45 protein-coding genes (1 of these 45 cut by a window edge) are annotated in these 46018 nt (G+C 70.5%); 20 read left to right on the forward strand and 25 right to left on the reverse strand.

Features of this window, described 5'->3' with window-relative positions; genetic code table 11:
• On the forward strand, positions 1 to 13 hold the 3' portion of the coding sequence (locus tag ACODT0_RS18980) for a DUF6285 domain-containing protein (RefSeq protein ID WP_489041993.1). Its footprint begins 356 nt before the window's first position; 13 of the gene's 369 nt are visible here — the last part of the coding sequence; its start codon lies off the left edge, out of view; it ends in the stop codon at positions 11 to 13.
• Positions 10 to 1149 carry an acyl-CoA dehydrogenase family protein gene (locus ACODT0_RS18985; RefSeq protein WP_489041994.1) on the forward strand — a complete coding sequence of 380 codons (1140 nt, stop codon included), beginning with the start codon at positions 10 to 12 and terminating at the stop codon, positions 1147 to 1149. Before ACODT0_RS18980 ends, ACODT0_RS18985 begins: the two co-directional genes overlap by 4 nt.
• Before the next feature lie 37 nt (positions 1150 to 1186).
• Here ACODT0_RS18985 and ACODT0_RS18990 read toward each other — a convergent pair whose 3' ends face one another.
• Genes ACODT0_RS18990 through ACODT0_RS19015 form a run of 6 tightly spaced genes read right to left on the reverse strand, consistent with a single transcriptional unit; the run spans position 1187 to position 8621 of the window.
• Positions 1187 to 3373, reverse strand: a complete 2187-nt coding sequence (locus ACODT0_RS18990) for an acyl-CoA dehydrogenase family protein (protein WP_489041995.1) — start codon at positions 3371 to 3373, stop codon at positions 1187 to 1189.
• On the reverse strand, positions 3370 to 4236 hold the full coding sequence (locus ACODT0_RS18995) for a MaoC/PaaZ C-terminal domain-containing protein (protein WP_489041996.1): 867 nt from the start codon (positions 4234 to 4236) through the stop codon (positions 3370 to 3372). The genes ACODT0_RS18990 and ACODT0_RS18995 overlap by 4 nt, the downstream gene beginning before the upstream one ends.
• 47 nt (positions 4237 to 4283) lie before the next feature.
• Positions 4284 to 5075, reverse strand: a complete 792-nt coding sequence (locus tag ACODT0_RS19000) for an enoyl-CoA hydratase/isomerase family protein (RefSeq protein WP_489041997.1) — start codon at positions 5073 to 5075, stop codon at positions 4284 to 4286.
• Positions 5072 to 6109, reverse strand: coding sequence for a DUF7064 domain-containing protein (locus ACODT0_RS19005; RefSeq protein ID WP_489041998.1), 1038 nt, complete (start codon positions 6107 to 6109; stop codon positions 5072 to 5074). The genes ACODT0_RS19000 and ACODT0_RS19005 overlap by 4 nt, the downstream gene beginning before the upstream one ends.
• Before the next feature lie 14 nt (positions 6110 to 6123).
• Positions 6124 to 6897: an SDR family NAD(P)-dependent oxidoreductase gene (locus ACODT0_RS19010; protein ID WP_489041999.1), complete on the reverse strand. Its 774-nt coding sequence runs from the start codon at positions 6895 to 6897 to the stop codon at positions 6124 to 6126.
• Positions 6898 to 6956: 59 nt separating this feature from the next.
• Positions 6957 to 8621: a long-chain-fatty-acid--CoA ligase gene (locus tag ACODT0_RS19015; RefSeq protein ID WP_413765452.1), complete on the reverse strand. Its 1665-nt coding sequence runs from the start codon at positions 8619 to 8621 to the stop codon at positions 6957 to 6959.
• A 190-nt stretch (positions 8622 to 8811) separates the two neighbouring features.
• Here ACODT0_RS19015 and ACODT0_RS19020 point away from each other — a divergent pair, with 190 nt between their 5' ends.
• Both ACODT0_RS19020 and ACODT0_RS19025 read left to right on the forward strand, forming a co-directional pair.
• A complete protein-coding gene (locus ACODT0_RS19020; protein WP_489042001.1) occupies positions 8812 to 9981 on the forward strand; it encodes a thiolase domain-containing protein in 1170 nt (389 codons plus the stop codon).
• Positions 9982 to 9983: 2 nt separating this feature from the next.
• The gene (locus ACODT0_RS19025; RefSeq protein WP_261214237.1) at positions 9984 to 10382 is read left to right on the forward strand and encodes a Zn-ribbon domain-containing OB-fold protein; all 399 of its coding nucleotides are present in this window, start codon (positions 9984 to 9986) and stop codon (positions 10380 to 10382) included.
• A gap of 63 nt (positions 10383 to 10445) precedes the next feature.
• On the opposite strand, the gene ACODT0_RS19030 is transcribed toward ACODT0_RS19025, so the two are convergent.
• From ACODT0_RS19030 to ACODT0_RS19060, 7 genes are all read right to left on the reverse strand, one after another.
• Positions 10446 to 10964: a GNAT family N-acetyltransferase gene (locus ACODT0_RS19030; RefSeq protein WP_093349399.1), complete on the reverse strand. Its 519-nt coding sequence runs from the start codon at positions 10962 to 10964 to the stop codon at positions 10446 to 10448.
• Complete coding sequence (locus ACODT0_RS19035) at positions 10965 to 11261, reverse strand: type II toxin-antitoxin system TacA family antitoxin (RefSeq protein ID WP_261214240.1); 297 nt, start codon at positions 11259 to 11261, stop codon at positions 10965 to 10967. It abuts the gene before it with no gap.
• Between the two features lie 112 nt (positions 11262 to 11373).
• Positions 11374 to 12417, reverse strand: coding sequence for a Bug family tripartite tricarboxylate transporter substrate binding protein (locus tag ACODT0_RS19040; protein ID WP_489042002.1), 1044 nt, complete (start codon positions 12415 to 12417; stop codon positions 11374 to 11376).
• Between the two features lie 23 nt (positions 12418 to 12440).
• Positions 12441 to 13652 carry a CaiB/BaiF CoA transferase family protein gene (locus ACODT0_RS19045; protein ID WP_413765457.1) on the reverse strand — a complete coding sequence of 404 codons (1212 nt, stop codon included), beginning with the start codon at positions 13650 to 13652 and terminating at the stop codon, positions 12441 to 12443.
• Complete coding sequence (locus tag ACODT0_RS19050) at positions 13645 to 14541, reverse strand: CoA transferase subunit A (protein WP_479669297.1); 897 nt, start codon at positions 14539 to 14541, stop codon at positions 13645 to 13647. Before ACODT0_RS19050 ends, ACODT0_RS19045 begins: the two co-directional genes overlap by 8 nt.
• Positions 14542 to 14552: 11 nt before the next feature.
• A complete protein-coding gene (locus tag ACODT0_RS19055) occupies positions 14553 to 15350 on the reverse strand; it encodes a CoA-transferase subunit beta (RefSeq protein WP_479669298.1) in 798 nt (265 codons plus the stop codon).
• A gap of 163 nt (positions 15351 to 15513) precedes the next feature.
• Positions 15514 to 16392 (reverse strand): FadR/GntR family transcriptional regulator, encoded by an 879-nt coding sequence (locus ACODT0_RS19060; RefSeq protein ID WP_479669299.1) that lies wholly within the window; start codon positions 16390 to 16392, stop codon positions 15514 to 15516.
• Between the two features lie 166 nt (positions 16393 to 16558).
• Here ACODT0_RS19060 and ACODT0_RS19065 point away from each other — a divergent pair, with 166 nt between their 5' ends.
• Entirely contained in the window at positions 16559 to 18808 is a 2250-nt protein-coding gene (locus tag ACODT0_RS19065) for an acyl-CoA dehydrogenase family protein (RefSeq protein WP_489042003.1), read from the forward strand.
• 22 nt (positions 18809 to 18830) lie between these two features.
• Here ACODT0_RS19065 and ACODT0_RS19070 read toward each other — a convergent pair whose 3' ends face one another.
• The gene (locus ACODT0_RS19070; RefSeq protein ID WP_296782475.1) at positions 18831 to 19559 is read right to left on the reverse strand and encodes a FadR/GntR family transcriptional regulator; all 729 of its coding nucleotides are present in this window, start codon (positions 19557 to 19559) and stop codon (positions 18831 to 18833) included.
• 154 nt (positions 19560 to 19713) lie between these two features.
• Here ACODT0_RS19070 and ACODT0_RS19075 point away from each other — a divergent pair, with 154 nt between their 5' ends.
• The 3 genes from ACODT0_RS19075 to ACODT0_RS19085 all read left to right on the forward strand — a co-directional run bounded on the left by ACODT0_RS19075 (position 19714) and on the right by ACODT0_RS19085 (position 23685).
• The gene (locus ACODT0_RS19075; RefSeq protein WP_479669301.1) at positions 19714 to 20697 is read left to right on the forward strand and encodes a Bug family tripartite tricarboxylate transporter substrate binding protein; all 984 of its coding nucleotides are present in this window, start codon (positions 19714 to 19716) and stop codon (positions 20695 to 20697) included.
• A gap of 45 nt (positions 20698 to 20742) precedes the next feature.
• Positions 20743 to 21918, forward strand: coding sequence for a PDDEXK nuclease domain-containing protein (locus ACODT0_RS19080; RefSeq protein ID WP_489042004.1), 1176 nt, complete (start codon positions 20743 to 20745; stop codon positions 21916 to 21918).
• 159 nt (positions 21919 to 22077) lie between these two features.
• Positions 22078 to 23685: an MFS transporter gene (locus tag ACODT0_RS19085; RefSeq protein ID WP_057595729.1), complete on the forward strand. Its 1608-nt coding sequence runs from the start codon at positions 22078 to 22080 to the stop codon at positions 23683 to 23685.
• 15 nt (positions 23686 to 23700) lie between these two features.
• Here the strand turns inward: ACODT0_RS19085 and ACODT0_RS19090 are convergent, their stop codons facing one another.
• The gene (locus ACODT0_RS19090; RefSeq protein ID WP_057595730.1) at positions 23701 to 24402 is read right to left on the reverse strand and encodes a nitroreductase; all 702 of its coding nucleotides are present in this window, start codon (positions 24400 to 24402) and stop codon (positions 23701 to 23703) included.
• Positions 24403 to 24654: 252 nt separating this feature from the next.
• Between ACODT0_RS19090 and ACODT0_RS19095 the strand changes: the two genes are divergently transcribed.
• The 9 genes from ACODT0_RS19095 to ACODT0_RS19135 are packed head-to-tail and all read left to right on the forward strand — an operon-like array spanning position 24655 to position 34501.
• Complete coding sequence (locus ACODT0_RS19095) at positions 24655 to 25974, forward strand: Rieske 2Fe-2S domain-containing protein (RefSeq protein ID WP_261214252.1); 1320 nt, start codon at positions 24655 to 24657, stop codon at positions 25972 to 25974.
• The gene (locus tag ACODT0_RS19100; protein WP_489042005.1) at positions 25971 to 26942 is read left to right on the forward strand and encodes a PDR/VanB family oxidoreductase; all 972 of its coding nucleotides are present in this window, start codon (positions 25971 to 25973) and stop codon (positions 26940 to 26942) included. The genes ACODT0_RS19095 and ACODT0_RS19100 overlap by 4 nt, the downstream gene beginning before the upstream one ends.
• Before the next feature lie 16 nt (positions 26943 to 26958).
• The gene (locus ACODT0_RS19105; RefSeq protein ID WP_261214255.1) at positions 26959 to 27708 is read left to right on the forward strand and encodes a FadR/GntR family transcriptional regulator; all 750 of its coding nucleotides are present in this window, start codon (positions 26959 to 26961) and stop codon (positions 27706 to 27708) included.
• 31 nt (positions 27709 to 27739) lie between these two features.
• Positions 27740 to 28720, forward strand: a complete 981-nt coding sequence (locus tag ACODT0_RS19110; protein WP_261214272.1) for a Bug family tripartite tricarboxylate transporter substrate binding protein — start codon at positions 27740 to 27742, stop codon at positions 28718 to 28720.
• Positions 28721 to 28731: 11 nt separating this feature from the next.
• On the forward strand, positions 28732 to 30024 hold the full coding sequence (locus ACODT0_RS19115; RefSeq protein WP_489042006.1) for a CaiB/BaiF CoA transferase family protein: 1293 nt from the start codon (positions 28732 to 28734) through the stop codon (positions 30022 to 30024).
• On the forward strand, positions 30021 to 31202 hold the full coding sequence (locus ACODT0_RS19120; RefSeq protein ID WP_489042007.1) for a thiolase C-terminal domain-containing protein: 1182 nt from the start codon (positions 30021 to 30023) through the stop codon (positions 31200 to 31202). The genes ACODT0_RS19115 and ACODT0_RS19120 overlap by 4 nt, the downstream gene beginning before the upstream one ends.
• The gene (locus ACODT0_RS19125; RefSeq protein WP_489042008.1) at positions 31199 to 31654 is read left to right on the forward strand and encodes a Zn-ribbon domain-containing OB-fold protein; all 456 of its coding nucleotides are present in this window, start codon (positions 31199 to 31201) and stop codon (positions 31652 to 31654) included. Before ACODT0_RS19120 ends, ACODT0_RS19125 begins: the two co-directional genes overlap by 4 nt.
• Complete coding sequence (locus ACODT0_RS19130; protein ID WP_489042009.1) at positions 31647 to 33395, forward strand: FAD-dependent oxidoreductase; 1749 nt, start codon at positions 31647 to 31649, stop codon at positions 33393 to 33395. Before ACODT0_RS19125 ends, ACODT0_RS19130 begins: the two co-directional genes overlap by 8 nt.
• Entirely contained in the window at positions 33392 to 34501 is a 1110-nt protein-coding gene (locus ACODT0_RS19135; protein WP_489042010.1) for a CaiB/BaiF CoA transferase family protein, read from the forward strand. Before ACODT0_RS19130 ends, ACODT0_RS19135 begins: the two co-directional genes overlap by 4 nt.
• Before the next feature lie 16 nt (positions 34502 to 34517).
• On the opposite strand, the gene ACODT0_RS19140 is transcribed toward ACODT0_RS19135, so the two are convergent.
• The 3 genes from ACODT0_RS19140 to ACODT0_RS19150 are packed head-to-tail and all read right to left on the reverse strand — an operon-like array spanning position 34518 to position 37368.
• Entirely contained in the window at positions 34518 to 35153 is a 636-nt protein-coding gene (locus tag ACODT0_RS19140) for an aspartate/glutamate racemase family protein (RefSeq protein WP_489042011.1), read from the reverse strand.
• The gene (locus tag ACODT0_RS19145; protein ID WP_489042013.1) at positions 35150 to 36055 is read right to left on the reverse strand and encodes a polysaccharide deacetylase family protein; all 906 of its coding nucleotides are present in this window, start codon (positions 36053 to 36055) and stop codon (positions 35150 to 35152) included. Before ACODT0_RS19145 ends, ACODT0_RS19140 begins: the two co-directional genes overlap by 4 nt.
• Positions 36052 to 37368, reverse strand: coding sequence for an MFS transporter (locus ACODT0_RS19150; RefSeq protein WP_489042014.1), 1317 nt, complete (start codon positions 37366 to 37368; stop codon positions 36052 to 36054). Before ACODT0_RS19150 ends, ACODT0_RS19145 begins: the two co-directional genes overlap by 4 nt.
• Positions 37369 to 37457: 89 nt before the next feature.
• Here ACODT0_RS19150 and ACODT0_RS19155 point away from each other — a divergent pair, with 89 nt between their 5' ends.
• From ACODT0_RS19155 to ACODT0_RS19165, 3 genes are all read left to right on the forward strand, one after another.
• The gene (locus ACODT0_RS19155; protein ID WP_489042015.1) at positions 37458 to 38390 is read left to right on the forward strand and encodes a LysR family transcriptional regulator; all 933 of its coding nucleotides are present in this window, start codon (positions 37458 to 37460) and stop codon (positions 38388 to 38390) included.
• A 111-nt stretch (positions 38391 to 38501) separates the two neighbouring features.
• A complete protein-coding gene (locus tag ACODT0_RS19160; protein ID WP_413765475.1) occupies positions 38502 to 38774 on the forward strand; it encodes a hypothetical protein in 273 nt (90 codons plus the stop codon).
• A 4-nt stretch (positions 38775 to 38778) separates the two neighbouring features.
• Positions 38779 to 39219, forward strand: coding sequence for a hypothetical protein (locus ACODT0_RS19165; RefSeq protein ID WP_172705284.1), 441 nt, complete (start codon positions 38779 to 38781; stop codon positions 39217 to 39219).
• 24 nt (positions 39220 to 39243) lie between these two features.
• Here the strand turns inward: ACODT0_RS19165 and ACODT0_RS19170 are convergent, their stop codons facing one another.
• The 7 genes from ACODT0_RS19170 to ACODT0_RS19200 form a co-directional block, all read right to left on the reverse strand.
• Positions 39244 to 40215: a tripartite tricarboxylate transporter substrate binding protein gene (locus ACODT0_RS19170; RefSeq protein ID WP_489042016.1), complete on the reverse strand. Its 972-nt coding sequence runs from the start codon at positions 40213 to 40215 to the stop codon at positions 39244 to 39246.
• A 105-nt stretch (positions 40216 to 40320) separates the two neighbouring features.
• The gene (locus ACODT0_RS19175; protein ID WP_057595746.1) at positions 40321 to 41256 is read right to left on the reverse strand and encodes a LysR substrate-binding domain-containing protein; all 936 of its coding nucleotides are present in this window, start codon (positions 41254 to 41256) and stop codon (positions 40321 to 40323) included.
• 67 nt (positions 41257 to 41323) lie between these two features.
• Complete coding sequence (locus tag ACODT0_RS19180; protein WP_489042017.1) at positions 41324 to 42535, reverse strand: CaiB/BaiF CoA transferase family protein; 1212 nt, start codon at positions 42533 to 42535, stop codon at positions 41324 to 41326.
• Between the two features lie 46 nt (positions 42536 to 42581).
• Positions 42582 to 43388: an enoyl-CoA hydratase-related protein gene (locus ACODT0_RS19185; protein WP_489042018.1), complete on the reverse strand. Its 807-nt coding sequence runs from the start codon at positions 43386 to 43388 to the stop codon at positions 42582 to 42584.
• 103 nt (positions 43389 to 43491) lie between these two features.
• Complete coding sequence (locus ACODT0_RS19190) at positions 43492 to 44469, reverse strand: branched-chain amino acid ABC transporter permease (protein WP_057595749.1); 978 nt, start codon at positions 44467 to 44469, stop codon at positions 43492 to 43494.
• A gap of 10 nt (positions 44470 to 44479) precedes the next feature.
• Positions 44480 to 45367, reverse strand: a complete 888-nt coding sequence (locus tag ACODT0_RS19195) for a branched-chain amino acid ABC transporter permease (RefSeq protein WP_057595750.1) — start codon at positions 45365 to 45367, stop codon at positions 44480 to 44482.
• A 4-nt stretch (positions 45368 to 45371) separates the two neighbouring features.
• Positions 45372 to 46018: ABC transporter ATP-binding protein (locus ACODT0_RS19200; RefSeq protein ID WP_489042019.1), on the reverse strand; the 647-nt coding region annotated here is incomplete at its 5' end.

A 46018-nucleotide genomic window follows, 5' to 3' on the forward strand; every position in this document is an offset into this window, starting at 1 on the left:
CCTCCCCCCATGAACTTCACCGAAGAACAGATCGCCTTCCGCGACAGCGTGCGCCGCATGGTCGAGCGCCATGTCGCGCCCATCGCCGCCGAGATCGACGAGAACGACCGCTTTCCCGAGGAGCTGATCCCGATCTACGGCGACATGGGACTGCTGCAGCTGTGGGTGCCCGAGGCCTACGGCGGCCCCGGCGCCAACCTCACGATGGTCTGCATCGCGCGCGAGGAGATCTCGCGCGTGTCGGAGTCGTGCGCGCTGATGGCCGGCATGAACACCATGTTCGCGCTGCCGCTGATGCACTTCGGCACCGAGGAACAGAAGCAACGCTTCCTGCCGCTCCTGGCCGAGGGCCGCACGGTGACGGCGATCGCGCTGTCGGAACCCGACTGCGGCAGCGACGTGGGCGGCATGCGCACGCGCGCGGTGGCCGACGGCGACAGCTACCTGCTCAACGGCCAAAAGCAGTGGTGCACCTTCGGCAGCCGTGCCGACTACATCCTGGTCTTCGCCAAGACCGGCGAAGGCGGCGGCGCCGACGACATCAGCCCCTTCATCGTCGACGCGAAGAACAGCCAGGGCCTGAGCTTCGGTCGCAACGAGCGAAAGATGGGCATGAAGGGCACGATCAACGTGCCGATCTACCTCGACAACGTGCGCGTGCCGGCCGAGAACCGCCTCGGCGAGGAGGGCAAGGGCTTCCGCTCGGCGATGCGCGCGCTCGACCTCAACCGCCCCGCCATCGCCGCGGCCTCGGTCGGGCTGGCGCAGGGCGCGCTCGATGCGGCGCTGGCCTACGCCAAGCAGCGGCGCCAGTTCAAGCGCGCCATCATCGAGTTCCAAGGGATCCAGTTCATGCTGGCCGACATGGCGATGCAGATCGAGGCCGCGCGCTGCCTGGTCTACGAGACCGCGCGCCTGGCCGACACCGGCGACTGGGCCGCGCTGCCCAAGTTCGCGAGCATGGCCAAGTGCTTCGCGAGCGACGTCGCGATGAAGGTCACGACCGACGCGGTGCAGGTCTTCGGCGGCTACGGCTACGTGAAGGACTATCCGGTCGAGAAGATGATGCGCGACGCCAAGCTCAACCAGATCTTCGAAGGCACCAACCAGATCCAGCGCGTGGTGATCGCGCGCGAATTGATGCGGTGAAGCCGGGCGCGGGCGTCGCGCCCGCCCCGCCCTCGCCTCAGGCCAGCAACTGCCGCGCGATCATGTTGCGGTGGATCTCCGAGGCGCCCTCGTAGATGCGCAGCACGCGCAGGTCGCGGTACACGCGCTCGACGATGGTGCCGCGGCAATAGCCCGATCCGCCGAAGATCTGCAGCGCCTTGTCGGCGATGCGGCAGGCCGCCTCGGTGCAGATCACCTTCACCATCGAGGCCTTCATGCGTGCATCCTCGCCGCGCGTGGCGCGCCACACGGCCTCGAACAGCACCATGCGCGCGGCATGCAGGTCCATCGCCATGTCGGCGATCATGTGCTGGATCGCCTGGTGCTCGGCCAGCGCCTGCCCGAAGGTGACGCGCGTGCGTGCATGCTCGATGGTCTCGTCGAGCGCGATCTGCGCCGGGCCCAGTGCCTGGCAGCCCACGTTGAGGCGGCCCTCGTTGAGCCCCGACATCGCGTACGAGAGGCCGCGGCCCTCCTCGCCCAGCAGGTTCTCCACCGGGACGCGGCAGTCGGTGAAGGTGATCTCGCAGAGGCTGTCGTCCATCCAGCCCATGGTCGGCATGGTGCGTGCCACCTCGAAGCCCGGCGTGGTGGTGTCGAGCAGGAAGGCCGAGATGCCGTGCTTGCCGGCCGCGCGGTCGGTCGAGGCCAGCACGGTGATCGAGTGCGCATGGTTGGCGTTCGAGATGAAGGTCTTCGTGCCGTTGAGCACGTAGTGGTCGCCCTCGCGTTTGGCGGAGGTCAGCATCCGCGCCGCGTCGGAGCCCGCGTGCGGCTCGGTGATCGCGATGCAGTTGCGCGAGCGGCCCGAGGCGATCTCGGGCAGCCACTTCTTCTTGAGGGCCTCGTTGCCGTGGTCCACGATGATGTGCACGCCGGGCCCGATGGCCGAGCGCACGAAGGGCCAGAACTGCGGCGGCAGCCGCGCGAGCTCCAATTGCACAGCAACGCTCGTGAGGTGGTCCACCGGCATGCCGCCGTAGGCCTCGGGGATCGCCATGCCGTAGAAGCCCATCTCGCGCAGGGTGCTCTCGACCTGCTCGGGCACTTCCCCGGTCTCGTGGTAGCGCGGTTCGAGCTTGAGCAGCGCGTCGACGGCGTCTCGCGTTGCGACGCGCATTTCCTCGGCGTCGGCGGGCAGGTTGAAGTCCATCATGTCTCCTTTGGTAGAACCATTGATTCTACGCAAGCGAATTCGATCCTGCACGTTCCGTCGGCGACATCGGGGACATCGTGAGGATCGCCTTGCCGCAGGTGCGGCGCCGCGCCAGGGCAGCCAGCGCCTCGGGCAGTCGCGCGAAGTCGAAAGCCGTGGCCTCGAGCGGACGCAGCCGCCCTTCGCGCCACCAGTCGCGGATCTCCTGCGCCAGCCGGCTCGCCAGGGCCGGCTCGCCAGGGCCGGCTCGCGCTTGCGCACCTCACCCCACAGCACGCCGATGGCCGAGGCATTGGCGAGCAGCAGGCGATTGGCCGGCAGCTGCGTGAGCGTGCCGCCCGCGAAGCCGACCACCAGCAGGCGCGCGCCGAAGCCGAGGCAGCGCGCGCTCTGCGCACCAACCTCGCCGCCCACCGGATCAAAGACGAGGTCCACGCCGCGCGGGGCGAGCGCACGCACCGCGTCGACCCAGCCGGCATCGCCGTAGTCGACCACCGCATCCGCGCCCAGCGCGCGGCAGAGCTCGCGCTTGGAGTCGCTGCCCGCCGTGGCGATCACGCGCGCGCCCATGGCCTTGCCCAACTGCACGGCCGCGCTGCCCACGCCGCCCGCGCCCGCGTGCACCAGCAGGGTCTCGCCGGTGGCCAGGCGGCCCGCATGGCGCAGCGCATACAGCGCGGTGGGATAGTTGCCGCGCAACGCGAGCGCCACGCCGGGCGGCACGTCGGCCTCGAGCACCACCGCCTCGGCGCGCGGCACCAGCGCGTATTCCGCGAAGCCGCCGAAGCGCCCCGATGGCGTGGCGGCCGCCACGCGCAGCCCCGCCTCGGGCCCGCCGACCACCGTGCCCACCACCTCCATGCCGGGCGTGAACGGCAGCGCGGGCCGCACCTGGTAGCGGCCCTCGACCAGCAGGGTGTCGAGGAAGTTCAGGCCCGCCGCCTCGACCTTCACGAGGTACTCGTCGGCGGCCGGTGTCGGCGTGGACACGTCGGCGAGGCGCAGGCCGGCCGGATCGCCGATCGCCTCGACGCGCCAGGCCTTCATCGCAGCTCGGCGCGGCCGTGCGTCAGCACCAGCACATCGCGCTCGAGCACGCGCGCTCGGAACGCCACCTCGTTGCCGTTGCGCCAGCTCTCGAGGCGGATCGTCTCGCCCGGATAGACCGGCGCCGACAGGCGCGCGCGCATCGCCACCAGCCGCGCCGGATCGAGGCCGGCATGCGCCTCGAGCAGGCCCCGGCCCGCGATGCCCCAGGTCGCGAGGCCGTGCAGGATCGGTTTCGCGAAGCCCACCCTGGCCGCGAAGGCCGGCTCGGCATGCAGCGGGTTGAGGTCGCCCGAGAGCCGGTAGAGCAACGCCTGGTCGGGCCGCGTGGGCAGGTCCAGTACATGCTCCGGCGCGCCCTCGGGCGTGGCCGGCGCCGGCGCGGCGGCTTCGTCGCTGCGCCCGTCGGCCCGGGAGAAGCCACCGTCGCCGCGCAGGAAATACACGCTCTCGACGGTGGCGAGCGCCCGGCCCTCGGCATCGGCCAGTTCTTTCTCCACATGCAGCACCGCGCCCTTGCCCTCACCCTTGTCGACCACGCGCGTCACGCGCGTGCGCCCGAGCACCGTGCCCGACGGCGGCAGCGGCGCATGCAGGCGCAGCGCCTGTTCGCCGTGTACCAGCTTCATGAAGTCGATGCCGATCTCGCGCCGCTCGCGCATCCAGAAGCCCGGCGAAGCGAGCACCGCGGCCATGGTCGGCAGCGCCGCGAGCTCCTTCTCGTAGACGAAGCGCAGTTGCCGCTCATCGAGCGGATCGGCGCCCAGGCCGAGGCCGAGCGCATAGAGCATCGTGTCCCTCGGTGCGTAGTCGTGGCGCACCTCGCCGGATTGCCAGTCGCGGGCCTTCTGATAGTCGAGCATCGTCGCTTGCCTTGTCGTGTCGGTGAATCTGTCGAGGCCGCCGCGCTTCACACGGCAGGCGGCCAGCGGAACTGCGCGGGCTCGCGCGCCGCGAAGCGCCGCACCGCCTCCTTCGCGTAGTCGCTGTTCGAGGCCAGCGCCTGGCCGGACGACTCGATCTCGAGCAGCGTCTGGAGGTCGCTGCCGAGCGAGGCCTGCAAGGCGCGCTTGGCGATGCTCATCGCCACCGCCGAAGCGCCCGCGAAACTGCGCGCGATCGCCTGCGCGCGCGCGGCCAGTGCCTCGGCGGGCAGGACCTCCATCGCCAGGCCCAGGCGCAGCGCCTCGGCGGCATCGATCTCGCGCGCCGAGAAGATCAGCTCCTTCGCGCGCTGCAGGCCCACCACGCGCGGCAGCGTGTAGAAGGCCCCCATGTCGGGCACAAGACCGATACGCTGGAACACCATGCACAGGCGCGCGCGTTCCGAGAGCAGCACGATGTCGCACATCAGCGCGAGGCTGAAGCCTGCGCCGTAGGCCACGCCGTCGACCGCGGCGATCACGGGGCGGTCCAGCGCCATGAGCTCCGTGCAGATGCGCGTGTAGCGCGCCATGCCGGCGCGCCGCTGCTCGGGCGTGCGCGGCCCGCCCTGCCCCATGGCCTTGACGTCGCCGCCCGCGCAGAACGCGCCGCCGGCGCCGGCAAGCACCAGCACCCGCACCGACTCGTCGGCGCGGATCGCGGCGAGGCATTCGCCGAGTTCATCGGCCATCGTCGGATCGAGTGCGTTCTTCGCCTCGGGGCGATTGAGCGTGAGCGTCGCCACGCCATCGTCGAGCCGGTAGTCGAGGGTCTTCATCGCGCCTGCGCCTCGCGCACCGAGATCGGCACACCGTCCACCATCAGGTCGCAGTACTCCGACATTCCCAACGCGCTACGCCCCTCGCAGCGGTACTCGGTGATGCCCTCGGTGATGCGCGTGTAGTCGCCGGCGCCGCCGGCCACGCGGCGATGCCGCAGCGGCACCAGCGCGCCGACCTTGCCGGTCAGCGTGTAGCTGCGTTCGGCCGTGCGGACCTGCGCGGTGAAGGCGCGCGGATAGTGCTGCGCGTCGTAGTCGGTCTCGATGCGCCCGTCGACCACCGGTTCGTAGCGGCCGTCGCGCAGCACGTTGCCGCTCACGTGGTTCGGCTGCCCCTTGCGGCCCTTGATCGACAGCAGCACGCCGAAGTCGTCGCCGAAGGTCACGGGCAGCCACTTGTACCAATAGAAGCTGTGCCAGTGGCGCGGGCCCCAGGACTTGTCGCGGTAGCCGTGCCCGGCGATGTCGAAGCGCAGGCCGTCCACCGCGATGTGGCCGGTCACCGCCATGTTCTGCTCGATGTGGCCGCGGTACACCGCATGCTCGGGGTCCAGCACGATCGGGCTGCCGTCGAGCGCGACGATCTCGCCGCCGTGCATCGGAGAGACGCCGCGGAAGTCGAGCGCGATCGAGGCGGGCCGTTTCGGATAGCGCTTGAAGGCGCTGCTCGGGTCGGCCATCGCATGCGGGTCGTCCATCAGCAGCAGTTCGCCCTCGTAGCGCACGCGCAGGTACCTGAAGGGTTCGACCACCTCGAAGCGCATGCCGCCCGCGTCCAGGGCCTCGTTGTGCTCGATCTTCGGGCGCTGGTGCATGAAGCCCACGCGCCCGTCGGGCAGGTAGACGCAGCAGCTGAGCTCCGCATGCCCCTCGTGCGGCCGGTTGCCCAGGCGCATCCAGGCACCGATGCCGCGCGCGCTGTCGAAAGCGTTGAAGTAGGCGCTCTCGTTGTAGTTGGACACGGCCTCGGGCACGTGGTTGTACTCGTCCCGCGGATCGAGCCGCAGCTTGCTGTGGGGCGGCATGTACATGGTTCGCCCCGTGCTCAGAGGCTGATGTGGAAGCCGCCGTTGACCCCCAGGTGCTGGCCGGTGATGTAGGAGGCCGCGTCCGACATCAGGAAGCACACCGTCTTCACCACCTCCTCGGGCGTGGACCAGCGGCCCAGCGGGATCTGCGCGAGCATGCCGTCGCGGAATTTCTCGCCGCGCACCACCTCGGTCATCGGGGTCTCGACCACGCCGAAGCAGATCGAGTTGGTGCGGATGTTGTAGCGGCCCCATTCGCGCGCCGCCGTCATCGTGACGCCCAGCATGCCGGCCTTGGCGGCCGCGTAGTTCACCTGGCCGATCGAGCCCTTGCGGCCCGCGTCGGAGGAGATGTTGACGATGGCGCCGCCGCTGCTGTCGCCCGCCTTCGCGCGCGCCACCATGTGGCGGCCCACGGCCTGCAGCCAGTAGAAGGTGCCGGTGAGGTGCACGTCGATCACTTCCTGCCACTGCTGCGGCGTCATCTTCTCGATCATGGCCGGGCGCGTGATGCCGGCGTTGTTCACCAGGCCGTGCACGCCGCCGAAGCGCTCCGCGGCCTCGGCGACCGCGCGCGCGGCAAGCTCCGCGTCGGTCACGCTGCCGACCACCTGCTGCACGCGGTTCGCGGGCAGCGCGGACATCGCCGTGCCCAGCGTGTCGGGGTTGAGGTCGAGCGCGACGACGTTGCCGCCGAGCTCCACGGCGAGCGTCGCGATCGCCTTGCCGATGCCCTGCCCGGCGCCGGTCACGACGATGGTTCGGCCTTCGAGATTGACGAGGTTCTGCATAGGTCTCCGTTGGATGATGGATGGGGATTGAACTGGGTGTACGAGGCGGTGCGCTTCGCTCAGGCGGACGCCATCGAGGCCTTCGCGCGCTCGGCGTCCTGCAACTGGCGCCAGGCGATCTTTCCGGTCGGCGACTTGGGCAGCTCGCGCACGAACTCGACCAGCCGCGGGTACTTGTAGGCGGCCATCTTCTGTTTCGCCCATTCGATGACGTCGGCCTCGCGCACGTGGCCCGCATGCGCCTCGCGAAGCACCACCACCGCCTTCACGGTCTCGCCGCGGTAGGCATCGTGCGCGGCGATCACGCAGGCCTCGGCGATGGCCGGGTGCTCGTGCAGCATCGCCTCGACCTCGGCCGGCCAGACCTTGTAGCCCGAGGCATTGACCATGCGCTTGAGCCGGTCGACGATGAAGAAGTAGCCGTCCTCGTCGCGCCGCCCGAGGTCGCCGCTGCGCACGAAGCGCCGCCCGTCGATCTCCAGCAGCGCCGCGCGCGTGGCCTGCTCGTTGCGCCAGTAGCCCGCGAACACCTGCGGCCCCGACATCACGATCTCTCCGACTTCGCCGGGCGGCAGTTCGCGCAGGGTCTCGGGATCGACGATGCGCAGGTCGGTGCCGAACAGCGGCATGCCCAGGCACTGGCGCTTGAACGCATGCGCGGGGTTGCCCGAGACATGCGCGGTTTCCGAGAGCCCGTAGCCCTCGAGGAAATCGAGCCCGGTCAGTTGCTTCAGGCGCTCGCACACGGCCTCGGGCATGCCCGCGCCGCCGCCGCCGATGCGGCGCACCGAGCTCAGGTCGTACTCGGCCAGCCGCGGGCTCGCGAGGAAGTCGATCACCATGGTCGGCATCGCGGTCCAGTGGCTGACCCGGTGGCGCGCGATCAGCGCCGCGGCCTGGTCGCGGTCCCAGCGCTTCATCAGCACCAGCGTGCCGCCGCCGTAGATCGGCGCGTTCAGCAGGTTCTGCATGCCGGTGATGTGGAAGTACGGCAGCGCCACCAGCTGCACCGAATGCGGGACCATGCCCATCCAGTGCGCGACCGCGACCGTGCTGGCATTGAGCGTGCGGTGCGTGTGCATGCAGCCCTTGGGCACGCCGGTGGAGCCCGAGCTGTAGAGGATCAGAGCGAGCGCGTCGGGCAGGTGCTCGAGCGGGGCCACGGGGGCGCCGGTGGCCGCCAGCACGCGGCGCAGGCCGATGGTGCGCGACGCGCCGGTTGCCGCGTCGCAGGCTTCGGCGGCTTCCAGCGGCTCCTCCACCGGCGCCGGGCTGCCGACGATCACCACGCGGCGCAGCCGGTGCGCGCCCGGCACGGCCAGCAGCTCCGCCACGTTGTCGGCACCGCAGAAGGCCACCACCGCCTCGCTGTCCTCGAGGTAGTGCGGCAGCTCGTCGCGCTTGTTCATCGGGTTGACGGGCACCACGACCGCGTTGATGCGCAGGATCGCGAAATAGGCCGCGATCCAGCCGCGGCCGTTGGGCAGGTACAGCAGCACCCGGTCGCCCAGGCGCACGGCCAGGTCATGCTGCAGGAAGGCCGCGATGCGCTCCACCTGCTCGACCAGCGCCGCGTAAGACAGGCTGCCGAAATCGTCGACCACCACCGCGCGCTGCGGGGAACGCATGGCCGACACCAGCAGGTTCGCGCACAGGTTGGTGGGCGGGACGTCGATGTCGCGCGGCAGGGTGCGCGGCCAGTGCTTCGAATCGTGCGGGGTCATGGCTGTCGTCCTTGGTCTTCGCCGGGCCGCGGCATCGCGCGAGAGACAGCGCCGCCGATTTGCCTGTTGATTTATTTTGGTTGAACCAATGATAATCAGCCTCGCGACACAGCGTCAAGGCGGGCGGCAACGATCCGGCCGGCGCGACGCACCTCGAGCCCGCAACGGGCGATCACACGGAGCCATTGGAATGAGCATCAAGCGGCAGGCCTGCATCGCGGGCGCTTTCGAACACCCCACGCGCAAGGCGCCCGACAAGACCGTGCCCCAGCTGCATGCGGAATGCGCGCGCGGCGCGCTGGCCGACGCCGGCCTGTCGCCGCAGGACGTCGACGGCTATTTCTGCGCGGGCGACGCGCCGGGCCTGGGCCCGCTGAGCATGGTCGACTACCTCGGCCTCAAGGTGCGCCACGTCGACAGCACCGACACCGGCGGCTCGGCCTACCTGGTGCAGGTCTCGCATGCCGCGCAGGCCATCGCCGCGGGCAAGTGCAACGTGGCGCTGATCACGCTCGCGGGACGCCCGCGCACCGAGGCCAGCGGCGTGGGCACCGGCCCGCGCAACGTGACCGCGGCCACGCCCGACGTGGCCTGGGAAATGCCCTATGCGCCGGTCACGGTCAACATGTATGCGCTGGCCGCGGCGCGCCACATGCACGAGTTCGGCACCACCAGCGAGCAGCTCGCCTGGATCAAGGTGGCCGCCGCCGCGCATGCGCAGCACAACCCGAACGCGATGCTGCGCGATCCCGTGACGGTGCAGGACGTGCTGGCCTCGCCGATGATCTCCGACCCGCTGCACAAGCTCGACTGCTGCGTCGTCAGCGACGGCGGCGGCGCGCTCTTGGTGGTGCGCCCCGAGATCGCGCGCTCGCTCGCGCGGCCCATGGTCAGCGTGCTCGGCGCCGGCGAGACCGTGAAGGGCCAGGCCAATGGCCAGCTCGACCTCACCTACTCGGGCGCCGCCGTCTCGGGCCCGATTGCGTTCGCCGAAGCGGGCGTGACGCCGGCCGACATCCAGTACGCGTCGATCTACGACAGCTTCACCATCACCGTGCTGATGCAGCTCGAGGACCTGGGCTTCTGCCGCAAGGGCGAGGGCGGCCGCTTCGTGGCCGACGGCAACCTGATCTCGGGCATCGGCAAGCTGCCGTTCAACACCGATGGCGGCGGCCTGTGCAACAACCATCCCGCCAACCGCGGCGGCATCACCAAGGTCATCGAGGCCGTGCGCCAGCTGCGCGGCGAGGCGCATCCGAAGGTGCAGGTCCCCGGCTGCGGCCTCGCGCTCGCGCAGGGCACGGGCGGCTTGCTCGGCTCGCGCCACGGCAGCGCCACCCTGATCCTCGAAAGGAATTGAAGATGAGCACCCCCTACCAGGACCGCGCGCTCGGCGCGCCGATCGTCGACGCCGCCACCGAGGCCTACTGGAACGCCGCGCGCGAAGGCGTGCTGCGCATCAAGCGCTGCACCGCCTGCGCCAAGGTCCACTGGTATCCGCGCGCGCTGTGCCCCTACTGCCTGGGCGACACTGCATGGGAAGACGCCAGCGGCCTCGGCACGGTCTACAGCGTGAGCGTGACGCGACGCGCCGGCCCGATCCCCTATGCGATCGCCTACGTCACGCTCGACGAAGGGGTGACGATGCTCACCAACATCGTCGATGCCGATCTCGATGCGCTGCGCATCGGGGATCGGGTGAAGGTGTGTTTCAAGGCGGCGGAGGGTGGGTTCGCGGTGCCGATGTTTGCGCCGGCTTGAGCACGACGAGACGACCTCAAGATTGCGAGCTTCCGCAAGATGACCCCCGTGGGGCCGGATGACCTAAGCAAACAGCCCGGCGATTTGCGACATGGGCAAGAACAGCCGCAACGGTGTTTGCTGGAACGGCTGGAAATCGAAATGCCGGTAGAAGCTTTCGGCCTGCGCGTCCTTCGCATCCACGACCACCGCCATGGCTGCGATCTGCTGCGCGGCCTCCAGGCTGCGACGCATGGCATCCACCAGAAGAAACTCTCCCACGCCCTGCCCTCGGGCCAAGCGATCCACGGCCAGGCGCCCAAGCAGCGTGACGGGCAACTGTCCATAGCGCGGCAGCCGCTTCATCAGATCCGCCGGTAGCTCACCGGCGGGAATGATCGAGGACGAAAGGGTGTAGAAGCCGAGCACCTTCGGAGCGCCCGGTTGCGTGAGCACGAAAGGCGCGGCCACGCGCTTTTCAGCGTCCTGCCGCGCCTGTTCGCGCAGGTAGCGATTCAGGTCTTCGTTGCCGCAATCGAACGACTTGCGGTCATGCGCCTTCTCGAGCGGGCCGATGTGCTCCGGTGCGAGGAGGAGCGCCAATCACAACCCCGCCTTCCGACGATAGCCTTGGACGGCCTTCTTCAGGCGTGGCCCCGGCTCGGGGGGTGCCAGCAAAGCGGTGACGAAGGCGATCTGCTCCTCCCGGTTCAGGCGAATGACTTCGTGCTCCTGCACGATCTTCGTTGCCGCCTCCTGCGTACTGTCGATGACGAGTTCGCTCAGGGTGCGCCCCGTCAAGGTTGCCGCGCGCTGGAAGAAGTCCTTCTGGTCACTGGACACGCGTGCTTCCAGCCGCGCGTTGCGCGGCTTTTCTTGGGTTTCGGGCGTATTCAGCATGGATGACCTCGCGAAGGATCGGAATGACCTGCATCGCAGAATGTACGCCATTTGTCCGTACACGTCAAGGTGATGCCCCGCCCTCGATACCCAGTGACGCGGGCTTGTCCAACTAATCCGTCCTGATGTTGGCTTCGCGGATCACCGAAGTCCACGTCGCATATTCCTCCGCGATCCGCGCCCCCAATTGCTCGGGCGTGCTCCCAGTGGCGGCCGCCCCTGCGGTCTCGAACTTCTCCTTCACCTCGGGCAGCGCCAGCGACTTCACGATCGCGTCGTTGAGCCGGGCCACCACCTCGCGCGGCGTGCCGGCCGGAGCGAACAGGCCGAACCAGACCTCGGGGTTGAAGCCCGCCAGCGTGTTGGCGATCGGCGGCGCGCCGGGCGCGAGCGGCGAGGGCTGCAGCGAGGACACGCCGAGCAGGCGCACCCTGCCCTCCTTGATGAAGGCATTCATCTGCGACGAACTGGTGCTCAGCAGCACCTTCGACTCGCCGGTCAGGATCGCCTGCGTGGTCGGCGCCTGGCCCTTGTAGGGGATGTGGGTCATCTCGATGCCGGCGCGCCGGCTGAAGAGCTCGGTCGCGAGGTGGCCGAAGGAGGCCGGCCCGGCGGTCGCGAAGTCGAGCTTGCGCGGATTGGCCTTCGCGTAGTCGATCAGCTCCTGCACCGACTTCGCGGGCACCGAGGGATTGATCGCGAGGATCATCGGCTGCAGCGAGACCAGCGACACCGGCGCGAAGTCCTTCAGCGGCGCGTAGTCGGCCTCCTTCGAGACCTGCGGCGAGATCACCAGGCCGTTGTTGGGGAACAGCAGCGTGTAGCCGTTGGCCGGCGCCTTGGCAACGAACTTGGTGCCCAGCACGGCCGAGGCGCCGGCCTTGTTCTCGATGATCACGGGCTGCTTGAGGAAGCGCTGCATCGGTTCCTGCAGCACGCGCGCGAGCACGTCGGTGGTGCCGCCCGGCGGATAGGGCACGACGATGGTGATCGGGCGGTTCGGGAAATCCGACGCCGCGGACTGCGCGATGCCGGCCTGCGGCAGCGCGAGCGCGCCGGCCGCGAGCAACGCGGCCCAGAAGCCGCGGGCCGCGGCTCGCGCCGGGCCCCCTGCCTTGCCGGCGACTCGCGGAAGGCGCATCCAACTGTTCATCATGTCTGTCTCCTTCGTTGTGTGTCTCAGCCGCGCACGTGCAGCGCGCGGCTCTCGCGCAGCGCCGCGATGCGCTCCTCGCCCAGCCCGAGCAGGCTGCCCAGCAGCGCGGGGCCGTCGGCACCGAGCTCGGACACGCTGCCGCGCGCATGCGCCGCGGTGCGGGCGAAGCGGAAGGCGGGGTTGGGCACCTGGAACGCGCCGGCGCCGTCGTCGATGGTCTGGAAGGCCTGGCGCTCCACCAGCGGCGGCAGCTTCATCGCTTCGCGCACGGTGAAGTAGCGCGAGCACGGCACGCCCGCGGCATTCATCTCGGCCTCGCATTGCGCGGCGCTGCGATCGGCGGCCCAGTCGTCGAGCAGCTGCATCAGCGCGCCCCAGTGGTGCTCGCGCTCCTGGCTGGTCGCGAAGCGCGCGTCGGTGATCCATTCGGGATGGCCGGTGCCGCGCGCCAGCGCCTCGAAGTTGTTCTGGCTCACGGGCGCGATCAGCAGGAAGCCGTCCTTCGCCTTGGTCGGGCGATAGAGCGGACGACGCCGCTCGGCCGGGAACTGCGCCTCCTGGCACTCGTAGACGAGCAGGCCCAGCATCGCATCCATCAGCGCGAGGTCGATGTGGTCGCCCTCGCCGGTGCGCGCGGCGCGGAACAGTGCGCTCTGGATCGCGCCGAAGGCCAGCGAGCCGCCGAGCACGTCGGCCACGAAGATGCCGTTCTTCAGCGGCCGCTCGACGTCGCCCTCCTGGTAGTCGAGGTTGGCCATGTCGTAGCCGCTGGCCGCGTGCAGCACCGGCGCGTAGGCGCTGCGGCCCGACCAGGAACCCTCCTGCCCGAAGCCCGAGATCGAGCAGTACACCAGCCGCGGGTTCAGCGCCGAGAGCGTCGCGTAGTCGAGGCCCAGGCGCTGCATCACGCCGGGGCGGTAGTTCTCCACCAGCACGTCGCACTGGGCGACCAACTCGCGCACCAGCGCGACCGCCTCGGGCTTCTTGAGGTCGAGCGCGAGGCTCTTCTTGCCGGCGTTGAGCTGCGCGAAGTAGGTGCTGCGGCCCTGGCGCCGCGGCGGCCGCAGCCGGATGTGGTCGCCCTCGGGCGGCTCCACCTTGATGACCTCGGCACCGAGGTCGGCCATCAGCCGCGTGCAGTAGGGGCCCGACATCATCGCGGTGAAGTCGAGCACGCGCACGCCGTCGAGCACGCCGGGCTTCGCGGCGGCGGAGTTGTTGGTCGGCTCAGCCAAGGTTGCTCTCCGTCACGGCGAGGCCGGCGAGGCGCGAGCCGCCGAGCGCGTCGAGGTAATCGGCATGCGCCGCGGTGCCGCGCGCATAGCGCGCGAGGTAGGCATCGAAGGCCGCGTCGTCGGCGCTCGCCTTCACGTACTCGCGCAGGTGGCGCTCGTCGGCGCGGTACAGCGTGGGCGAGGCGCTCGGGTGGGCGCCGTAGGGCGCCTCCACCACCGCGTCGACCATCACGCTCGGCAGCTTGGTCAGGTGGTTCGAGCGGCGGATGGTGTCGGACGACACGATGCGATCCACCGAGACGATCACGTGGCGCGAGGCCTGCGCGAGCATCGCGTCGAAGAAGGGCGTGGCGAGGTACTGCACGTTGCCGTATTCGTCGGCCTGCTGCGCGTGGAGCAGGCACACGTCGGGCTTGATCGCGGCGGCGGCGAGCATCTTGCGCTCGCCGGGCTTCGAGGGCAGCGGCCAGTAGTGCTCGGGCGTGTGGCGCGGCAGGTCGGTGCCCAGGTCGGGGATCGCGGTCCAGGGCATGTCGCAGATGCCGGCGCGCAAGCCTCCGGCGATGCCGGGTCCGTCGAGCTCGTAGACCTTCAGCGTGCCGGCCTCGGCGCGGCGGCGGAAGTGCGGCGCGAGGCCGAACTGCTCGAAGCTGATGAACACGCAGGCGGTGCTGCGCGCGCAGCCGGCGCCGATCAGCATGTCGGGCGCGATCGAGCCGGGCGCGGGCACCAGGTCGAGGTCGCGCGCGCCCTTGCGGATCAGCGCGCGCACCAGCGCCATCGGCTGGGCATTGAAGATCCAGCCGCCCAGGCCGACGCGGTGGCCGTCCTGGATGACCGACACGGCCTCGTCGAGGGTGGTCAGCTTGCTTTTGTTGTTGGGGCTCATGGCTCGTCTCTTCAGGGGAACTTGCGGCGCAGGGTGCCGCGCGTGTCGACACGGGTGCGCAGCAGGCGCAGCTCCTCGGGTTCGGGCATGCGCGTGAGGGGCGGCGTGCCCTCCACCACCAGCTCGAAGCCGGTGGCCTTGCGGATCTGCTCGAGCGTCACGCCCGGATGGATCGAGCGCACGCGCATGGCCTTGCTCACGGGCTCGAAATCGAACACGCCCAGCGGCGACACCACCAGGCGCGGCCCGCCCGGCGGCAGACCGGCCTCCTCGCGCGAGTTGCCGCCTTCCATGTGGCCCGGTCCGCAGAGGAAGTCGACGCGCGGCACGAAGGCGCCCGGATCGTGGCGCGTGAGCGCGACATAGAAGCGCTTGGCCAGCCCGCACAGCGCGCTGATGCCCACCGTGCCGGGGCCGCGCACCCTGGGCCGGGCCTGGTCGCCGACCACCACCGTGTTGATGTTGCCGAAGCGGTCGACCTGCAGCGCCGAGAGGATCGCGAAGTCGAAGAAGTGGATCTTCCAGTCGATGAAATCGATCATGTTCGGCAGGTCCATCCAGGCCTCGGAGGACTCGATGTTCTCCGAGTCGGCCGTGGACAGCAGGTGGTCGCGCACCGGGTTCACCATGCCGCCGGGGCCCGAGATCCACCACAGCCGGGGCGCCTGCATCTCGCGCGCGAGGTTGCAGGCGGCCAGCTGGATGTCGGAGTTGGTGCCGATGATGACCTTCTCGCCATCGGCGAAGTCGCGCGCCAGCAGCACGGCGAGCAGCTCGCCGGTCGACGGCTTGTCGTCGTTCTGTGTCATTTGCTTGATATTTGGTTCAACCATTCATTGATCCTAGGAATCAACCATGGCACTGTCAAGCGGGATTCACCTGCCGGGCGCGCAAGAAGAAAGGACCGCGCGCCTTGCGGCGGGCGGTCCTCTGCGGATGGGACGAAGGCGTGGCGGCGCGTGCCGCGCGGGTTCAGCGCGCGGTCTTCGGGGCGCGGGTGGCGGATTTGGCCGCCGGCTTGGTGGCGGGCTTTTCGGCCGGCGCCCTTGCCGCCGCCTTGCGCGGCGCGGCGGGCGCGGCGGCCGGGGCATCCTGCGCGGCGTCCTCGCCCACCTTCGACAGATAGCTGCGCTGCAGTCGCTTGAGGCTGGACTCCATCTCCGCCACGGCCGCGTCGGCGTCCTTGGCCGCGAGATGCTTGAGGAAGCGGCGGCGCGAGGGCAGCACGTAGGCGTTCTCCTCGTGGCCGATCTGGCCGATGAACTCGGCCAGCACGTTGAGCACGCCGTTCATCACGATCACCATGATCGGATTGCCGGTCATGCGCGCGAGGATGCGGTGGAACTCGAGGTTGGTCGCCGCGCGCGCGGGGAAGTCGTCGCGCCGCAGCGCTTCCTCGGCCGCGTCGATGTTGGCGGCCAGCGCCTCGAGATCGGCGGGCGTGGAGCGCGCGCAGGCCTCGCGCACCAGGATCGATTCGAGCCAGATGCGCGCCTCGGTGAGCTGCGCAGGCTGGATCGCGCCCATGTGGTACATGTCCATCAGGCCGGTGGCGATGGCGTCGCCGCTGCGCCCGCTGATGAAGGCGCCGCCGCTGGCGCCCTTCTGCAGCCGGATCAGGCCCGCATGCTCGAGCGAGCGCAGCGCCTCGCGCAGCGTGTTGCGCGACACGCCGAACTGCTCGGACAGGGCACGCTCCGATGGCAGCCGCGTGCCGACCTTGAGCCGGCCCTGCGACAGCTCGCCGCGGATCTGCTGGGCGATCTCCTCGAAGGCACGCGCGGAACGGATGGGCTGGAACTTGGCGCTCCGTGCGTCGGCCGCGGGCGGCGACGGTTCTTTGGCGTCCATGGGGAATCCTCCGTTGGAAAAACTAAAAGTTGGACCTTTGAGCCAAATGATAAGGGGCCGCGTTGCGCAGGCCGCTGTGGGCCGAGCCCTCGCGACCATGGCGGTTGCCGGATCTTAGTAATGGTTCTACCATTCAAATTTTCCGAGATCCAGGAGAGACACGCCCATGCCCCCGACCACCCTTCCCGGCGACGAAGAGCGCGCCCTGCTGCGCGACTCGGTGCGCGGCTTCCTCGAGCGCCACTGGCCGCCCGCCACCGCCGTGCCATGGGCACGCGAACCCGCGCGCGTGCAGGCGCTGTGGCAGCAGCTCGCGGCCCAGGGCCTTGCCGCCTTGGGATCGGATCCCTCGGAGGGCGGCCTGCGCGAGATCGCGCTGGTCATGGAGGAACTGGGCCGCGCGGGTTGCACCCTGCCGCTGCACCACGGCACGCTGCTGAACCTCGCGGCGCCACGCACGCTGCAGGGCGAGGAGCCCGCACTGCTCGCGCTGCAACGTGCCGGCGAGGCGCGCGTGGTGCTGTGCTTCGGGGCCTTCGACGGCGACCGCGGCGCGGGCCGGGCGCGCATCGACGACGACGGCAGGCTCCACGGCGAACTCGCCTTCGTCGTGCATGCCGACAGCGCCACCCACCTCGCGGTGATGGTGGACGGCCCCGCGATCGCGCTGATCGACCTGCGCGCGCCTGGCGTGCGCATCGAGGCCACGCCAGCGATGGGAACGCAGGGCCTGTTCCGCGTCGCGCTGGACGGGATCGCGGCCACCGTCCTCGCACTGTCAGAGGAGCAGCTCGGCGCGCTGCACGCGATGGCCCGCCTCGCGCTGTGCGCGCGCGCCACCGGCGCCGCCGAACGCGCCTTCGAGCTCGCCGTGGCCTATGCGGGCGAGCGCCGGCAGTTCGGCCGGCCGATCGGCAGCTTCCAGGCGATCCAGCACAAGCTCGCCGACAGCCACATCGCGCTACTCGGTGCGCGGCTCACGCAGGCCGGCGCCGCGCGCCAGCACGACCTCGGCGCCGACAACTGGCGCGTGTTCGCCGAAGCGGCCTGCGCGCTGGCCGCGACGACGCTGCGGCGGGTGTCGCTGGAAACGCAGCACGCCTTCGGCGCCATCGGTTACAGCGAGGAACACGAGGCACCGCGCCACTTCAAGCAGGTGCACCTCGACGTGCTGCGCCATGGCAGTGGGCGCCGCGCGCGCGAGGCGCTGGCCGATCACTTCCTCGGCGACACGCCGCGCACGCTGCCCGAATACGACCTGGGCCCGGCCGGTAACGCCTTCCGCGAGGAGGTGCGCGCCTGGTTGCAGACGCACTGGTCGGGCGAGCGCAAGGCCGCGCACGAGGCGCTGGACTTCAAGGCGCGCGAGTACGACCGCGAGTTCGCGCGCGCGCTCGGGCGCACCGGCTGGATCGGCCTCTCGTGGCCGCAGCGCTTCGGGGGCCAGGCGCGCGGCGCCTTCGAGCAACTGGCCTTCGTCGAGGAGATGGAACGCGCCGAGGCACCGCGCGTGGGCGCGCCGGTGCAGGCCGCGATGCTGCAGGTGCACGGCAGCGCGGCGCAGCAGGCGCGCTACCTGCCCGAGATCCTGCGCGGCGAGGCGATCTACGGCATGGGCTACAGCGAGCCCGACGCGGGCTCCGACCTCGCGTCGATGCGCACCCGCGCGGTACGCGACGGCGACCACTACGTGATCGACGGCCAGAAGATCTGGACCACCACCTACTGGGGCGACTACATGCTGCTGGCCACGCGCACCGACCCCGAGGCGAGCCCGCCGCATGCCGGCCTGAGCCTGTTCATCGTGCCGATGGACACGCCCGGCATCACCATCCGCACCTCGACCACGATGTACGGCGGCAGCTTCGCCAATGTCTTCTACGACGGCGTGCGCGTGCCGGCCGAGGCGATGGTGGGCGAGCTCCACGGCGGCTGGAAGGTGCTGGTCGGGGCGCTGGCCACCGAGCGCGGCTTCATCGGCGGCGGCATCGTGATGAAGGTGGCGCATGCCTTCGAGCAGCTGTGCGAGCACCTGCGCGGCGCGACGGGCGCCGACGGCCGGCCGATGCGCCTCGATCCGCTGGTGCGCGAGCGCATCGCCGACCTCGCGGCGCAAATCGAGGCCGGGCGCCGCATGATGATGCACTGCGCCGAGCGCGTCGACGCGGGCGAGACGCCGCTGCACGACGCGGCCGCGAGCAAGGTCTACTCGGGCGAACTGATGGAGCGCTTCGGCGAGGTGGCGCTCGACCTGCTCGGCATGGAAGGCACGCTCGGCGAGGGCAGCCCCGGCGCGCTGCTGCGCGGGCGCATCGAGCAGAACCTGCGCCATGCGCTGATGTGGGTGATCAGCATCGGCACCAACGAGATCCAGCGCAGCCTGATCGCGCAGCGCGGGCTCGGCCTGCCGCGCTGAACGCGCCCCGGGCCGGCGCGGCTCAGCGCGCCGGCTTCTTGCGCTCCATCTCGAGCAGCAGCACGTTCAGTGCGTTGAGGTGCTTGGCCAGCGCGGCGCCGGCCTTGTCCGCATCGCGCTCGCGCATCAGGCGCAGCACCTTGCGCCGCACCTGCACCACGTTGCTGTGCGGCGTCTGCAGCTGCGCGATCAGGCCGCGCAGGATTTCCGACAGGGCGTCGATCAGCATCACGATCACCTCGTTGTGGGTGGCGCGGCCGATCAGGCGATAGAACTCCGTGATCTGGCCGCTGTCGCGCACCGGCCGGCCCTGCTTCACCAGCTCGGCGAAGCGCTCGATGTCGGCCTCGATGGCGGCGAAGTCTTCCTCGGTCGCGCGCTCGCAGGCCAGCCGGATCGCCAGCCCGCACAGCAGGATGCGGGCCTCGGTCAGGTCCGACACCGGCACCTGCTTGAGCGCCACCATGTCGCGCACCGCCTGCGTGATGCCCTCGGGATGCGACTGCTTGATGTAGAAGCCGCCGTTGATGCCGGTCACCGCCTCGACCATGCCGGCCATCTCGAGGCTGCGCAGCGCCTCCCGCACGCCGCTGCGGCTCACGCCGAACTGCTCGGACAGCTCGCGCTCGCTGGGCAGGCGGTCGCCGGCGCTCAGCGCGCCCTCCACCACCTGCTGGCGGATCTGGTCGCAAATCGCCTCGAAGGCGCGGCGCATGCGCACGGGCGCGAAGACTGGTGCGGATTCCGACATGGCTCCTTTCCTCCTCTGGATCACGAACGTCGATGGCTGGATGCCGAGCCGATAGTGTGCCCTTCCTGGCGCTGACGCCAATTGACCATCGACAAGGCTTTCGCTATGGTTCAACCAATTACATCACAAACCATCCGACCAGGAGACAAGCCTCATGACCCACTCCCGCCGCCACGCGCTGGCCACCGGCCTCGGCCTGCTGGGCGCCTCGGCGCTGCCCGCCTTTCCCCTGGCCGCGCGCGCCGCGCCGGGCTATCCCGACAACGTCATCAAGTTCATCATTCCCACGCCGGCCGGCGGCGGGCACGACACGATGATGCGGGTCATCGGGCAGAAGCTCACCGAGGCCTGGGGCCAGCCGTGCATCGTCGAGTCGAGGGCCGGCGCGAGCGGCGCGATCGCGGCCTCCGCGGTGGCGCGCGCCACGCCCGACGGCTACACGCTCGGTGTCAGCTACAGCGCGCTGATCAGCAACCTCGTGCTGCAGCCCGCTCAGCAGCCCTACAAGCTCGCCGACCTCGCGCCCATCAGCATGCTCGCGCTCACGCCCATCGCCATCGGCGTGCGCGAATCGCTCAACGTCAGGACGCTCGACCAGCTGGTGGCGCTGGCGAAGTCCAAGCCCGGCAAGATCTCGTACGGTTCCTACGGCCCCGGCTCGGGCGGCAACTTCGTGGGCGAGCTGCTGAACATGGCCGCGGGCATCGACACCGTGCACGTGCCCTACAAGGGCGAGGCGCCGGCGCTGCAGGACCTGATCGGCGGCCAGATCGACACCGCCGTGGTGTCGCTGGGCGGGGTCTCGCGCTACCCGGGCAAGATCCGCGCGCTGGCGGTCGCGAGCCCGACGCGCTTTCCGCTCTATCCCGACGTGCCCACCTTCGCCGAGGCCGGCTTCCCCGACGTGAACATGCCGGGCTTCGGCGCGCTGTTCGCGCCGGCCTCCACGCCCAAGGCCATCATCGACAAGCTCGATGCCGAGATGGCGCGCATCGTGAAGCTGCCCGACGTGGCGCCCAAGCTGCTCGAGCTGGGCTTCGAGCCCGCCGGCTGGGGCCCGCAGAAGCTGTCGAGCTTCCTGGCCGAGCAGCTGGCGCTGACGCAGAAGCTGGTCGCGACCGGGCGCATCAAGGTCTGAGCGGGCGCCGCATGCGGCGCAGTGGGGCTACCCTATAGTGCACGCATGACCTTGCCCAGCGGCGAAGCTGCCGACTACGCATCCTTCATCGAGGCGCTCAAGGAGCGTGTCACGGCGGCCCGCCAGTCCGCGGCCCGCGCGGTCAATCACGGCCTGATCGCTTTGTACTGGGACATCGGCGAAGCCATCCTCGACAAGCAGCAGACGAACGGCTGGGGCCAGGCCGTGGTCGAGCGGATCGCCCGGGACCTGCGCGCGGCCTTTCCCGGCACACAGGGTTTCTCGGCACGCAATGTCTGGGACATGCGGCGCATGGTCGAGGCTTACAGCGAGCCCGGATTTCTGCGACAGCTTGTCGCAGAAATTCCGAAGGGCAAGGGTTCGGGCCGAAGCATCGGACGCTCCGCCGACAAGCGGAAACCCACGGTTTTCGGCGGCAACGACTCTCTGCGACAGCTCGTCGCAGAAATCCCCTGGGGCCATCATCTCCAGATCCTGGGCAAGACCGCCGACCCGGCACAGCGCCTGTACTACCTGCGCGCCAGCGCCGCGCTGGGTTGGAGCCGCAACGTTCTGCTCAACCAGATCAAGGCCGGCGCCTGGGAACGCTCGCGCGCGGAGGGCAAGAGCCACAATTTCCCGCGGGTGCTGCCGCCCGCCATGGCCGGGCAGGCCGAGGAGGTCCTCAAGAGCAGCTACAGCCTCGAGTTCCTGGGCATCCGCCAGGCGGTGAAGGAACGCGAACTGGAAACCCGGCTCCTCGACAGGCTGCGCGACTTCATCCTCGAACTGGGCTACGGCTTCTGCTTCATCGGCCGCCAGCACCGCCTCGTGCTGGGACGCAAGGAATACTTCATCGACCTGCTCTTCTACCACCGCTTCCTCAAGGCCCTGGTCGCCGTGGAACTGAAGGTCGGCTCCTTCGAACCCGAGTACGCGGGCAAGATGGACTTCTATCTCAACCTGCTCAACGACAGGGAGCGCGCGCCCGGCGACGCCCCGTCGATCGGCATCATCCTGTGCGCCGAGAAGGACAACCTGGAGGTCGAGTTCGCCCTGCGCAGCAAGACCAATCCTATCGGCGTGGCGGAGTACCAGTTGCAGGCGGCCCTACCGAGCGAACTGCGCGGCAAGCTGCCTTCGGTGCGCCAGCTCCAGCAGGTGGTGCGCGGTGCGCTGCCGCCTCCGGTCGCGACACAGGAGCGACGCGGCAAAGACTGAGCGGCGCCGCCGGTTCGCTACGAGGTCGCTCCTCGACCCAGCGCGCGGCGTCGCCGACGGCCGCGCGCGAGGTGCGGAAACCGTTGGCCGGGTGCGCCGCGAGCGGGCCGGCGCATGCATCTATATGATTTGCCTCGCCCGCCGCCGATCGCCCCGCGCTTGAATCCCAGCACTCCCACCGCCCCGAACGCAGCCTCGCTCTGGAGTCCGCTCGCCCAGCCCGCCTTCCGCGGGTTGTGGGGTGCCGGCAGCCTGTTCTTCGTCGGCAATGCGATGCAGAACATGGCGGCCTCGTGGCTGATGATCGAGCTCACGGCCTCGTCCTTCCTCTCGGCGCTGGTCCAGACCGCCTCCTTCCTGCCGATGTTTTTGCTGTCGCTGCCCGCCGGCGTGCTGGCCGACACCATCGACCGCCGGCGGCTGATGCTGCGCATCCAGGGCGTCTACGGGCTCGCCGCGCTGACGCTCACATTGCTCGCGCTGGCCGGCTGGATCGGCCCGGGCGGGCTGCTGTTCTTCACCTTCCTGCTGGGCGTGTGCACGGCGCTGCAGTCGCCCTCGTGGAATTCCGCCGTCAGCGACACGGTGGCGCGCACCGAGCTGCCGCTGGCCATCACGCTGGTGTCGATGACCTTCAACGGCGCGCGCGCCGTCGGCCCCGGGCTCGCGGGCGTGCTGTTCGCGCTGACCGGCGGCGCCGCCGTGTTCGCGGTCGCGGTGCTGACCGCCTTCGGCATGAGCTGGGCCACGCGGCGCTGGCCGCCGCGGCCGCCCTCGCCCGGGCGCCTGCCGGCCGAGCGGCTGTGGGGCGGCATGCTCAGCGCGCTGCGCTATGCGCGCCATTCGCCCGCGATCTTCGCGCAGCTGGTGCGCACGGCCGGCTTCAGCGGGCTCGGCTCGGCCCTGTGGGCCCTGCTGCCGGTGATCGCGCAGCAGCGCCTCGGACTGGGCGCGGCGGGCTACGGCCTGCTGATGGCCTGCCTCGGCACGGGCGCCGTCGCCGCCGGCTTCTTCGTCGGGCGCATCCGTTCGCGCTTCTCGCTCGATGCGCTGGCCGCCGGCTGCTGCCTCGTGTTCTCGGGCGCGATGCTGGTGGGCGCGCTCTCGACCTGGCGGCCGCTCGTGTGCGCCAGCTTCGTGCTCGGCGGCGCGGCGTGGATGACGATGATGTCGACCTTCAACGCCGCCACCCAGACCAGCGCGCCATCCTGGGTGCGGGCGCGCGCCGCGTCGATGCACACGCTGTGCTCGCTCGGGGCCTTCGCGCTCGGCTCCGCGCTGTGGGGCGCGATGTCATCGCTGATCGGCCTGAGCGCGGCGCTGTGCCTGTCGGCCGCGGGCATGCTCGCGAGCATCGCGCTGGCGCGGCCGTATCCGCTGCGCATGGGCGCGGACGACGAGGTCACGCTGGCGCCGCTGCACGAGGAGTTCTCGGTGCAGCACGAACCCGAGTTCGAGGCCGGGCCGGTCGCCGTCGAGGTGGTCTACCGCATCCGCGATGCCGACGCGCGGCGCTTCCTCGACGCGGTGCAGCAGCTCGCGGTGCCGCGCAAGCGCGACGGCGCCACCTTCTGGCGCGTCTACCGCGACCTCGACGACCCGAGCCGCTACGTCGAGCGCTTCATCGTCACCTCGTGGGCCGACTACCTGCGCCAGCGCGCGCGGGCCACCGTGGCGCGCCACGAGCTGGAGGCGCTCGCGCGCAGCTTCCAGGTGCCGCACGAACCGGTGCTCACGCGCCACTACCTGGCCGAACGCAGCCCCTGAGCGTGGGCCGCCGGATCAGTCCTCGACCCAGCGCGCGGCGTCGCCGACGGTCGCGCGCGAGGTGCGGAAACCGTTGGCCGGGTGCGCCGGGTCCTCGTAGCCGAAGGAGATCCCGCAGACCACCTGACGGTCGTCCGGGATGTCGAACCAGCGGTGCAGGAACTTCGCGCGCGAAGCGAGCGCGGCTTGCGCGATGCTCGCCACGCCGCGGCTGCGCGCGGCCAGCATGAAGTTCGACACGTAGGCACCGCAGTCCAGCGCGCCATAGGCGCCGAGCGCGGCATCGGTGTGGATCAGCGCCACGTGCGGCGCGCCGAAGAACGAGAAGTTCAACAGCCCCTGGCGCGCCGAGGCCTCGCGGTCGCCATGGGCGATGCCCACGCTGTCGTAGAGCTGGAAGCCGCATTCGCGGCGGCGCTCGCGGTAGACGCCGCGGTACTCCGCGGGCGGCGCGATCTCGAAACCCTGGTCGACCAGCGCCTCGGGCGTGGCCATCGCCGCGCGCAGGCGCTCGGTGGCGGCCGCGCCGGTCACGATCACCTGCCAGGGCTGCGAGTTGCACCACGAGGCCGTGCGCTGGGCGGCGCGCAGGATCGCGTCGATGACGTCACGCGGCACCGGGTCGGCGAGGTAGCCGCGGCAGCTGTAGCGCGCGTCGAGCACGGTGTCGAGGGCCGCGGCGAGATCCGGCGCGGGAACGGGCGGGGAAGTGGTCATGGCTCGGGCAACGGGATGAAGACGAGGGAGCCTAACCGTGCCGGCGCGCTCGCGCTGGCGACACGGCGAAAGACATGCGCGACGGCTGCCACCTCGCTCGCCTTAGCCATCTATGGTTGATCCATTCACAAGGTTATTGAGACAAAAGCTTTGCATCGCGCGGGCTCGAATTTAGCATTGGTCCTACCAATCTGGTCATCCAAGGTGGTCCACCACGCCGGATGGCCCTGCCCCACAAGGAAAACCGCAGCCATGCTCTCGCAAGAAGACAACGAAACCCTCGTGCGCGTCGGCGCCGGCACGCCCATGGGCGAGCTGATGCGCCTCTACTGGATCCCCTTCCTGCCCAGCCGCGACCTCGAGACCGACGGCCAGCCGCAGCGCGTGCGCCTGCTCGGCGAGGAGCTGATCGCGTTCCGCGACAGCGAGGGCCGCGTCGGCCTGATCGACCATGCCTGCCCGCACCGCGGCGCGCCGCTGGTGTTCGGCCGCAACGAGGACTGCGGTGTGCGCTGCATCTACCACGGCTGGAAGTTCGGCGTCGACGGCCGCGTGCAGGACACGCCAGCCGAGCCCGCGCAGAGCCGGCTCAAGGACACGGTCACGATCAAGAACTACCCCTGCCGCGAGCGCAACGGCATCGTCTGGACCTACATGGGGCCCGACCGCGAGAACCCGCCGCCGCTGCCGAACCTCGAGTGGAACCTGGTGCCCGAGGAGAACGTGTACGTGAGCTTCCGCGTGCAGGAATGCAACTGGCTGCAGGCCGTGGAAGGCGAGATCGACTCGGCCCACGCGCCGATCCTGCACGGGCGCATCGACCAGCAGGGCGCGATCAGCGACTGGACCGCGAAGAAGGACCTGCGGCCCACCTTCGAATGCAAGCGCCAGGACTTCGGCATGAGCGTGGCCTCCAAGCGCGTGCTCGACGAGAACACGCACTACTGGCGCGTCAACCAGTTCCTGCTGCCCTTCTACACGCTGGTGCCGCCGCAGTCGAACTACCCCGAGCTCAGCGGCCACGCCTGGGTGCCGCTGGACGACCACCACACGCTGTGCATCATGTTCTCGTACACGCCGGCGCAGAAGTTCTACGAGAAGACGCGCAAGCTGTTCGACAACGGCCACGGCGGCCGCGAGACCGGCCACCCGAGCATCAACGCCTATGCGCCGCGGCCCGCCACCGAGCCCTTCGCGAAGTACTGGACCAGGTTCAACCTGCAGAGCGCCTTCCTCTTCAACTACGACGCGCAGACCAAGACCTGGTTCTCGGGCCTGCCCGGCCTGTGGGTGCAGGACGCGGCCTGCCAGTCGGGCGTGGCGCCGATCTACGACCGCTCGAAGGAGCACCTGGGCATGAGCGACACCGGCATCGCGATGACCCGGCGCCTGCTGCTCGAGACGGTGCGCAACCTGTCGGTGCGCCAGCAGCGCCCGCCGCGCATCGAGGACCCCGACCTGCCGATGGTGCGCGCGGTGTCGCTCACGCTGCCGGCCGGCGAGGCCTGGAGCGAATCGGGCCGCGAGCTGATGACCGCGCGCCTGGGCGCCGACTTCGGCTACACGCCATGAGCCTGGGCAATCCCGCGCCGCTGGACCTGTGCCTGCGCCAGATCCGGCTGGAGGCACGCGGCATCGCGTCGTACGAGTTCGTGTCGGCCGACGGCCGGCCGCTGCCGCCGTTCACGGCCGGCGCGCACATCGACCTGCACCTGCCGCGCGAGATGATCCGCAGCTATTCGCTGCTCAACGCGCCCTCGGATGCCGCGCGCTACGTGGTGGCGGTGCAGCGCGACGCACAGGGCCGCGGCGGCTCGGCCTGGATGCATGCGCAGCCGCGCGTGGGCGACCGCTTGCGCGCCGGCCTGCCGGCCAACGACTTCGCGCTGGCCGAGGAGGCCGCGCACTCGGTCTTCATCGCCGGCGGCATCGGCATCACGCCGATCCTGTCGATGCTGCACCGGCTCGAGGAGCTGGGCCGGCGCTGGCAGCTGCATTACGCGGGCCGCTCGCCCGAGGAGACCGCCTTCGCCGACACGCTGCGCGCCATGCAGGGCGGACGCGGCCACGGCGAGGTCGAGTTCTGCTTCGGCTCCTCGCGGGCCGAGCGGCTGGATATCGCGGCCATCGTGCGCAACGCGCCGGCCGGCGCGCACCTGTACTGCTGCGGCCCGGCGCGCATGATCGACGCCTTCGTCGAGGCCTGTGCCGGCCGGCCCGCGCACACGGTGCACTTCGAGCGCTTCGCCGCCGGCAGCGCGGCCGCCACCGAGGGCGGCTACGAGGTGGTGCTCGAGCGCAGCGGCCAGCGCCTCGCGGTGGCACCGGGCAAGACCATCCTCGACACGCTGCTCGACCACGCCATCGACGTGCCCTATGCCTGCAGCGCCGGCGTCTGCGGCACCTGCCGCACGCGCGTGATCGCGGGCGAGCCCGACCATCGCGACGACTACCTGGATGCGCAGGAGAAGCAGTCGAACGAGGCGATCATGATCTGCTGCTCGGGCTCGCGCTCGAAGACGCTGGTCCTGGACCTCTGAGGCAGGTGAGCAGTCCATGACGACCCGGCTCGACACCACGGCGGAACCGCAGGAAGCCAGTGCTTCCAACGCGGCGGGCGCGGGCAATGGCGCCATCGCCGGCATCCTCGCCTACCTGCGCGACCGGCGCCTGCAACCGGGCGACCGGCTGCCCTCCGAGCGCGACCTCGCCGAGCGCCTCGGCGTCGGCCGCAACGCGGTGCGCGAGGCGCTGGCCACGCTGGTCACGCTGCGCATCGTCGAATCGCGGCCCAACTCGGGCATCTACCTGCGGCACGTCGAGCGCGAAGGCAGCTTCGAGGCGCTGGTGATGCTCACCGACATGGGCGCCGTGCCCACGCCGGTGGAAGTGGCCGAGACGATGGAGGTGCGCGGCCATCTCGAGGTGCTGGCCGCGGGCCTGGCCTGCCAGCGCCGCACCGAGGCCGACCTCGCTCGCATGGAAGCCGTGCTGCAGCGCACCGAGCAGGTGCTGGCCGAGGGCGGCAACATCGCCGCGGCCGACACCGAGTTCCATGTCGCGCTGGTCGATGCCACCCACAACTCGGTGCTGGTGCGCGTGCTGCATGCCTTCTACCGCTTCACCGGCCGGCGCCGCGAGGCGATGTTCGCCGACACGGTGCAGGGTCGCGCCTCGCTGCTCGACCACCGCCGCCTGCTCGGCCACATCCGCGCGCGCGACGCGGCCAAGGCGCAACTGCTGATCCTGCGCCACATGGACCGCGCGCGCAGCTACTGGTCGAGCGTGCTCGGCGACACGGATTGACACGACACCCACGAACCCAAGGAGACCCCCGATGACAAGCTCTTTCTTCCCCCGCCGCGCGCTGCTGGGCGCCGCCTGCGCCGCGCTCGTGCTCGGCGCCCTGCCCGCCCATGCGCAGGGCGGCTATCCGAACAAGCCGATCCGCATGATCGTGCCCTATGCGGCCGGCGGCAGCACCGACCAGCTCGCGCGCGCCATCCAGCAGTCGATGAGCGAGACGCTGGGCCAGACCGTGATCGTCGAGAACAAGCCCGGCGCGGGCGGCACCATCGGCACCGACTACGTGGCCAAGGCCGCGCCCGACGGCTACACGCTGGTGTTCGGCAACACCGGCCCGAATGCGGTGGTCTCGCTGATGCGCAAGGTGCCCTACGACGAGCTCAAGGACCTGCGCCCGATCTCCACCGTCGCGATCACGCCGATGATCCTGGCCGTGCCCGCCGACAGCCCGGCGAAGACGCTGAAGGACTTCCTCGCCTACGCGAAAAAGAACGGCAATGCGCTCAACGTCGGCTCGGTCGGCAACGGCTCGCTGTCGCACCTGACGGCCGAGTACTTCAACGAGGCCGCGGGCCTGCGCATGCAGCACATCCCCTACAACGGCGGCGCGCCGATGATGACCGCCTTCGCCGGCGGCCAGCTGCAGGCCGCCTTCGTGACCGGCCTGGACGGCGCCACGCTGGTGAGCTCGGGCCGGGTGCGCTACCTGGCCGTGGGCACGCCCAAGGCCACCGAGACCGTGCCGGGTCTGCAGGCCATCGCCGACGAGGTGCCGGGCTTCCGCAGCTCGGCCTGGTTCGGCGTGCTCGCGCCGAAGGACACGCCCGACGAGATCGTCACGAAGCTGCACGACGCGATCGTGACCGCGGTCGCGCGACCCGAGGTGCGCAAGATGTTCTCGGTGCGCAACGTCGAGGCGCGCAGCAGCACGCCGCAGGAGCTCGAGAAGCTCATCCGCGACGAGATGGGCCAATGGGGCCCGGTCGTGCGCAAGGCCAACATCCAGATGTGAGAACCGCCCTCATGCTTGAAAAACTGGAATCCGATTTCCCCGAGCACCAGCCGCGCCCCGCGGGCGCGCCGCAGGCGCTGGCCGGCATCAAGGTGGTGGACTTCACCCACTTCATCGCCGGCCCCTTCGCCACCATGATCCTGGCCGACATGGGCGCCGACGTGATCAAGATCGAGGCGCCCGGGCGCGGCGACGACTTCCGCCAGTACCCGCCGGTGCATCCCGAGCTCGCGCAGGGCGCGCCCTTCCTCTGGTCGAACCGCAACAAGCGCAGCGTGGCACTGGACCTGAAGACGCCCGAGGGCCTGGAGGTGGCGCGCGCCCTGATCGCGAGCGCCGACGTCGTGGTCGAGAACTTCTCCACCGGCGTGATGGAGCGCTTCGGGCTCGACTACGAGAGCTGCCGCAAGGCCAATCCCGAGCTCGTCTACTGCTCGGTGTCGGCCTACGGCCGCGAGGGCGCCTTCGCCGACCGCCTGGGCTTCGATCCGATCGCGCAGGCCGAGAGCGGCTTCGTCTCGATGAACGGCTATGCCGACCGCCAGGGCGTGCGCGCGCTGTCGCCGGTGATGGACATCAGCACCGCGATGATGGCGGCCAACGCGATCCTCGGCGCGCTGGTGGCGCGCGAGCGCACCGGCCGCGGCCAGGCGGTGGAGGTGGCGCTGTTCGACAACGCGGTGCTGATGACCGGCTATGCGACGCTGCAGCACGTGTTCAGCGGCGCCGAGCCGCAGCGCCACGGCAACACCAGCCCCGACACCTGCCCCTCGGGCGTGTTCGAGGCCCAGGACGGCTCGTTCTACATCAACTGCGGCAACAACAAGATCTTCCAGCGCCTGATGACGCAGGTGCTCGAGCGGCCCGATGTGGCTGCGGACCCGGCCTATGCCAGCGGCCGCGAGCGCTCGCAGCGGCGCGAGGTGCTGTTCGCGCTGCTCGGCGAGGCTTTCGCGAAGCAGCCCTGGTCGCACTGGCAGTCGCGCATGCGCGCGGCCGGCGTGCCCTGCGGCCAGGTGCGCTCCGTCGGCGAGGCCATCCGCTCGCCCGAGGCGCGCGAGCGCCGGCTGTTGACGCGCATCCCGCATCCGCAGGTGGGCTGGGTGCCGAACATGGCGCTGCCGATCCGCTACTCGCGCACGCCGATCGCCGACCCGGTGGCCGCGCCCACCGTCGGCCAGCACACGCAGGAGGTGCTGCGCGAAGCGCTGGGCTACGACGAGCAGCGCTTCGCGGCGCTCGCGCGCGCCGGCGCCTTCGGCCCGCCCGCCGAGCGGCACGAACCCGCCGGCACGCCGGCATGACCAACCGCACGCTGCGCGGCCGGGTCGCCGTGGTCGGCATCGGCGAGACCGCTTACTACCGCCACGGCCAGTCGCCCGACGCGGAGTTCAAGCTCGCGCTCAAGGCCATCCTTGCCGCCTGCGCCGACGCGGGCCTGGACCCGCGCGAGATCGACGGCTTCGCCTCGTACAGCGACGACCGCAGCGAGGCCTCGCGGCTGGCGGCCGCGCTGGGCATCCACCGCCTGCGCTCGGCCACCATGCAGTGGGGCGGCGGTGGCGGCGGCTGCGCGGCGGCGGTGGCCAATGGCGCGGCCGCCATCGCGGCCGGGCTGGCCGACTGCGTGGTCGTGTTCCGCGCGCTCGCGCAGGGCCAGCACGGGCGCTTCGGGCAGGTCGGCGGCATCGACACCATCTCCGGCGAGAAGGCCTACCTCATGCCCCACGGCGTGCTCTCGCCGCCGCAGCGCTTCGCGATGCGCGTGCGCCGCTTCATGCACGAGCACGGCGTGCGGCAGGAGGCGCTGCGCGCCATCGCGCTCGCCTCCTACCACCATGCGCAGGCCAATCCGCGCGCCGTGATGCACGGCAAGCCGCTCGACGCCGCGAAGTACGACGCCTCGCGCTGGATCGCCGAGCCCTTCCACCTGTACGACTGCTGCATGGAGAACGACGGCGCCGCCGCCATCGTGCTGGTGGCGGCCGAGCGCGCGAAGGACTTCGCGCACAAGCCCGCCTACCTGCTCGGCGCGGCCTCGGGCTCGGGCTTTCGCGCCGGCGCCCATCCGCACAATGCGCCGCGCTATGCGAGCGCGGGCTTCGACACCGTGGCCCCCGACCTCTATGCCATGGCCGGCATCGCGCCGGCCGACGTGGGCGTGGTGCAGAGTTACGAGAACTTCACCGGCGGCGTGGCGATGGCATTGGCCGAGCACGGCTTCTTCGAGCCCGGCGAGGCCAACGACTTCCTCACGCTCGAGAACCTCGTCGCCCCAACGGGCCGGCTGCCGCTCAACACCAGCGGCGGCAATCTCGCCGAGTGCTACATGCATGGCTTCGAGCTGGTGCTCGAGGCGGTGCGCCAGGTGCGCGGCAGCTCGACCAGCCAGGCGGCGCGCAGCGATGTCGCGCTGGTGATCGGCGGCCCGATGGTCACGCCCGCGAGCGACCTGCTGCTGGCATCGGAGAACGTGCTGTGAACGACACGAACGACGAGAAACGCTACCTGCCCGCGGGCCTGCCGATCCCCGTTTCGGAGCCCGACGGATTGTCCGAACCCTATTGGCAAGGCCTGCGCGAGGGCGTCTTGCGCGTGCAGCGCTGCACCCACTGCGGCACCTGGCAGTTCGGCCCCGAGTGGATCTGCCACCGCTGCCATGCCTTCGATCCCGCCTGGGTGGAAGTCGCGCCGCGCGGCCGCATCTTCAGCTGGGAGCGCGTGTGGCATCCCGCGCATGCGGCGCTCAAGGAGCATGGCGCCTACCTCGTGGTGCTGGTCGAGCTGCCCGGGGCCGGCAATGTGCGCATGGTCGGCAACCTGCTCGGCGATCCGATGCAGGCAGTGGAGATCGGCGCCGAGGTCGAGGGCGTGTTCGAACACCATCCGGATGCGCAGCCGCCGTACGCGCTGCTGCAGTGGCGGCGTGCCTGAGCCCGCGCGTACCGGCGCTCAGGGGGCCGACACCTGCGACCTGCTCGTGATCGGCGCCGGCGCGGGCGGCATGAGCGCCGCGCTCGCGGGCGCGCTCATGGGCCTCGACGTGGTGCTGTGCGAGGCCGGCGAACAGGTCGGCGGCACCACCGCCACCTCGGCCGGCACGCTGTGGGTGCCGGGCAATGCGCAGGGCGCGGCGGCGGGCTTCGCCGACTCGGCCGCCGAGGCAGCGCGCTATCTCGACGCGATCCTCGGCGCGGACGATCCGCGCGGGCTGCGCGCCGCCTATCTCGCGAGTGCTCCCGAGGCGATCGCCTTCCTCGAAGCGCATTCGGAACTGCGCTTCGCCTCGGCCGGTCGCCACCCCGACTACCTCGCGCTGCCCGGCGCGGCCGTGGCGGGCCGCGCGCTCTCGCCGCTGCCCTTCGACGGCCGGCGGCTGGGCCGCGACTTCGAACGCATCCGCGCACCGATGCCGGAGTTCATGGTGCTCGGCGGCATGATGGCCAACAAGGCCGACGTGCAGGCCCTGGCCTACCGCTGGCGCAGCGTCGCGAACTTCCGCCATGTCGCGCGGCTGGTGCTGCGCCATGCGCGCGACCGGCTCACGCATGCGCGCGGCACGCGCCTGGTGCTGGGCAATGCGCTCGTCGCGCGGCTGTACTTCAGCCTGCGCCAGGCCGGCGTGCCGGTGCGATTCGGCATGCGGCTGCGGCAACTCGATATCTCGGCGGGCCGCGTCACCGGCGGCGTGTTCGAACACGAGGGATCGACGCGGCGCATCGCGAGCCGCCTCGGCGTGGTGCTCGCTACCGGCGGTGTCGGCCATCATGCGGCGTTGCGCGCCCAGCTCGCGCCGGCCAGCGTGTCGCCGCGCACGCTGCGGCCGCAGTCCTTCGAAGGCAACCGCGGCGAGGGCCTCGATGCCGCGCTGCGCGCCGGGGCCCGGCTCGAACGCCATCGGGGCGACTTCTTCTGGCAGCCCGTTTCGCTGGCACCGCACGCCGGCGGTGAACCCGGGCTCTTTCCGCACCTGTACCTCGACCGCGCCAAGCCCGGGCTGATCGCCGTCGATGCCGACGGGCGCCGCTTCGTCGACGAGAGCGCCTCGTACCACCACTTCGTCGAAGCCCTGCTCGCGCGCATGCGCCCCGGCGCATCGACGCCGCCGGCCTGGCTGGTCTGCCACGCGGCCTTCGTGCGCGCCTACGGCCTCGGCACGATCCCGCCCGGCACGCGCGCGAGCGCGCTGCGGCGGCACGAGGCATCGGGCTATCTCGTGCTCGCGCACGACATCGACGCACTGGCCACACGGCTGGGCATCGATGCACGCACGCTCGCCGCCACCATCGCGCGCCACAACCGCCATGCCGAAGCCGGCGAGGACCCGGACTTCGGCAAGGGAAGCACCGAGCTCGGCCGCTTCAACGGCGATGCGGCGCATGCGCCGAACCCCTGTCTCGGCCCGATCGCGCAGCCGCCGTTCTGCGCGCTGGCGGTCTGGCCCGGCGAAGCCGCATCGAGCTCGGGTCTCGCCACCGATGCCGACGGCGCCGTGCTCGACCCGGACGGGCAGCCCATCGCGGGCCTCTATGCCTGCGGCAACGACATGGCCTCGATCATGCGCGGCGCCTATCCGGGCCCGGGCATCACGCTCGGGCCCGCGATCGTGTTCGGCTGGCGCATCGCTCGGCATGCAACACGACGCAACCCCCACACACCTTCCTCCCCACGATGAATCCCACCTCCACTCCCCGCGAGGCCAGCGGCCCGCTCGCCGGCCTGCGCGTGATCGAATTCGCCGGCCTCGGGCCCGCGCCCTTCGCCTGCATGCTGCTGTCGGACATGGGCGCCGACGTGATCACCATCGACCGCCCCGCGCGCCGACTCGGCGACCGCAGCGACATCACGGGCCGCGGCCGCACCGTGGTGCTGGCCGACCTCAAGGACCCGGGCTCGCGCGAGGAGGTGCTGGGCCTGCTGGCGCGTGCCGACGTGCTGGTCGAGGGCTTCCGGCCCGGCGTGATGGAGCGCCTGGGCCTGGGCCCCGACGCGGTGCTGCGGCGCAATCCGCGGCTGGTCTACGGCCGCATGACCGGCTGGGGCCAGCACGGCCCGCTCGCGCAGGCCGCGGGCCACGACATCAACTACATCGCGCTGACCGGCGCGCTGCATGCCATCGGCCCGGCCGGCGGGGCGCCGGTGCCGCCGCTGAACCTCGTGGGCGACTACGGCGGCGGCAGCCTCTACCTCGTCGTCGGCCTCCTGGCCGCGCTGCTAGAAAGCCGGCGCTCGGGACAGGGCCAGGTGGTCGACGCGGCCATCGTCGACGGCGTGAACTCGCTGATGAGCCTGTTCGCCACCAGCGCGATGCGCGGCACCTTCCGCGAGGAACGCGGCACCAACGCGCTCGACGGCGGCGCGCCCTACTACGGCAGCTACGCCACCGGCGACGGCCGCCATGTCTGCATCGGGCCGATCGAACCGCAGTTCTTCGCCGAACTGTGCGAACGCCTGGGCGTCGACCCCGCGCTGCGCGACGCGCAGCACGACCGCGCGCGCTGGCCCGCGCTGCGCGCCGAGTTCGAGCGGCTGTTCCGCACCCGCAGCCGCGACGAATGGACCGCGCTGTTCGACGGCAGCGATGCCTGCGTGGCGCCCGTGCTCGCGCTGAGCGAGGCGTCCGCGCATCCGCACCAAAGTGCGCGCGAGGCCTTCGTCGAGGTGGAAGGCGTGCGGCAGCCGGCACCGGCGCCGCGTTTCTCGCGCACGCCTTCGCGAATCCAGGGGCCGGCGGCGCGCGAGGCGACGCCAGCTGCGGAGGTACTGGCGCGCTGGGACTGAGCGGGCCGTCGGCGCTTCAGCCCTCGCCGAGCCAGGCGAGCAGGTCCGCCACCGGATCGATCACCTGCCGCATGCCGGCATCGCGCAGCCCCGCGGCAAGCGCCAGACCGACCACGCCGACCACGAAGACCGGCTGCCGTCCGCCGAAGCCCTCGCAGCGCTCGCGCAGCGCATCCAGCGCGATCTCGGGCTGCGCGGCGATGACGGCCGGCGCGAGATCGATCACCTGCCAGCCGTCGATCGTGCCCGCATGGCCGGTCGCCTCGAAGGCGGCCTCGTAGAGCGCCGTCATGCCGCGGTCGAAGGTCACGATGTCGAGCCGGTGGCCGAGCTTGCGGTGCAGCGCCAGCACGCTGCGCGTGAAACCATGGGCCGCATCGCCGAAGCGCTCGCGCACGATCTCGTAGCCCGTGTCGACCGACGACATCGCCACCATCCGGTCGAAGCCCTCGCTCAGGCCCGGCAGCGCGCACGCCAGCGCCGCCTCGGCCCGCGCGTTGTCGGCGGCGGAGCCGATGATCCGTGGCGCCGCCTCGACCTCGGCGGCGGCCCAGCACCCGGACGGCCAGCCGCCACGCGCGATGTGGCGCCGCAGCGTGGCCGTGATCTCGCGGCTCGAGTTCGGATTGAGGAACAGCGTCCTCGCCGTCATGGCGTGGCCGGAAAGCGATGCCGCCAGAACTGCGCGATGTCGCGCCGCCGGCAGAACCAGACATCGGGGAATTCGGAGGCCGCGAGCAGGAACTCGCGCAGCGCCTCCGTGCGCCCGGGCCGCCCGGCCAGGCGCAGGTGCAGGCCGATCGACATCATCGACGCCTGCCGGCGGCCCTCGCGCCGCAGGCAGGCGAGCGTGCGCCGCAGGTGGTCGGTGAAGTCGTCGGGCGTGTCGAAGCCCGGCGCCGAGGCGAAGCGCATGTCGTTGCAGTCGAAGCTGTAGGGCAGCACCAGGTGCGGCTTGTCGCCGACCCGCGTCCAGTACGGCAGGTCGTCGTTGTAGGCATCCGAGTCGTACTGCAGTCCCTGCTCGACGGCGAGCGCGCGCGTGCGCGGGCTCACGCGGCCCGTGTACCAGCCGACCGGGCGTTCGCCGCACAGGCGCTCGAGCACGTCGAGCGAACGAACCATGTGCGCGCGCTCGGTCGCCTCGGGCACCTCGTCGTAGTCGATCCATCGCGCGCCGTGCGAGACCACCTCGTGCCCGGCCTCGACGATCGATCGCGAGGCCTCGGGATGCTTCTCGAGCGCGCCCGACACCGCGAAGTAGGTGGCCGGCACCCGGCATTCGGCGAGCAGGTCGAGGATGCGCCAATGGCCGGCCCGGCTGCCGTATTCGTAGTGCGACTCCACCACCAGGTTGCGGCGCCCGGCGCGCGCCGTCGCGCCCGACACGTCGCTGTTGAGCACCTCCGAAAAGGTATCGCCCTCGAGCACGCAGTTCTCCGCGCCCTCCTCGTAGTTGACGACCACGCTGAGCGCGACGCGGCGCCCGCCCGGCCATTCGAAGTCCGGACGCACGCGCCCGTAGCCGATGAAATCGCGCACCGCTTCGCTCATCGCTGCACCTTCGCCTTCGCCACGCACACGCCGATCAGCAGCAGGCCGAGGGTGCAGTAGATCGAGATCGACAGCGGGCTGTCGAAACGGTCGAGCAGCCAGACGCAGATGCTGGGCGCGAGCGCGCCGCCGAAGACGCCCGCGAGCTGGAAGCCCAGCGATGCGCCCGTGCACCGCACCCTGGACTCGAACATGTCGGGGATGAAGGCCGCGAGCGGCGCCCACAGCGAGGCCTGGCAGACCATGCCGATCACCGAGGCCAACACCACCAGCGAGGGATTGCGCGTCTCCAGCAGCGGAAAGTACGCGAACGACCAGACGATCGAGGCGGCCACGCCGAGCAGCAACATCGGCTTGCGGCCGAAGCGGTCGGACAGCGCGCCGAACAGCGGGATCGCGACCACGCCGACCGCGGCGCCCCACAGCACGGCGTTCAAGGCCACCTGCCGCGGCAGGCCGAGCCGGTTCGGCACGTAGATCAGCAGCAGCAGCAGCAGCGAGAACACATACCAGATGACGCCCTCGCCGGCGCGTACCCCGATCGCCAGCAGCACCTGGCGCCAGTGCTGGCGCAGCGTCTCGGCCAGCGGCGCCTCGGCCTTGTGGGCGCTCTTCTCGAGGCTCCTGAAGACCGGGGATTCCTCGATCGTGCGGCGGATGAAATAGCCGATGCCGACGAGCAGGATGCTCGCGAGGAAGGGCACGCGCCAGCCCCAGTCCATGAACTGCGCGTCGGTGGTGACCGTGTTCATGAAGCCGAACATCGCATTGGCGATCAGCACGCCGATCGGGCTCGCGACCTGCACCAGGCTGCCGTAGAAGCCGCGGCGGCGCCCGCTGGCATCGAACTCGTTGACCATCAGGGCCGCGCCGCCCCACTCGCCGCCCAGCGCGAGCCCTTGGGCGAAGCGCAGCAGCGCCAGCAGCAGCGGCGCGAGCAGCCCGACGTGCTCGTAGGTCGGCAGCAGCCCGATCAGGAAGGTCGACAGGCCCATGACCAGCAAGGTCGAGACCAGCACGAAGCGCCGCCCGAGCTTGTCGCCCAGCGAGCCGAAGATCGCGGCGCCCACCGGTCGCGCGACGAAGGCGATGCCGTACGACAGCAGCGACAGGATGGTCGCGACGAAGGGATCGGTCTGCGGGAAGAACAGCTTCGGAAACACCAGCGCCGCCGCCGTGCCGAACACGAAGTGGTCGTAGAACTCCAGCGTGGTGCCGACCAGGCTCGCGGCGGCGACGCGCCGCGGACTGGTCGAGGATGCGGGCCGGTCTTCGGCGCGCGGGGCCGTGTTCGCCGTGGCGGATGTCGTCATGGGGATGCTCCTGATCGATGGACGGCGCCATTGCAGCACCGGCTCAATGCTTGGACAATCAGAATGATCCGAACGATTATTCGCCAAATATGAATATTACGCTGCGCCAGATCCGCGCCTTCCTCGCGGTGGCCGAGGTCGGTGCCTTCGCCCGCGCGGCCGAGCGCATGCACCTGTCGCCCTCCGCGTTGTCCACGCTGGTCAAGGAACTCGAGGAGCAGATCGGCCTGCGGCTGTTCTACCGCAGCACGCGCGTGGTCCAGCTGACCGAGGCGGGCGCCGAGTTCCTGCCGCTGGCGCGCAAGGCGCTCGAGGACCTCGAGGCCGCGGTCGCCGGATCGCGCGCGCTGGCCGAGGTCAAGCGCGGCCGGGTCACGGTGGCCGCCTCCATCGTGATCGCCGCCACGCTGCTGCCCTGGGTGATCCAGTCGTTCCAGCAGCGCCATCCGGGTATCCAGTGCATCCTCAAGGACGGCTTCGAGGAGACCATCCGCGACCAGGTGCGCCGCGGCGAGGTCGACCTCGGCGTCGGCACGCTGGTCGAAGGCGAGCCGGGGCTGACGGAGGTCACGCTCTACCAGGACCATCTGGTGGCGCTGGTGCCCGATGGCCATCCGCTCGCGGAGCGCGGCGCCGTCACCTGGCGCGAGCTGGCCAGGCATCCGCTGATCAGCCTGTCCGACCAGAGCCCGTCGCGCGCACTGGCCGACGCGGCCTTCGATTCGGTCGGCCTGCGGCCGGTGCCCGCGCATGTCGCGACCTTCTCCTCCACGCTGATCAGCATGGTGGCCGCGGGCATGGGCGTGGCCGCGCTGCCGATCAACGTGCGCCAACTCTCGCGCCGCACCGGCGTGCAGACGCGGATGCTGGTGCGGCCGACGGTCAAGCGGAACATGGGCGTCTATTCGCGCAGCGACGCGGAGCTGACGCCGGCGGCGAACGCCTTCCTGAAGCACATGCAGGCGTTCGTGAAATCGAAGGGGAGCCTGCCGGACGAGGCGGCCGAAGCCGCCGCGCATTGAAGCGGCATCGGGGAGCGAAAGACGTTTCCGCTGTGTCAATCTGTTCCAGGCCGTTGACGCCCGCGCAACCCCCTCGCTACATTCGTTCGACCCCTCCCCAGAGCACACCCATTGCACGGCCCCCTTCCCTACGTCCTCGCAGCCATCGCCATCGCGGTCCTCGCGGGCGACCTGGCCGCAACGGTCGTGGTGCTGCGCAGCGATTTCTACTCGGGGCCGCAGCGCGCATGGCAGCTGGCCCTGGTATGGCTCATTCCCATCGTCGGCGCCGCCTGCTGCCTGAGCTTCGCCGCCATCCACAGGCGCGCGATCCCCAAGCCTTCCGAGGCATTCCCCGGTTCCGATACCTACAACCTGCCCGGTGGTGAAGCCAACTCTCTCTGAACCGGTGCGGCGCCTTGCCGGTGCCGCCCTTCTGCTCGCGATGTTCGCCTGCCCGGCGGCGCTGGCGCAGACGCCTTCGCGCGACCTCCCGCCGTCCATCGGGCCCGACCGCAGCGCTGCGCTGACGGTGGACGACTTCCTGCGCGGCGCGCAGGTGCTCGGCGAGGTCGGTCCCGAGCGCGCGGAGCAGAACGCCGACTACGTCGCGGCGATCCGCGGGCTGGCGAACATCGGCGACAACTACCGCACCGACGTGCTCAAGGCCAGGGCCGCGGGCACCACGATCGACAGCTGCCCCGGCAAGTCCGCGAAGGTCACCACCGACACGCTGATCCCCTTCCTGCTGCACCTGCCGCCCGAGCAGCGGACGATGCCGATGGAGCAGGCGTTCCGGCTGCACATGCGCGAGCTCTACCCATGCCCCGCCAAGGGCGCCGCGCGGTAGCCGCCAGCTCGCTCGATCGAGCGCCTATTCGGGCTTGATCCCCTGCTCGCGCACCACGCGCGTGAACTGCACGATCTCCTGCGAAACCAGTTTGTCGAGCGCCTTGGGCGAGCCGCCGATCACGCGCCCGGCCTGGGTTTCCATGCGTGCCTTGACCTCGTTGTCGGCCAGGGCCGCGAGCGTGGCCTGGTGCAGCTTGTCGACCACGGCCTGCGGCGTGCCGTGCGGCACGAAGGTGCCGATCCAGGTGTCGGATTCGTAGCCCGGTACCGACTCCGCGATGGTCTGCACCTCGGGCAGCAGCGGCGAGCGCTCCTTCGAGGTCACGGCGATCGCCTTGAGCTTGCCGCTGCGGATGTGCGGCAGCGCGCCGCTCAGGGTGCCGAACACCGCGGGCACCTGGTTGCCCACGACGTCCGCGATCGCCGGTCCCGCGCCGCGGTAGGGAATGTGCTGCAGCGAGAGCTTGCCCATCGACTGCAGCAGCCCGCCCGCGAAGTGGCCCGGCGATCCGATGCCGCCGGTCGCGTACTGGCGGTACCGCGGATCGCGTTGGCCCAGCGCGATCCACTCCTTGAGATTGCTGGCCGGCACCGAGGGATGGACCGCGAGCACCTGCGGCAGCGCGCCGATCAGCGTGACACCGCGCAGGTCGCGCTCGGTGTTGAAGGGCAGCGAGGGGTACAGGGCCTGGTTGATGCTGTGCGAGGAGACGGTGAACAGCACCGTGTAGCCGTCGGGCGCGGCCTTCGCGACGTAGTCGGTGGCGATCGATCCGCCGGCGCCCGGCTTGTTCTCCACGATGACCGTCTGGCCGAGCTTCTCGCTCATCTTGGCGTTGAGCGAGCGCGCGATGGTGTCGGAGCCGCCACCCGGCGCGAAGGTCACGATCAGGCGCACCGGCTGGCGCGCGGGATAGTCGGGCTGCGCGCCCGCCAGCAGGGGCATGGCGATCAGCGCCCAGGATACGAGCCGTGTGGCCCTGAGGATGTTCATGGTGTCTCCGTCGATTTGTGCAGTCGACTGTAGGGACGGCCTCCCGAACTGAACACTACGAAATCCTGCTACCGGTATAGCGCCGAGCGATGGCGCCACGCACGCTCAGTTTCCGGCCACCAGTCGGGCCCCGTCCCAGCGGCGGGAGCGCACCAGCTCGCGCACCACGCTCACGATCAGTGCGTGCACGCAGGCGGCGGCGGGCTGCAACCGGTTCAGGCGCGAATGCGCGAGCGTCGCGCGGCGCACGATCTGCGGCTCGATCGGGGTCTGTCGCAGCAACTGCGCGGCGGCATGCCAGGCCAGCGCCGAATGCGGGATCACGGTGCCCGCGCCGCCCTGCGCGACCATCGCCAGCACGGTGTGGATCGAGCTCGCCTCGGCCTTGATCTGCGGCGCCACGCCCGCCTCGGCGAAGGCGCGGTCGACCAGGTCGCGCAAGGTGGTGACCTGCGTCGTGAGCATCAGCGGCACGCTGGCCACCGTCGGCAGGTCGATGCTGCGGCCCGCGCGCACCAGCGGCTTGCGGCGCGGCTGCACGAAGTACAGCGGCTCGTCCACCAGCGGCACCGCCTCGATGCCGGGCAGCGCCACGTCGTCGACCAGCACGCTGAGCTCGACGCGCTCGTTGATCAGGTGCGCCGCGAGGAAGGTGCTGGGGCTCTCGTAGACCTCGAGCACGATCTGCGGATGGCGCTCCTCGAGCGCGGCGATCAGCGGCCCGACCAGCACCATCGCGATGCTCGACGGCAGCCCGAGCCGCACGCGCCCGCTCAGGCCCGCGTCCGACGCCTTCACCACGTTCTTCGTGTCGCCCGCGAGCTTGAGGATCTGCTGCGCATGGCGGTACAGCGCCTGTCCCGCATCGGTCGGCGTGACGCCCTTGACGCTGCGCTGCAGCAGCTGGGTGCCGAGCTCTTCCTCGAGCTGGGTCATCTGCTGGCTCAGCGCGGGCTGGACGATGTGGACCAGCGCCGCCGCGCGCGAGAGCGAGCCGCTGTCGACGATCGCGACGAAGTAGCGCAGCTGGCGTATTTCCATGGCGAGAAGGGGTGATGGCTGCCCGGCGCGGGGGCAGGCCGATGGGGTGGAGAGGTGAGGTCCGAACTCAGCCGAGGCCGTGTTGACTCACGACCCCGTCGGCGAGCCAGGCGTCGATCCGCTCGCGACCATAGCCGAAATCCCGCAGCACTTCGACCGTGTGTTCCCCGAGCAGCGGTGGCGGCAGGCGCACGCTGCCCTCGCGCAAGCCGTCGATGCGCACCGGGTTGCCGACCTGCCGCATGGGCCCGATGACGGGATGCGTGAACTCCTCGACCAGCCCGCAGTGCCGCACCTGCGGATCGGCGAACACGTCGGCGATGTCGTTGATCGGCCCCGCGGGAATGCCCAGCGCGACCATCTGCGCGGTCCAGGCCGCGCGCGGCTGCGTGCGCAGGCGGTCCTCGAGCAGTTCCTTGAGCGCGATGCGGTGCTGCATGCGCGCCGCGTTGTTGACGAAGCGCGGATCCGACAGCAGCGCCTCCAGGCCGAGCAGGCGGGCGATCTTCACCCATTGCTCCTGCGTGGCGCCGCCGATGTTCAGCGGCCCGTCCTGCGCCTCGAACACGCCGTACGGCGCGATCACCGGATGCACGTTGCCCACCGGCGCCGGCACCTCGCCGAGCGACAGGTAGCGCTGCCCCTGCACGCTGAGCAGCCCGACCAGGCTCGCCAGCAGCGAGGTCTCGACCTTCTGGCCTCGGCCGCTGGCCTGGCGCTGGATCACCGCCGCCAGGATGCCCATGGCGGTCCACATGCCGGAGGTGAGATCGCCGATCGCCACGCCCACGCGCTGCGGGCCGGACTCGGGCGTGCCCGTGAAGCTCATGAAGCCCGAGAAGCCCTGCGCGATCTGGTCGAAGCCCGGCCAGTGGCCCTTGGGGCCGTCGCTGCCGAAGCCGGTGATGCTGCCGTGGATCAGCCCGGGGTTCAGCGCCATGAGCTCGGCCTGGCCCATGCCCATCTGCGCCATCACGCCGGCGCGGAAGTTCTCCACCAGGATGTCGGCCTTCGCTGCCATCTCGCGCACGATCGCCAGGCCCTCGGGGTGGCGGAAGTCCAGCGCCACGCTCTTCTTGTTGCGGTTGCCCGAGAGGTAGTAGACGCTGGTGTCCTCGGCGAAGGGTCCCCACTGGCGCACCATGTCGCCGTGCGGCGCCGGCTCGATCTTCACGACCTCGGCGCCGAAATCGCCGAGGATCATCGAGCAGAACGGGCCGGACAGCGCGCGCGAGAGGTCGAGCACGCGGAGGCCCGCGAGGGGCAGCGCTTGGGTCATGAGAGGTCTTTCTTGAGGGGCGATCGGCAAGGCGCCGGCCGGCGTGCTAGCGGCCGACGAATTCGGGACGGGTCTTCTCGCGAAAGGCGCGCAGTCCCGTGCGGTAGTCCTGCGTGTCCGCGAAGGCATAGCTCGCCAGGCGTTCTTCCCGCGTCACGGGACTCGGGTCTTCCATCAGGCGGCGCAGCTGCCGCTTGAGCGCGCGAACCGCCAGCGGCGCGCTCTGCGCGACGGCCTCGGCGGCCGCCTGGGCGCGCCGCTCGACATCCGCATCGTCGACCACGTCGGTCAGCAGGCCCTTGGCCCACGCGGTCTGCGCATCGAGCATGCGGCCTTCGAACAGCAGCTCGGCCGTGAGCGCGGGACCGGCGAGCCGGTAGAGCCATTCCATCTCGCCGAGCGCGAGCGGAAAGCCCAGCAGCCGGATCGGGATGCCGAGGCGGGCGCCACGGCCCGCGATGCGCAGGTCGCAGACCGAGGCGATCTCCAGGCCGCCGCCCGCGCAGGCGCCCTCGATCAGCGCGATCACCGGCACGGGCAGGTCGTGGATGGCGCGCAGGGCACCGGACACGCACTGCTCGTGGAACTCCGTCACCTGCTCGCGCGTGGCACGCACCTGCTCGAACTCCGAGATGTCGGCGCCGGCCGCGAAGTTGCCCGCCGCACCGCGCAGCACCACGCAGCGCAGCGTCTCGCTTTGCCGCAGGTCGGCGAACACCGCCTGCAATGCCTCCCACATCGCCACCGTCAGCGCATTGCGCCGGCCGGGGTTCTCGATGGTGACCGTGGCGATGAAGCCCGATTGCGACACCCCGATGCGGCCAGGGGCGCGAAGGCCTTGTTCTTCATTCATGTGGCACGGATCCTAGGGTCCGTGCGCGGCGCCGAAAACTACAAGGTATTGATACCACCATAGGTTTTTCTGATGGCATCGTCGTCCAGCACGCGCGGGCCGGCTACGGGCGGCGCCGCGCCATGAACGCCACCACCTCGCCCATGATCCCCTTGCGGAAGGCCAGCACGCACACCACGAAGATCAGGCCCGTGACCATGGTCACCGACTCGCCCAGCGTGTTGAACCACTCGATGGTGGTGATTCGCGCGAGCAGGCTGCCGAACTCGCCGAGCTTGTTCTCCAGCAGCACGACCACGGCCGATCCCACCAGCGGGCCCGACAGCGTGCCGAGCCCGCCCACCAGCGTCATCAGCACGACCTGGCCCGACGCGGTCCAGTGCACGTCGGACAAGGTGGCGAAGCCCAGCACCAGCGTCTTGAGCGAACCCGCGAGGCCCGAGAGCGCCGCCGAGATCACGAAGGCCAGCAGCTTGAAACGGCTGACGTCGTAGCCCAGCGAGAGCGCGCGCGGCTCGTTCTCCTTGATGCCCTTGAGCACCTGGCCGAACGGCGAATGGACGGTGCGCACGATCAGCAGGAAGGCCAGCACGCATACCGCGAGCGCGACGTAGTACATCGTGAGGTCGTCGCTCAGGTCGATGAGGCCGAACAGCTTGCCGCGCGGCACGCCCTGCAAGCCGTCCTCGCCACCGGTGAAGCGCGCCTGCAGCGCGACGAAGAACATCATCTGCGCCAAGGCCAGCGTGATCATCGCGAAGTAGATGCCCTGGCGGCGGATCGCCAGCGCTCCGAAGACCCAGCCGAGCAAGGCACCGGTGAGCGTGCCCGCGAGCAGTCCGAGCTCGGGCGTCAGGCCCCAGGCCTTCATGGCCTGGCCCGCGACATAGGCCGAGCAGCCCAGGAACGCCGCGTGCCCGAAGGACAGCAGGCCGGCGAAGCCCAGCAACAGGTTGAAGGCGGCCGCGAACAGCGCGAAGCACAACAGCTTCATCACGAACACCGGATAGGCGCCGAGGAAAGGCGCGAGCAGCAGCCCGGCGAGCAGCAGCGGATAGAGGACGAGAGAAATCTTCTTCATGACCGCGGACTCACTTTTCTTTGCCAAACAGGCCGGCCGGGCGCACCAGCAGCACGATGACCATGATCACGAACACGACCGAGGACGAGGCCTCCGGGTAGAACACCTTGGTGAGCCCTTCGATCACGCCCAGGCCCAGGCCGGTGAGGATGGCGCCCATGATCGAGCCCATGCCGCCGATCACGACGACGGCGAACACCACGATGATGAGGTTCTGTCCCATCAGCGGCGAAACCTGCATCACCGGAGCGGCCAGCACGCCGGCGAAGGCGGCCAAGCCGCAGCCGAAGGCATAGGTCAGCGTGATCATCAGCGGCACGTTGACGCCGAAGGCCTCGACCAGCCGCGGGTTCTCGGTGCCCGCGCGCAGGTAGGCGCCCAGCCGCGTCTTCTCGATCGCATACCAGGTGGCGAAGCACACGGCGAGCGAGGCCACGACCACCCAGGCACGGTAGTTGGGCAGCACCATGAAGCCCAGGTCGCTGGCGCTGGCCAATGCCGCGGGCGTGTCGTAGCTCAGGCCCGAGACGCCGTAGACCGAGCGGAACGCGCCTTCGATCAGCAGCGTGAGGCCCAGGGTGAGCAACAGGCCGTAGAGGTGGTCGAGCTTGTAGATCCAGCGCAGGAACAGGCGCTCGATCAGCACGCCGAGCAGGCCGACAACCAGCGGCGCCACGGCGAGCATCGCCCAGTAGCCGATGCCCAGGTAGCTCATCGCCATCCAGCTGAACACCGCGCCCACCATGAACAGCGCGCCATGCGCGAAGTTGATGACGTTGAGCAGCCCGAAGATCACCGCGAGCCCGAGGCTCAGGATCGCGTAGAACGACCCGTTGACCAGCCCCAGCAGCAATTGGCTCAGCAGGGCCTGCACGGGAAAACCAAAGACAGTCGTCATCGCCTCAGACTCCCAGCAATTCGTTGAGCACCGGCATCCTGGCTTCCAGATCCGCGGCGCCGAACTTCAGGGCGATGCGGCCGTGCTCCATCACATAGAAGCGATCGGCCAGCGGCGCCGCGAAGCGGAAGTTCTGCTCCACCATCACGATGGTGTAGCCCTTGGAACGCAAGGTCGTGATCATTCGCGCCAGCGCCTGCACGATCACCGGCGCCAGGCCTTCGGAGATCTCGTCGAGCAACAGCAGCTTGGCGCCCGTGCGCAGGATGCGCGCGACCGCCAGCATCTGCTGCTCGCCGCCCGACAGCCGCGTGCCCTGGCTGTGGCGGCGCTCCGCCAGGTTCGGGAACATCGCGTAGATCTCGTCGACCGACATGCCCTGCCCCGCGCCCTTGAGCTCCGGCGGCAGCATCAGGTTCTCTTCGCACGACAGGCTCGCGAAGATGCCGCGCTCCTCGGGGCAATAGCCGATGCCCAGGTGCGCGATGCGGTGCGTGGGCATCGCGATCGTCTCCCGGCCATTGACCTCGATGCTGCCCTTGCGCGCGCCGGTCAGGCCCATGATCGCGCGCAGCGTGGTCGTGCGGCCCGCGCCATTGCGGCCCAGCAAGGTGACGACCTCGCCCGGCTGCACGACCATGTCGACGCCAT

This window comes from Variovorax sp. FG153, from assembly GCF_057809595.1.

Coding starts and splice junctions, on each gene's coding strand:
- ACODT0_RS19035 (WP_261214240.1), bottom strand. CDS start 11,261: ATGCTGAATACGCCCGAAACCCAAGAAAAGCCGCGCAACGCGCGGCTG.
- ACODT0_RS19095 (WP_261214252.1), top strand. CDS start 24,655: ATGCTCTCGCAAGAAGACAACGAAACCCTCGTGCGCGTCGGCGCCGGC.
- ACODT0_RS19010 (WP_489041999.1), bottom strand. CDS start 6,897: ATGCAGAACCTCGTCAATCTCGAAGGCCGAACCATCGTCGTGACCGGC.
- ACODT0_RS19110 (WP_261214272.1), top strand. CDS start 27,740: ATGACAAGCTCTTTCTTCCCCCGCCGCGCGCTGCTGGGCGCCGCCTGC.
- ACODT0_RS19170 (WP_489042016.1), bottom strand. CDS start 40,215: ATGAACATCCTCAGGGCCACACGGCTCGTATCCTGGGCGCTGATCGCC.
- ACODT0_RS19195 (WP_057595750.1), bottom strand. CDS start 45,367: ATGACGACTGTCTTTGGTTTTCCCGTGCAGGCCCTGCTGAGCCAATTG.
- ACODT0_RS19055 (WP_479669298.1), bottom strand. CDS start 15,350: ATGACACAGAACGACGACAAGCCGTCGACCGGCGAGCTGCTCGCCGTG.
- ACODT0_RS19180 (WP_489042017.1), bottom strand. CDS start 42,535: ATGACCCAAGCGCTGCCCCTCGCGGGCCTCCGCGTGCTCGACCTCTCG.
- ACODT0_RS19120 (WP_489042007.1), top strand. CDS start 30,021: ATGACCAACCGCACGCTGCGCGGCCGGGTCGCCGTGGTCGGCATCGGC.
- ACODT0_RS19135 (WP_489042010.1), top strand. CDS start 33,392: ATGAATCCCACCTCCACTCCCCGCGAGGCCAGCGGCCCGCTCGCCGGC.
- ACODT0_RS19090 (WP_057595730.1), bottom strand. CDS start 24,402: ATGACCACTTCCCCGCCCGTTCCCGCGCCGGATCTCGCCGCGGCCCTC.
- ACODT0_RS19060 (WP_479669299.1), bottom strand. CDS start 16,392: ATGGACGCCAAAGAACCGTCGCCGCCCGCGGCCGACGCACGGAGCGCC.
- ACODT0_RS19040 (WP_489042002.1), bottom strand. CDS start 12,417: ATGATGAACAGTTGGATGCGCCTTCCGCGAGTCGCCGGCAAGGCAGGG.
- ACODT0_RS19075 (WP_479669301.1), top strand. CDS start 19,714: ATGACCCACTCCCGCCGCCACGCGCTGGCCACCGGCCTCGGCCTGCTG.
- ACODT0_RS18990 (WP_489041995.1), bottom strand. CDS start 3,373: ATGAAGGCCTGGCGCGTCGAGGCGATCGGCGATCCGGCCGGCCTGCGC.
- ACODT0_RS19150 (WP_489042014.1), bottom strand. CDS start 37,368: ATGACGACATCCGCCACGGCGAACACGGCCCCGCGCGCCGAAGACCGG.
- ACODT0_RS19185 (WP_489042018.1), bottom strand. CDS start 43,388: ATGAATGAAGAACAAGGCCTTCGCGCCCCTGGCCGCATCGGGGTGTCG.
- ACODT0_RS18985 (WP_489041994.1), top strand. CDS start 10: ATGAACTTCACCGAAGAACAGATCGCCTTCCGCGACAGCGTGCGCCGC.
- ACODT0_RS19115 (WP_489042006.1), top strand. CDS start 28,732: ATGCTTGAAAAACTGGAATCCGATTTCCCCGAGCACCAGCCGCGCCCC.
- ACODT0_RS19155 (WP_489042015.1), top strand. CDS start 37,458: ATGAATATTACGCTGCGCCAGATCCGCGCCTTCCTCGCGGTGGCCGAG.
- ACODT0_RS19005 (WP_489041998.1), bottom strand. CDS start 6,109: ATGTACATGCCGCCCCACAGCAAGCTGCGGCTCGATCCGCGGGACGAG.
- ACODT0_RS19065 (WP_489042003.1), top strand. CDS start 16,559: ATGCCCCCGACCACCCTTCCCGGCGACGAAGAGCGCGCCCTGCTGCGC.
- ACODT0_RS19000 (WP_489041997.1), bottom strand. CDS start 5,075: ATGAAGACCCTCGACTACCGGCTCGACGATGGCGTGGCGACGCTCACG.
- ACODT0_RS19050 (WP_479669297.1), bottom strand. CDS start 14,541: ATGAGCCCCAACAACAAAAGCAAGCTGACCACCCTCGACGAGGCCGTG.
- ACODT0_RS19025 (WP_261214237.1), top strand. CDS start 9,984: ATGAGCACCCCCTACCAGGACCGCGCGCTCGGCGCGCCGATCGTCGAC.
- ACODT0_RS19100 (WP_489042005.1), top strand. CDS start 25,971: ATGAGCCTGGGCAATCCCGCGCCGCTGGACCTGTGCCTGCGCCAGATC.
- ACODT0_RS19105 (WP_261214255.1), top strand. CDS start 26,959: ATGACGACCCGGCTCGACACCACGGCGGAACCGCAGGAAGCCAGTGCT.
- ACODT0_RS19080 (WP_489042004.1), top strand. CDS start 20,743: ATGACCTTGCCCAGCGGCGAAGCTGCCGACTACGCATCCTTCATCGAG.
- ACODT0_RS19190 (WP_057595749.1), bottom strand. CDS start 44,469: ATGAAGAAGATTTCTCTCGTCCTCTATCCGCTGCTGCTCGCCGGGCTG.
- ACODT0_RS19145 (WP_489042013.1), bottom strand. CDS start 36,055: ATGAGCGAAGCGGTGCGCGATTTCATCGGCTACGGGCGCGTGCGTCCG.
- ACODT0_RS19070 (WP_296782475.1), bottom strand. CDS start 19,559: ATGTCGGAATCCGCACCAGTCTTCGCGCCCGTGCGCATGCGCCGCGCC.
- ACODT0_RS19015 (WP_413765452.1), bottom strand. CDS start 8,621: ATGACCCCGCACGATTCGAAGCACTGGCCGCGCACCCTGCCGCGCGAC.
- ACODT0_RS18995 (WP_489041996.1), bottom strand. CDS start 4,236: ATGCTCGACTATCAGAAGGCCCGCGACTGGCAATCCGGCGAGGTGCGC.
- ACODT0_RS19020 (WP_489042001.1), top strand. CDS start 8,812: ATGAGCATCAAGCGGCAGGCCTGCATCGCGGGCGCTTTCGAACACCCC.
- ACODT0_RS19140 (WP_489042011.1), bottom strand. CDS start 35,153: ATGACGGCGAGGACGCTGTTCCTCAATCCGAACTCGAGCCGCGAGATC.
- ACODT0_RS19175 (WP_057595746.1), bottom strand. CDS start 41,256: ATGGAAATACGCCAGCTGCGCTACTTCGTCGCGATCGTCGACAGCGGC.